Source organism: Aeromonas sp. 6P (genome assembly GCF_051919525.1).
In the GTDB taxonomy this organism is placed as follows: domain Bacteria; phylum Pseudomonadota; class Gammaproteobacteria; order Enterobacterales; family Aeromonadaceae; genus Aeromonas; species Aeromonas veronii.
In genome coordinates this window covers 2543767-2601051 of record NZ_JBQBEO010000002.1, presented here as the reverse complement: position 1 = coordinate 2601051, position 57285 = coordinate 2543767, and the positions used below count along the sequence as shown (strand labels likewise).

The 57285-nt window shown below is 59.0% G+C and carries 49 protein-coding genes, 1 other RNA gene and 3 pseudogenes (2 of these 53 cut by a window edge); 27 read left to right on the top strand and 26 right to left on the bottom strand.

Going from position 1 to position 57285, the window contains the following annotated elements:
* Positions 1–227: the end of a lipoprotein-releasing ABC transporter permease subunit LolE gene (gene lolE / locus ACTG2J_RS12140; RefSeq protein WP_439988569.1), read on the top strand. It extends 1015 nt beyond the left edge of the window; only the last 227 of its 1242 coding nucleotides appear in the window; its start codon lies beyond the left edge, outside the window; its stop codon occupies positions 225–227.
* Between the two features lie 87 nt (positions 228–314).
* Here lolE and yfbR read toward each other — a convergent pair whose 3' ends face one another.
* Together yfbR and ACTG2J_RS12130 are read right to left on the bottom strand one after the other, a co-directional pair.
* On the bottom strand, positions 315–905 hold the full coding sequence (gene yfbR, locus ACTG2J_RS12135; protein ID WP_047436789.1) for a 5'-deoxynucleotidase: 591 nt from the start codon (positions 903–905) through the stop codon (positions 315–317).
* Between the two features lie 92 nt (positions 906–997).
* Positions 998–1432, bottom strand: coding sequence for a YccF domain-containing protein (locus tag ACTG2J_RS12130; protein WP_076495751.1), 435 nt, complete (start codon positions 1430–1432; stop codon positions 998–1000).
* A gap of 442 nt (positions 1433–1874) precedes the next feature.
* On the opposite strand from ACTG2J_RS12130, the gene tig reads away from it, so the two are divergent.
* The 6 genes and pseudogenes from tig (at position 1875) to ppiD (ending at position 10311) form a co-directional block, all read left to right on the top strand.
* A complete protein-coding gene (tig, locus tag ACTG2J_RS12125) occupies positions 1875–3185 on the top strand; it encodes a trigger factor (RefSeq protein ID WP_005336981.1) in 1311 nt (436 codons plus the stop codon).
* 86 nt (positions 3186–3271) lie between these two features.
* The gene (gene clpP / locus ACTG2J_RS12120) at positions 3272–3895 is read left to right on the top strand and encodes an ATP-dependent Clp endopeptidase proteolytic subunit ClpP (RefSeq protein WP_005336979.1); all 624 of its coding nucleotides are present in this window, start codon (positions 3272–3274) and stop codon (positions 3893–3895) included.
* A 70-nt stretch (positions 3896–3965) separates the two neighbouring features.
* Positions 3966–5240, top strand: coding sequence for an ATP-dependent protease ATP-binding subunit ClpX (gene clpX / locus ACTG2J_RS12115; protein WP_005336977.1), 1275 nt, complete (start codon positions 3966–3968; stop codon positions 5238–5240).
* 141 nt (positions 5241–5381) lie between these two features.
* The gene (gene lon, locus ACTG2J_RS12110; protein ID WP_005336976.1) at positions 5382–7736 is read left to right on the top strand and encodes an endopeptidase La; all 2355 of its coding nucleotides are present in this window, start codon (positions 5382–5384) and stop codon (positions 7734–7736) included.
* Positions 7737–7976: 240 nt separating this feature from the next.
* Entirely contained in the window at positions 7977–8249 is a 273-nt protein-coding gene (gene hupB / locus ACTG2J_RS12105) for a nucleoid-associated protein HU-beta (protein ID WP_005315375.1), read from the top strand.
* Positions 8250–8399: 150 nt separating this feature from the next.
* A pseudogene (gene ppiD, locus ACTG2J_RS12100) lies at positions 8400–10311 on the top strand (peptidylprolyl isomerase).
* Positions 10312–10521: 210 nt separating this feature from the next.
* Here the strand turns inward: ppiD and ACTG2J_RS12095 are convergent.
* The 5 genes from ACTG2J_RS12095 to ACTG2J_RS12075 all read right to left on the bottom strand — a co-directional run bounded on the left by ACTG2J_RS12095 (position 10522) and on the right by ACTG2J_RS12075 (position 16764).
* The gene (locus ACTG2J_RS12095; protein ID WP_439997527.1) at positions 10522–12114 is read right to left on the bottom strand and encodes an ABC-F family ATPase; all 1593 of its coding nucleotides are present in this window, start codon (positions 12112–12114) and stop codon (positions 10522–10524) included.
* A 167-nt stretch (positions 12115–12281) separates the two neighbouring features.
* A complete protein-coding gene (locus ACTG2J_RS12090; RefSeq protein WP_335848737.1) occupies positions 12282–13934 on the bottom strand; it encodes a cation acetate symporter in 1653 nt (550 codons plus the stop codon).
* Positions 13931–14242: a DUF485 domain-containing protein gene (locus ACTG2J_RS12085; RefSeq protein WP_040068110.1), complete on the bottom strand. Its 312-nt coding sequence runs from the start codon at positions 14240–14242 to the stop codon at positions 13931–13933. The genes ACTG2J_RS12090 and ACTG2J_RS12085 overlap by 4 nt, the downstream gene beginning before the upstream one ends.
* 105 nt (positions 14243–14347) lie before the next feature.
* The gene (locus tag ACTG2J_RS12080; protein ID WP_439997526.1) at positions 14348–14974 is read right to left on the bottom strand and encodes a 3'-5' exonuclease; all 627 of its coding nucleotides are present in this window, start codon (positions 14972–14974) and stop codon (positions 14348–14350) included.
* A gap of 2 nt (positions 14975–14976) precedes the next feature.
* Positions 14977–16764 carry a putative nucleotidyltransferase substrate binding domain-containing protein gene (locus ACTG2J_RS12075; protein WP_439997525.1) on the bottom strand — a complete coding sequence of 596 codons (1788 nt, stop codon included), beginning with the start codon at positions 16762–16764 and terminating at the stop codon, positions 14977–14979.
* A 168-nt stretch (positions 16765–16932) separates the two neighbouring features.
* Between ACTG2J_RS12075 and ACTG2J_RS12070 the strand changes: the two genes are divergently transcribed.
* The 3 genes and pseudogenes from ACTG2J_RS12070 to ACTG2J_RS12060 all read left to right on the top strand — a co-directional run bounded on the left by ACTG2J_RS12070 (position 16933) and on the right by ACTG2J_RS12060 (position 18594).
* Positions 16933–17739, top strand: a complete 807-nt coding sequence (locus tag ACTG2J_RS12070; RefSeq protein WP_107683096.1) for a crotonase/enoyl-CoA hydratase family protein — start codon at positions 16933–16935, stop codon at positions 17737–17739.
* Between the two features lie 18 nt (positions 17740–17757).
* Positions 17758–18284, top strand: a pseudogene (locus ACTG2J_RS12065) (phage portal protein); the annotation flags it as partial.
* A gap of 58 nt (positions 18285–18342) precedes the next feature.
* Complete coding sequence (locus tag ACTG2J_RS12060; RefSeq protein WP_042067783.1) at positions 18343–18594, top strand: ogr/Delta-like zinc finger family protein; 252 nt, start codon at positions 18343–18345, stop codon at positions 18592–18594.
* A 132-nt stretch (positions 18595–18726) separates the two neighbouring features.
* Here ACTG2J_RS12060 and ACTG2J_RS12055 read toward each other — a convergent pair whose 3' ends face one another.
* From ACTG2J_RS12055 to ACTG2J_RS12035, 5 genes and pseudogenes are all read right to left on the bottom strand, one after another.
* Positions 18727–19119 (bottom strand): hypothetical protein, encoded by a 393-nt coding sequence (locus ACTG2J_RS12055; protein ID WP_439997524.1) that lies wholly within the window; start codon positions 19117–19119, stop codon positions 18727–18729.
* Positions 19120–19426: 307 nt separating this feature from the next.
* Positions 19427–19750, bottom strand: coding sequence for a type II toxin-antitoxin system RelE/ParE family toxin (locus ACTG2J_RS12050; RefSeq protein ID WP_113739399.1), 324 nt, complete (start codon positions 19748–19750; stop codon positions 19427–19429).
* Entirely contained in the window at positions 19725–19955 is a 231-nt protein-coding gene (locus ACTG2J_RS12045) for a TA system antitoxin ParD family protein (protein WP_005308760.1), read from the bottom strand. Before ACTG2J_RS12045 ends, ACTG2J_RS12050 begins: the two co-directional genes overlap by 26 nt.
* A 236-nt stretch (positions 19956–20191) precedes the next feature.
* A pseudogene (locus ACTG2J_RS12040) lies at positions 20192–20908 on the bottom strand (replication endonuclease); the annotation flags it as partial.
* A gap of 358 nt (positions 20909–21266) precedes the next feature.
* Positions 21267–22766 (bottom strand): alanine/glycine:cation symporter family protein, encoded by a 1500-nt coding sequence (locus ACTG2J_RS12035; RefSeq protein ID WP_005336959.1) that lies wholly within the window; start codon positions 22764–22766, stop codon positions 21267–21269.
* Between the two features lie 348 nt (positions 22767–23114).
* On the opposite strand from ACTG2J_RS12035, the gene ACTG2J_RS12030 reads away from it, so the two are divergent.
* Both ACTG2J_RS12030 and ACTG2J_RS12025 read left to right on the top strand, forming a co-directional pair.
* Positions 23115–23552: a GNAT family N-acetyltransferase gene (locus ACTG2J_RS12030; RefSeq protein WP_113739400.1), complete on the top strand. Its 438-nt coding sequence runs from the start codon at positions 23115–23117 to the stop codon at positions 23550–23552.
* Positions 23553–23628: 76 nt separating this feature from the next.
* A complete protein-coding gene (locus ACTG2J_RS12025) occupies positions 23629–24393 on the top strand; it encodes a zinc-dependent peptidase (RefSeq protein WP_234923091.1) in 765 nt (254 codons plus the stop codon).
* 81 nt (positions 24394–24474) lie between these two features.
* Here ACTG2J_RS12025 and ACTG2J_RS12020 read toward each other — a convergent pair whose 3' ends face one another.
* The 9 genes from ACTG2J_RS12020 to ACTG2J_RS11980 form a co-directional block, all read right to left on the bottom strand.
* Positions 24475–25071: an acetate uptake transporter gene (locus ACTG2J_RS12020; RefSeq protein ID WP_005336948.1), complete on the bottom strand. Its 597-nt coding sequence runs from the start codon at positions 25069–25071 to the stop codon at positions 24475–24477.
* Positions 25072–25295: 224 nt separating this feature from the next.
* Entirely contained in the window at positions 25296–28292 is a 2997-nt protein-coding gene (locus ACTG2J_RS12015) for a DUF748 domain-containing protein (protein ID WP_113739402.1), read from the bottom strand.
* Positions 28293–28344: 52 nt separating this feature from the next.
* Positions 28345–29106, bottom strand: a complete 762-nt coding sequence (locus ACTG2J_RS12010) for a substrate-binding periplasmic protein (RefSeq protein WP_113739403.1) — start codon at positions 29104–29106, stop codon at positions 28345–28347.
* 36 nt (positions 29107–29142) lie between these two features.
* Positions 29143–29553, bottom strand: coding sequence for a MerR family transcriptional regulator (locus ACTG2J_RS12005; RefSeq protein WP_439988572.1), 411 nt, complete (start codon positions 29551–29553; stop codon positions 29143–29145).
* 2 nt (positions 29554–29555) lie between these two features.
* On the bottom strand, positions 29556–30524 hold the full coding sequence (locus ACTG2J_RS12000) for a hydroxymethylglutaryl-CoA lyase (protein WP_439988573.1): 969 nt from the start codon (positions 30522–30524) through the stop codon (positions 29556–29558).
* Positions 30521–32491, bottom strand: coding sequence for an acetyl/propionyl/methylcrotonyl-CoA carboxylase subunit alpha (locus ACTG2J_RS11995; RefSeq protein ID WP_439997523.1), 1971 nt, complete (start codon positions 32489–32491; stop codon positions 30521–30523). Before ACTG2J_RS11995 ends, ACTG2J_RS12000 begins: the two co-directional genes overlap by 4 nt.
* On the bottom strand, positions 32488–33342 hold the full coding sequence (locus ACTG2J_RS11990) for an enoyl-CoA hydratase-related protein (RefSeq protein ID WP_265783846.1): 855 nt from the start codon (positions 33340–33342) through the stop codon (positions 32488–32490). The genes ACTG2J_RS11995 and ACTG2J_RS11990 overlap by 4 nt, the downstream gene beginning before the upstream one ends.
* An 11-nt stretch (positions 33343–33353) precedes the next feature.
* Positions 33354–34955: a carboxyl transferase domain-containing protein gene (locus tag ACTG2J_RS11985; RefSeq protein WP_265783845.1), complete on the bottom strand. Its 1602-nt coding sequence runs from the start codon at positions 34953–34955 to the stop codon at positions 33354–33356.
* Positions 34952–36094, bottom strand: a complete 1143-nt coding sequence (locus ACTG2J_RS11980; RefSeq protein ID WP_201953300.1) for an isovaleryl-CoA dehydrogenase — start codon at positions 36092–36094, stop codon at positions 34952–34954. Before ACTG2J_RS11980 ends, ACTG2J_RS11985 begins: the two co-directional genes overlap by 4 nt.
* Before the next feature lie 317 nt (positions 36095–36411).
* Here ACTG2J_RS11980 and ACTG2J_RS11975 point away from each other — a divergent pair, with 317 nt between their 5' ends.
* From ACTG2J_RS11975 to ffs, 8 genes are all read left to right on the top strand, one after another.
* Positions 36412–37569, top strand: a complete 1158-nt coding sequence (locus ACTG2J_RS11975; protein WP_201953303.1) for an acyl-CoA dehydrogenase family protein — start codon at positions 36412–36414, stop codon at positions 37567–37569.
* A gap of 140 nt (positions 37570–37709) precedes the next feature.
* Positions 37710–38492: an enoyl-CoA hydratase gene (locus tag ACTG2J_RS11970; RefSeq protein WP_439997522.1), complete on the top strand. Its 783-nt coding sequence runs from the start codon at positions 37710–37712 to the stop codon at positions 38490–38492.
* Between the two features lie 18 nt (positions 38493–38510).
* Complete coding sequence (locus ACTG2J_RS11965; RefSeq protein ID WP_201953306.1) at positions 38511–39623, top strand: enoyl-CoA hydratase/isomerase family protein; 1113 nt, start codon at positions 38511–38513, stop codon at positions 39621–39623.
* Positions 39624–39674: 51 nt separating this feature from the next.
* Positions 39675–40595 carry a 3-hydroxyisobutyrate dehydrogenase gene (mmsB, locus tag ACTG2J_RS11960; RefSeq protein ID WP_439997521.1) on the top strand — a complete coding sequence of 307 codons (921 nt, stop codon included), beginning with the start codon at positions 39675–39677 and terminating at the stop codon, positions 40593–40595.
* Between the two features lie 51 nt (positions 40596–40646).
* A complete protein-coding gene (locus ACTG2J_RS11955) occupies positions 40647–41426 on the top strand; it encodes an SDR family oxidoreductase (RefSeq protein WP_005345138.1) in 780 nt (259 codons plus the stop codon).
* A gap of 358 nt (positions 41427–41784) precedes the next feature.
* Entirely contained in the window at positions 41785–43221 is a 1437-nt protein-coding gene (gene arcD / locus ACTG2J_RS11950; RefSeq protein WP_005336921.1) for an arginine-ornithine antiporter, read from the top strand.
* 104 nt (positions 43222–43325) lie between these two features.
* Positions 43326–44114, top strand: a complete 789-nt coding sequence (locus ACTG2J_RS11945) for a sulfite exporter TauE/SafE family protein (protein ID WP_113739414.1) — start codon at positions 43326–43328, stop codon at positions 44112–44114.
* Positions 44115–44216: 102 nt separating this feature from the next.
* An RNA gene (gene ffs / locus ACTG2J_RS11940) (signal recognition particle sRNA small type) lies at positions 44217–44313 on the top strand.
* Positions 44314–44648: 335 nt separating this feature from the next.
* Here ffs and ACTG2J_RS11935 read toward each other — a convergent pair.
* Positions 44649–46475 (bottom strand): ATP-binding protein, encoded by a 1827-nt coding sequence (locus ACTG2J_RS11935; protein WP_368174108.1) that lies wholly within the window; start codon positions 46473–46475, stop codon positions 44649–44651.
* Positions 46476–46483: 8 nt separating this feature from the next.
* A complete protein-coding gene (locus tag ACTG2J_RS11930) occupies positions 46484–46975 on the bottom strand; it encodes a molybdopterin-dependent oxidoreductase (RefSeq protein WP_219264008.1) in 492 nt (163 codons plus the stop codon).
* 339 nt (positions 46976–47314) lie between these two features.
* Between ACTG2J_RS11930 and ACTG2J_RS11925 the strand changes: the two genes are divergently transcribed.
* From ACTG2J_RS11925 to ACTG2J_RS11900, 6 genes are all read left to right on the top strand, one after another.
* Complete coding sequence (locus ACTG2J_RS11925; protein ID WP_005333409.1) at positions 47315–47665, top strand: STAS domain-containing protein; 351 nt, start codon at positions 47315–47317, stop codon at positions 47663–47665.
* The gene (locus ACTG2J_RS11920) at positions 47662–48078 is read left to right on the top strand and encodes a hypothetical protein (protein ID WP_139429626.1); all 417 of its coding nucleotides are present in this window, start codon (positions 47662–47664) and stop codon (positions 48076–48078) included. The genes ACTG2J_RS11925 and ACTG2J_RS11920 overlap by 4 nt, the downstream gene beginning before the upstream one ends.
* A gap of 18 nt (positions 48079–48096) precedes the next feature.
* On the top strand, positions 48097–50202 hold the full coding sequence (locus ACTG2J_RS11915; RefSeq protein ID WP_005360128.1) for an SLBB domain-containing protein: 2106 nt from the start codon (positions 48097–48099) through the stop codon (positions 50200–50202).
* Position 50203: 1 nt separating this feature from the next.
* Positions 50204–50872: a tyrosine-protein kinase family protein gene (locus ACTG2J_RS11910; protein ID WP_005360129.1), complete on the top strand. Its 669-nt coding sequence runs from the start codon at positions 50204–50206 to the stop codon at positions 50870–50872.
* 23 nt (positions 50873–50895) lie between these two features.
* Positions 50896–52386 carry a SpoIIE family protein phosphatase gene (locus ACTG2J_RS11905; protein WP_439997520.1) on the top strand — a complete coding sequence of 497 codons (1491 nt, stop codon included), beginning with the start codon at positions 50896–50898 and terminating at the stop codon, positions 52384–52386.
* A gap of 80 nt (positions 52387–52466) precedes the next feature.
* Positions 52467–53468, top strand: coding sequence for a glycosyltransferase family 4 protein (locus tag ACTG2J_RS11900; RefSeq protein ID WP_113739418.1), 1002 nt, complete (start codon positions 52467–52469; stop codon positions 53466–53468).
* A gap of 193 nt (positions 53469–53661) precedes the next feature.
* Here ACTG2J_RS11900 and ACTG2J_RS11895 read toward each other — a convergent pair whose 3' ends face one another.
* Genes ACTG2J_RS11895 through ACTG2J_RS11885 form a run of 3 tightly spaced genes read right to left on the bottom strand, consistent with a single transcriptional unit; the run spans position 53662 to position 56634 of the window.
* A complete protein-coding gene (locus ACTG2J_RS11895) occupies positions 53662–54297 on the bottom strand; it encodes a sugar transferase (RefSeq protein WP_113739419.1) in 636 nt (211 codons plus the stop codon).
* A complete protein-coding gene (locus ACTG2J_RS11890) occupies positions 54294–55487 on the bottom strand; it encodes a glycosyltransferase family 2 protein (protein ID WP_113739420.1) in 1194 nt (397 codons plus the stop codon). The genes ACTG2J_RS11895 and ACTG2J_RS11890 overlap by 4 nt, the downstream gene beginning before the upstream one ends.
* Positions 55488–55518: 31 nt before the next feature.
* On the bottom strand, positions 55519–56634 hold the full coding sequence (locus ACTG2J_RS11885; RefSeq protein ID WP_439988583.1) for a glycosyltransferase: 1116 nt from the start codon (positions 56632–56634) through the stop codon (positions 55519–55521).
* A gap of 157 nt (positions 56635–56791) precedes the next feature.
* On the opposite strand from ACTG2J_RS11885, the gene ACTG2J_RS11880 reads away from it, so the two are divergent.
* A protein-coding gene (locus ACTG2J_RS11880; protein WP_021230256.1) for a GumC family protein crosses the window boundary here: on the top strand, positions 56792–57285 show its 5' end (the start). The gene runs 922 nt beyond the window's last position; the window shows 494 of its 1416 coding nt (coding positions 1–494); its start codon is at positions 56792–56794; the stop codon falls past the right edge of the window.

The window sequence follows — 57285 nt, the reverse complement described above, 5'->3', positions numbered from 1 at the left end:
GGCTGCTTTCGAGCAAGCTGACCCAGATCCTGGGTGTCATCGAGAAGCTTATTGGCCACCGCTTCCTCAATCCGGATATCTACTTCATCGACTTCTTGCCGACCGAGTTGCATATGCAGGATCTGCTTATCGTGACGGGCGCTGCCATCCTGATGAGCCTGGTGGCGACCCTCTATCCCGCCTGGCGGGCGAGCGGTCTGGTGCCATCTCGCGAGCTGGGTCACTGATGCGTTGCATCTAATGCGCAATAAAGAACGAAGGGCCCGCTGGTGCAAACCGGCGGGCCCTTCTGTTTTCAGGTCATGTAGACTGGCTTAGTGAGCGTTAAGCTCATCGAGTGGCAGGGAGAAGCTGGCTACGAAGGTGTCGATAAAGTAGCGCATCTCATCGCTCATCCGGGCTGCCAGCATGGCTTCAAGGCGCTTGCGAGCCGGTTCGAACTCCCGGTTGCCCGCGTTGATCTCCTCCAGACACTTGGTATAGGCGCAGAGGGTGTCGGCATCCTTGACCAGCCTGGCCAGCTCGTCATCCTGGGCTGCCGAATCGAGCAGGGGGCGAAAATCCTCCACCAGCTCCGGCGGCAGCATGCCAAGCAGACGCTGCTCGGCGGCCAGCTCTATCTTTTTGTACTCGCGGGCGATCTCGGGATTGAAGTATTTGACCGGGGTGGGCAGATCGCCGGTCAGAACCTCGCTGCTGTCGTGATAGAGGGCCATCACGGCGGCACGGTCGGCATTCACGCTGCCGCCAAAAAGCCGGTTTTTGATGATGCCGAGGGCATGGGCCACCATGGCCACCTGCAGGCTGTGCTCGGCGATGTTTTCCGGCTGGATGTTGCGCATCAGGGGCCAGCGGTAGATGAGTTTCATGCGGGCGAGATTGGCGAAAAAGTGGCTGGGTAACATGATGGCCTCAACAAAAGAGAATAGAAAAGGGCAGACCCTAGTCTGCCCTTTTTTTCGTTGCAGGGCAGCGTCTGCCCGCGCATTTCCCGTGTTTAGCGGATATAGCGGCCCGATTCCGCCTCCTGGTTGGTCACAATCATCTGGCCGATAGGAGCCAGGCTGATCAGCGCCAGCTTGAGGTGCTGGATACCGAACGGGATACCGATAATGGTCACGAAGCAGGCCAGCGCGGAAGCGATGTGGCCGATGGCCAGCCAGACGCCGATCAGCACGAACCAGAGGATGTTGCCAATCAGCCCCAGAGTGCCGGTGCCGATATCGCTCTGGCCGGTCATGGTCTTGCGATTAACGGCCTGCTTGCCAAACGGGAAGAAGGTAAAGGTGCCGATGACGAAGCAGGCACGTCCCCAGGGGATGCCGACCAGCGAGATAAAGCAGATAAGACCGGCCAGCCACCAGGCCAGGCCCATAAAGACACCTCCCAGTACAAACCAGAGCAGATTGAACAAGAAGCGGAAAAAGGCCATGTGAGTGACTCCAGATCATCAATTTGGTTGCCACCATAACGAGGGAGGGATAGGGACGCAATGGTTGATTGGTCCAATCGCCATTTGGCTGGTCAAATTGAGTCGCCGCCCGCAACGGTGGGCTGTTTTTCGGCGAAAGATGGGTAATAAAGCGGCGTTCGGATGAAATAAAGGTGAGCAAACGCAAAATTATTGCCATCGGATAGTTGAAGTCGGGCACCTCTCTCCCCATATAAAGGGCAGTTTTGCACGAATTGTGCTTGCACGCCGCTCAATGTGGGGGATGTGTAGCTCGACTCGACCAAAGTGCGCCGCTATAATGCCGCGTCATATTTTCTCATCACAAAGACATATCGTTGTCTTTATAAACAGGAAGACTCCGGGCTTTGCCCAGGGGCAATAAAGGGTCAGCACACAGTGCTGAGTTGAACGAGGTAGAAGAATGCAAGTTTCTGTAGAGACAACCCAGGGTCTGGAACGCCGTCTTACCATCACTGTACCGGCCGCTACCGTAGACGCCGCTGTGCGTAAAGAATTGAATGGCCTGGCCAAAACTCGTCGCATCGACGGTTTCCGTCCTGGCAAGGCTCCGGTTGCCATCATCAAGAAGATGTTCGGCGCCATGGCTCACGCCCGCGTTGCTGATGAAATGATGCAGAGCAACTTCATCAAAGCCATCATCGAAAACAAACTGAGCCCGGCCGGTGCCCCGACCATGGATCCGAAAGAGATCAAAGAAGGTCAGGATTTCGAATTCACCGCCACTTTCGAAGTGTATCCGGAGTTCGAAGTTGCAGGTCTCGAGACCATCAAGGTCGAGAAGCCGGTTGCGACCGTGAAGGATGAAGATCTGGCCAACATGATCGACACCCTGCGCAAGCAGCACGCTACTTGGGCTGATGCCGATGTTGCCGCTGCCAATGGCATGCGTGTGACCATGGACTTCGTCGGTTCCATTGACGGTGAAGAGTTCGACGGCGGCAAAGCTGAAGGCTTCAACCTGGTGCTGGGCGCTGGCCGTATGATCCCGGGCTTCGAAGACGCCATCATGGGCAAGAAAGCAGGCGACGAGTTCACCATCGAAGTGACCTTCCCGGCTGACTACCACGCTGAAAACCTGAAAGGCAAAGAAGCCAAGTTCGCTTCCAAGCTGATCAAGGTTGAAGAGCAGATCCTGCCTGAGCTGACCGAAGAGTTCGTGAAGCGTTTCGGTATCGAAAGCGGTTCTGTTGAAGAGCTGAAAGCCGAAGTGCGCAAGAACATGGAGCGCGAACTGGCTCAAGCCCTGAAAAACAGCGTGAAAGAGCAGGTTCTGAACGGTCTGGTTGAAGCCAACCAAATCGACCTGCCGAAAGCTGCCGTTGCTCAAGAGATCGACGCACTGCGTCAGCAGGCTCTGCAGCGCTTCGGTGGCTTCCAGGGCGGCAACGCTCCCGAGCTGCCGGCTGAACTGTTCCAGGCTCAAGCCGAGCGTCGTGTACGCGTAGGTCTGCTGCTGGGCGACGTGATCCGTACCAACGAGATCAAGGCTGACGATGCCCGTGTAAACAGCATCATCGAGTCCATGGCCACTGCCTACGAAGATCCGAAGGAAGTGATCGAGTACTACCAGAAGAACGAACAGATGCTGAACGGCGTTCGTAACCTGGCAGTAGAAGATCAAGCTATCGACCTGATCCTGTCCAAAGCGCAAGTGACCGAAAAAGAAGTTGCCTTTGACGAAGTGATCAACAAGTCTGGCGCCGCTGCCTAAGAACATTTGACTTAAGGTCAAGACTGTTAAGTATAATGGCTCGTGTGATCTCCACTCGGGCCATTTTATTTTAGGGACAATGCCTTATGTACAAGAACTATAACGATATGACCGATTCTCCCAGCAATGCGCTGGTCCCCATCGTGGTCGAACAGACTGCCAAGGGTGAACGTTCCTACGATATTTACTCCCGTCTGCTGAAAGAGCGGGTGATCTTCCTGACTGGTCAGGTTGAAGATCACATGGCCAATCTGGTGGTTGCCCAGCTGCTGTTCCTCGAGTCCGAGAATCCGGACAAGGACATCTATATCTACATCAACTCGCCGGGTGGTTCGGTGACTGCGGGCATGTCCATCTATGACACCATGCAGTTCATCAAGCCGGATGTCAGCACCGTCTGCATGGGGCAGGCCTGCTCCATGGGTGCCTTCCTGCTGGCCGGTGGCGCCAAGGGCAAGCGTTTCTGCCTGCCTAACGCCCGTGTGATGATCCACCAGCCGCTGGGTGGCTTCCAGGGTCAGGCATCTGATATCCAGATCCACGCCCAGGAGATCCTGAAGATCAAAAATACCCTGAACGAGCGCCTGGCCTTCCACACCGGTCAGGACATGGCTACCATCGAGCGTGATACTGATCGTGACAACTTCATGTCCGCCGAGCAGGCCGTGGCCTATGGCCTGGTAGACGGTGTCCTGAGCCAGCGTAGCTGAGCAGGGTGTCCCGGTCTGTTGTAAACTCAACAGGCCGATCCATCCTCTATTGATAAAACGAGGTTGCTGAATGACAGAGAAACGCAAGGGTGAGGGTGATAAGCTGCTCTACTGCTCTTTTTGCGGCAAAAGCCAGCATGAAGTGCGCAAGCTGATCGCTGGCCCTTCCGTCTACATATGTGATGAGTGCGTCGAGCTGTGCAACGACATCATCCGCGAAGAGATCCGCGAGATCTCGCCCAAGCGCGATGGTAACGAGCTGCCGACCCCTCATCAGATCCGCGCTCATCTCGATGACTATGTGATCGGGCAGGAGTACGCCAAGAAGGTGTTGGCCGTTGCCGTCTACAACCACTACAAGCGTCTGCGCAACAGCGGCGAAAACAGTGGTGTGGAGCTCGGCAAATCCAACATCCTGCTGATTGGCCCGACCGGTAGCGGCAAGACCCTGCTGGCCGAGACTCTGGCTCGTCTGCTGGATGTGCCGTTCACCATGGCCGATGCGACCACCCTGACCGAAGCCGGTTATGTGGGCGAGGACGTGGAGAACATCATCCAGAAGCTGCTGCAAAAGTGCGACTACGACGTAGAGAAGGCCCAGCGTGGCATCGTCTACATCGACGAGATCGACAAGATCTCCCGCAAGTCAGACAACCCTTCCATTACCCGTGATGTCTCCGGGGAAGGGGTGCAGCAGGCACTGCTCAAGCTAATCGAAGGGACCATCGCTTCCGTGCCGCCGCAAGGTGGTCGCAAGCATCCGCAGCAGGAGTTCTTGCAGGTTGATACCTCCAAGATCCTCTTCATCTGTGGCGGTGCCTTTGCCGGTCTGGACAAGGTGATCGAGCAGCGTTCCGTGAAGGGAACCGGTATCGGTTTTGGCGCCGAGGTGAAATCCAAGGATGCCAAGGCCACCCTGAGCGAGACCTTCGCCAAGGTAGAGCCGGAAGATCTGATCAAGTATGGTCTGATCCCCGAGTTCATCGGCCGCCTGCCGGTGGTCGCGACCCTGACCGAGCTGGACGAGTCTGCCCTTATCCAGATCCTGAAAGAGCCGAAAAACGCGCTGACCAAACAGTACGCTGCGTTGTTCGACCTAGAAGGGGTTGAGCTGGAGTTCCGTGACGATGCGCTCAACGCCATTGCCCGCAAGGCGATGGAGCGTAAAACCGGTGCCCGTGGTCTGCGTTCCATCGTGGAAGCCGTGCTGCTGGATACCATGTATGACCTGCCTTCTCTGGAAGGGGTCAGCAAGGTGGTGATCGACGAGACAGTGATCAAAGGGGACTCTGCGCCCTTGATGATCTACGAAAATCCCGAAACCCAGGCTGCTGCATCAGAGTAAATGTCTGATTTTTAATCAAATGGAAGGGGCTTTTTGCCCCTTTCATGCTTTTTACGGTTTCGGCGATTGAATCTCATCTCAGCGCCCCCATATACTCAGCCAAGCGCTTTGCCAACGGTATAACAAGCCGAGAGGACATATATGAACCTAGAGCGTTCAGAACGCATCGAGATTCCCGTCCTGCCTCTTCGTGACGTGGTGGTTTATCCCCACATGGTCATTCCACTCTTTGTGGGGCGGGAAAAATCTATTCGCTGTCTGGAAGCGGCCATGGAGCAGGACAAGAAAGTTCTGCTGGTGGCCCAGAAGGATGCGTCAACCGATGAGCCAACGGTGGAGGAGATCTTCACCGTCGGGACAGTGGCCAATATTCTGCAGATGCTCAAGCTGCCGGACGGCACCGTCAAGGTGCTGGTAGAGGGTGGGCAGCGTGCCCGCCTGGAGCGGATGATCGACGACAAGGATTTCTTTGTCTGCGAGGCCCAGTACATCCCCTCCCAAGCCATTGAGGAGAAGGATCAGGAAGTGCTGGTTCGCTCCGCCATCGGTCAGTTTGAAGGCTATATCAAGCTCAACAAGAAGATCCCGCCCGAGGTACTGACCTCGATCTCGGCGATCGACGATGCAGCGCGTCTGGCTGACACCATGGCGGCCCACATGCCGCTCAAGCTGGAAGACAAGCAGAAGGTGCTGGAGATCGTCTCGGTTTCCGAGCGCATCGAATTCCTGATGGCGATGATGGAGTCGGAAATTGACCTGCTGCAGGTCGAGAAGCGCATCCGTACTCGCGTCAAGAAGCAGATGGAAAAGAGTCAGCGCGAGTATTACCTCAACGAGCAGATGAAGGCCATCCAGAAAGAGCTGGGTGAGCTGGAAGATAGCCCGGATGAGTTTGAAGCCCTCAATCGCAAGATTGAAGAGGCTGGCATGCCGGAAGATGCCCGTGAAAAGGCCCAGGCCGAGCTTGCCAAGCTGAAGATGATGTCTCCCATGTCCGCCGAGGCTACCGTGGTTCGCAGCTATGTGGACTGGATGGTACAGGTGCCGTGGAAGGCGCGCTCCAAGGTCAAGAAAGACCTTGGCAAGGCGCAAGAGGTGCTGGATGCCGATCACTATGGCCTCGAGAAGGTCAAGGATCGCATCCTCGAATATCTGGCGGTACAGGCACGGGTGAACAAGCTCAAGGGCCCTATCCTCTGTCTGGTTGGGCCTCCCGGTGTAGGCAAGACCTCGCTGGGCCAATCCATCGCCAAGGCGACAGGCCGCAAATATGTGCGGATGGCCCTCGGTGGGGTGCGTGACGAAGCGGAGATCCGCGGTCACCGCCGTACCTATATCGGTTCCATGCCCGGCAAGCTCATCCAGAAGATGGCGAAAGTCGGTGTGAAGAACCCGCTGTTCCTGCTCGACGAGATCGACAAGATGAGCTCGGATATGCGCGGCGATCCCGCATCCGCCTTGCTGGAAGTGCTTGATCCGGAACAGAACAACAGCTTCAACGATCACTACCTGGAAGTGGATTATGACCTGTCGGACGTGATGTTCGTGGCCACCTCCAACTCCATGAATATCCCGGGCCCCTTGCTGGACCGGATGGAAGTTATCCGTCTCTCCGGTTACACCGAAGATGAGAAGCTCAACATTGCCAAGCAGCATCTGGTTGCCAAGCAGATCCAGCGCAACGGCCTGAAAGAGTCCGAGATCACCATCGAAGATTCTGCCCTGGTCGGAGTGATCCGTTACTACACCCGCGAGGCGGGGGTGCGGAGTCTGGAGCGCGAGATCTCCAAGATTTGTCGCAAGGCGGTTAAGCGTATCCTGCTGGACAAGAGTATCAAGCATGTTCAGGTCAATCAGGAGAACCTCAAGGAGTTCCTCGGGGTGCAGCGTTTCGATTACGGCAAGGCCACCGACCAGAACCAGGTGGGTCAGGTGTGTGGTCTGGCGTGGACCGAAGTGGGGGGCGATCTGCTCACCATCGAGACCACCAACATGCCGGGCAAGGGCAAGCTCACTTATACCGGTTCTCTCGGTGACGTGATGCAGGAGTCCATCCAGGCGGCCATGACGGTCGTACGGGCTCGTGCCGAGAAGCTGCGCATCAATGCCGACTTCTACGAGAAGCGCGATATCCACGTGCACGTACCGGAAGGGGCTACCCCGAAAGATGGTCCGAGCGCCGGTATCGCCATGTGTACCGCCTTGGTCTCCAGCTTGACCGGTAATCCGGTTCGTGCTGATGTGGCGATGACAGGGGAGATCACCTTGCGCGGCGAAGTGCTGCCCATCGGTGGTCTCAAGGAGAAGTTGCTGGCAGCCCACCGTGGCGGCATCAAGCGAGTGCTTATTCCGAAAGAGAACGAGCGTGACCTTGAGGAGATCCCGGCAAACGTCAAACAAGACCTTGAAATTTACCCGGTTCGCTGGATTGACGAGGTGCTGGAACTGGCGTTGCAGGACAATCCACAGGGGTTTGAGCGCGTTTCTGTCGTGTAAATGTTGATGCGCCGCAAATTTGGCGCATTCGGCGGGTGGTTAAGGCTTGCATGCGCCCGATAACGGAAGTAGCCTTGACCACCGTTCGGGTACTCGTGATGAGTCGCAATGCGTTGTGTGGCGCGGGTTTGCGCCAGATTGTCACTTGCAACTGATCAGGAGGCTTGCTATAAAACCTCCACTTGTTGTGGCCAGGGAAATCAGCGCCGCAGCGGTGTTTGATAAAAGGGGAATATAAGAGTGAATAAATCTCAACTGATTGACAAGATTGCAGACGGTGCCGATATCTCCAAAGCTGCCGCTGGCCGTGCGTTGGATGCCTTCATTGATGCTGTTGGTGAAGCGCTGAAAGAGGGTGACCAGGTTGCTCTGGTTGGTTTCGGTACTTTCGCTGTACGCGAGCGTGCTGCCCGTTCAGGCCGTAACCCGCAGACTGGCGCGACCATCGAAATCGCTGCTGGTAAAGTTCCTGCCTTCAAAGCCGGTAAGGCCCTGAAAGACGCTGTTAACTAAGTCGGTCGCTGATATCCGTCGGCTACCGTCCTTGGTCGCAGACCAGACAAGTTAGAGAGTCTTCTCTCATACTGATTGACCAAGGCGCATCGCAATCGGTGCGCCTTTTTATTGTTTACGCCCATCGAGTTCGGGAGCATAAGTACAAACATGATGTTGGATAAACTACGCGAAGGGGCGCAGGGCAAGGTAGCCAAGGTTATCTTGGGCCTGATCATCCTCTCCTTTGCCTTGGCTGGTGTAGGTAGTTACCTGAACGGCCCCGCCCGTACCGCCCCCGCCACCGTCAATGGCACCGAGATCAGTGCTGCGGCACTGGAAAATGCCTACCGTAACGAGCGCGCCCGCATGGAATCCCAGATGGGAGAGGCATTCAGCCAGCTGGCCGCGAACCCCGATTACATGAAACAGTTCCGTCGCGGTGTGCTGGATCGGCTGATCGATCAGGCTCTGCTGGACAGCAAGGCCCGTGAACTGGGTCTGCGCATCAGCGATGAACAGATCAAGCAAGCCATCGTGGTCATGCCGGAGTTTGCCGAGAACGGCAAGTTCAACAATGATCGCTATCTGCAGCTGATCCGCCGTGCCGGCATGACTCCCGAAATGTTCCGTGACTCCCTGCGTCAGGACATGGTGCGTCAACAGTTGATGAGCGCTCTGCTGGGCACCGAATTCTCCCTCAAGGGCGAAGCGGAGCAGCTCGACAAGCTCTACAACCAGACTCGCGATCTGCGTCTGGTGCGTCTGGCTGCCGCCAACTACATGGCTGATGTTCAGGTCTCCGACAACGAGCTCGAGCAGTACTACAAGACCAATGGCGCCCGTTTCATGAACGATGAGCAGGTCAAGGTCGACTATCTGCTGCTGGACGCTGCCAACCTCGCCAAGGATATCAAGGTCACCGAGCAGGATGCCCAGGATTACTACGACCAGCATCAGGACTTGTTCCAGCGTGCCGAGCGTCGCCACGTGGCTCACATCCTTATCCCGTTTGGCAAGGATGAGAAAGCGGCCGAGCAGAAAGCAGAAGCCGTGCTGGCCAAAGCCAAGGCGGGCGATGATTTCGCTGCGCTGGCCAAGGCTGACTCTTCCGATACCTTCTCTGCCAAAAAAGGCGGCGAGCTGGACTGGTTTGAGAAAGGGGTGATGGATCCGGCCTTCGAGAAAGCCGCGTTCGCCTTGGACAAGGCTGGCGATCTCCGGCGTGGTGAAGAGCCCGTTCGGTTTCCACATCATCAAGCTGCTGGGGGTTGAAGCAGCCCAGACCAAGCCGTTTGCCGATGTGAAAGAAGAGACCATCACTCGTCTGCAAGCTGACAAGGCCAAGGAGAAGTTCTTCGCCGAGCAGCAGAAGATGGCTGACAACAGCTTCGAAAACCCGGACTCGCTGGATCTGACCGCTGATGCCATGGGGATGAAGGTTCAATCTTCCGATTTCTTCACCCAGGCGACTGCTCCGGCTCCGCTGAACGATCCCAAGGTGCTCTCAGTTGCGTTCTCCGAACAGCTGCGCGATGACAACACCAACTCCGACGTGATCGAGCTGGCTGACGGCAAGGCGCTGGTGCTGCACATCACGGGTCACAAGCCCAAAGCGGTCAAGCCGCTGGCCGAGGTGAAAGAGCAGGTGATTGCCGCCATCAAGCATGACAAGGCTAGCGAAGTGGCCCGTGGCAAGGCCCAGGGCCTGCTGGACAAGCTGAAAGTCGGTGAGAGCATCACCGCCGATCTGACTGCACTCGGTCTGAAAGTGGAGACCCACAAAGGGGTTGCCCGCTTCGATCGCGAGCTGGATCAGAACCTGATTGCTCAGGCGTTCACGCTGCCCCATCCGATCGACGGCAAGCCGAGTGTGGCTCTGGTTGCCGAGACCAATGGTGACCGCGTTGTGGTTGCGCTGGACAAGGTCAACGTCCCTGCCGCCGCATCCGGTATGGCTGCCATGCTGCAAGCTCAGCTGGGTCAGGGCAAAGCCCAGGTGGATTACAAGTCTCTGATCGACGAGCTGCGTAAAGCGGCCAAGATCGAGTACTTCACCAGTGTGGAAGCGACCGTCGAGTAATAGGCACTGCACAACCCATTGAAAACGGCTCCTTGATGGAGCCGTTTTTTTTTATCTGTGGGCAAGAGGAGGAGACTCAAGTTCTGTGCTCTGTTCTGTGGCGTGTAGTCACACCGCGGTTATACGCCATCTCAGTCGTCTAAAAACGGGATATAAAAAAACCGGCACGTGAGTGCCGGTTTTTCATTGCGAACTTACGCAGGAGCGGGGTTATACCACGCCCTGGGTGCGCAGGTAATCCTCGTACGTGCCGCCGAAGTCGCGGATGCCATCTTCGGTCAGTTCCAGGATACGGGTCGCCAGGGAGGAGACGAACTCGCGGTCGTGGGAGACGAAGATCAGGGTCCCCTGGTAGAGCTCCAGTGCCATGTTCAAGGATTCGATGGATTCCATGTCCAGGTGGTTGGTCGGCTTATCCATGATCAGGATATTGGGGCGCTGCATCATCAGCTTGCCGAACAGCATGCGACCCTGTTCACCACCGGAGAGCACCTTGACCGGCTTCTTGATGTCGTCCTGAGAGAAGAGCAGACGGCCCAGTATGGAGCGTACAGCCTGCTCGTCTTCGTTCTCCTGTTTCCACTGGGCCATCCAGTCGAACACGTTGAGATCAGTGTCGAAGTCTTCGGCGTGATCCTGAGCGTAGTAACCGATCTGGGCGTTCTCGGACCACTTGATGGTGCCGGTATCCGGAGCCAGTGCACCGACAAGGGTCTTGATCAGGGTAGACTTACCGATACCGTTGGTACCCAGAATGGCGACCTTTTCGCCCACTTCCATCATCATGTTGAGGCCCTTGAACAGGGGACCGTCGCCATACCCCTTGGATACACCTTCCACTTCCAGGATGTTGCGATAGAGCTTTTTGTCCTGCTCGAAGCGGATGAAGGGGTTCTGGCGGCTGGAGACCTTGACGTCCTCAATCTTGATCTTGTCGATCTGCTTGAGGCGGGAGGTCGCCTGGCTGGACTTGGATGCGTTGGCACTGAAACGGGAGACGAAGGATTGCAGATCGGCGATCTGGGCCTTCTTCTTGGCGTTGTCGGCCAGCAGACGCTCGCGCGCCTGAGTGGCGGCCAGCATGTAGTCATCGTAGTTGCCCGGGTAGACGCGCAGCTCGCCGTAGTCCAGATCCGCCATATGGGTACAGACGGAGTTCAGGAAGTGACGGTCGTGAGAGATGATGATCATGGTGCTTTCACGTTCGTTGAGCACCTGCTCCAGCCAGCGAATGGTGTTGATATCCAGGTTGTTGGTCGGTTCGTCCAGCAACAGGATGTCGGGGTTGGAGAACAGCGCCTGTGCCAGCAGCACCCGCAGTTTCCAGCCCGGGGCCACTTCGCTCATCGGGCCGTTGTGCTGCTCGATGGGAATACCGGCACCCAGCAGCAGTTCACCTGCGCGGGACTCGGCGGTATAGCCGTCATACTCGGCGACCAGACCTTCCAGCTCGGCGGCCTTCATGTAGTCGTCGTCGGTCGCTTCGAGGTTGGCGTAGATGGCATCGCGCTCGGCGATGGCCGCCCACAGCTCGGTGTGACCCATCATGACCACGTCCAGTACGCGCATATCTTCGTAGGCGAACTGATCCTGACGCAGCTTACCGATGCGCTCGTTGACGTCCAGGCTCACATTACCGCCAGTGGGCTCCAGATCACCGCCGAGGATCTTCATAAAGGTGGACTTGCCACAGCCGTTGGCGCCGATAAGGCCATAGCGGTTGCCGCCGCCAAACTTGACGTTGATGTTCTCAAACAGTGGCTTGGCGCCGAACTGCATGGTGATGTTGTTGCTACTTAACAAGGTATGTGTCCCGATTGGTCTGTCAAATGGCGCGCATTATGGCACAGATCCCCCGAAAGTTTTAGCTAGAAGTGTGATCTTGATCGGGGCAAGCGGGGCGTGCAGCCGATTGATGGGCAATAAAAAAAGCCGGCATGAAGCCGGCTTGGAAGTATGAACTTGATCTGTTAGTGGGAGGTGGCACCAGAGGCACCCAGCCCAGTCTGGGAGCGAACGAACTGCGGCAGGAACTTGGCGTGTTCGTCGGCGGCGTTCTGGGAGCTGTCAGTGATGGAGAAGAACCAGATCCCGACGAAGGCCAACCCCATGGAGAAGAGGGCAGGGTATTCGTAGGGGAAGATGGCCTGGGCATGGCCCAGCACTTTCACCCACACGGTCGGGCCCAGAATCATCAGGGTTACGGCGCTCACCAGTCCCAGCCAGCCGCCGTAGACGGCGCCACGGGTGGTCAGGCGTGACCAGAACATGGAGAGGAACAGCACCGGGAAGTTGCAGCTGGCGGCGATGGAGAAGGCCAGACCGACCATGAAGGCGATGTTCTGCTTCTCGAACAGGATCCCCAGACCAATGGCAACCACACCCAGCACCAGAGTCGTCATCTTGGAGACACGCAGTTCATCGGTCTCGTTGGCCTTGCCCTTCTTCAACACGCTGGCATAGAGGTCATGGGAGACCGCAGAGGCTCCCGCCAGGGTCAATCCGGCAACTACCGCCAGAATGGTGGCAAATGCCACGGCGGAGATGAAGCCGAGGAACAGGCTGCCACCGACCGCATTGGCCAGATGGACTGCCGCCATGTTGGTGCCGCCCAGCAGGGCGCCGGTGGCGTCCTTGAAGGCCGGGTTGGTGCTCACCAGCAGGATGGCGCCAAAGCCGATGATGAAGGTGAGAATGTAGAAGTAGCCGATAAAGCCGGTGGCGTAGAACACCGATTTACGCGCCTCTTTGGCATCGCTCACGGTGAAGAAACGCATCAGGATATGGGGCAGACCGGCGGTGCCGAACATCAATGCCAGACCGAGCGAGATGGCGGAGATGGGATCAGCAACCAGGCCACCCGGGCTCATGATGGCGATCCCTTTCTCGTGCACCTTGACCGCTTCGCTAAACAGGGCACCGATATCGAAGTTGACCGATTTCATGACCATGATGGCCATGAAGCTGGCACCGGAGAGCAGCATCACTGCCTTGATGATCTGCACCCAGGTGGTGGCCAGCATGCCGCCAAACAGCACGTAGAGCACCATCAGGATACCGACCAGCACTACTGCCACATGGTATTGCAGGCCAAACAGCAGCTCGATCAGCTTGCCGGCACCGACCATCTGGGCGATCAGGTAGAGGGCGACCACCACCAGCGAACCACAGGCTGAGAGGGTACGCACTTCAGTCTGCTTGAGACGATAGGAGGCGACATCGGCAAAGGTATATTTGCCGAGGTTGCGCAGTCGCTCGGCGATCAGGAACAGAATGATGGGCCAGCCCACCAGAAAACCGATGGAGTAAATCAGACCATCGTAGCCGGAGGTGTAGACCAGCGCGGAGATCCCGAGGAAGGAGGCGGCGGACATATAGTCACCGGCGATGGCCAGACCGTTCTGGAAGCCGGTGATACGGCCACCGGCCGCATAGTAGTCGGAAGCCGAGCGGTTGCGCTTGGAGGCCCAGTAGGTGATGAACAGGGTTGCGGCCACAAACACCAGAAACATCACGATGGCGGCGACATTAAGGGGCTGACGCTCCACGGCGCCAGAGATTGCATCGGCCGCCAGCAGGGGAGAGGAGGCCAGTGAGGTCAACAGCAGCAACTTGCCTTTCATGATTGCACCCCTTTGAGGATCTTCTGGTTCAGTTCATCAAACTCGCCGTTGGCGCGAAAGACATAGACGCCGGTCAACACGAAGGAGGAGAGGATCAAACCTACCCCGACAGGAATGCCGCGAGTAATGGTCGACCCTTCGCTCAAGGGGGTGCCGAGCCAACCGGGGGCAAAGGCGATGAGCAGAATAAACGCCAGGTAGAGTCCCAGCATCAGAGCCGAGAGGGCCCAGGCAAAACGCTGGCGCTTGGCGACCAGCTCCTGGAAGTTGGGATCTTGCTGGATCCTCAGATAGCTTTGCTGTTCCATTGCAGTTCTCCATGACATGAGTGTCAGCGGTGGATGGGGTAACCCCGACGAGCAGGCAACCTGCTCATGTAAGCAAAATGTGAATTAAATGTTATTTGTCGACAATTAGACTTTGGGATAAGTGAGCGGCGAGCCGCAGGTCAGGTGCAGATAGATGAGCGCGGCCGTGGTGGCATCGGCAAGGGCATCGTGGGCGGGCAGTGGGGGCAGCGCCAAGTGACGGCAGATGGCACTCAAGTGGAGGTCAATCGCAGCATCGGGGTAGCGGCGATAGAGGTGGTCGTGATAGAGCTGGCTCACCTCGATCCCTCGCTGGGGCAGGGTCAATCCCCACAATTTCTGGCAGGCGAGATTGAGAATGCGCAGATCGTAGGCGATGTGATAGCCCACCAGTTCACGGGGGCCGATAAAGTGAAGCAGCAGGCGCAGCGCGGCTTCCAGCTCCATTCCCTGTTGCAGATCCTGATGGCGCAGACCGTGGATCACCACAGATTGGCTGGTCAGGCTGGCCGGTGGCTGTACCTTGATGGCGAGGGCCTCGCCGGTCAGCAGCCGGTTACCCTGAATGCGCACCGCCCCGATGGAGACGATCTCGGCCTGCTCGGGATCGAGACTGGTGGTCTCGAAGTCGAGGGCGACCTGTTCATCTTTCGGTGGGATGGCAAAGAGCGGCGCGAACTCGCCCGTTCGGAACGCGCGGCCATACCAGTAGCGTCGAACACGGCTCAACATGGCTATTGTCTCAGACGAAAGTGCAAGGTGAGCCACTGCTGGAACTTCTTCACCTGATGCAGCGCCTGACGCAACAGATCCCGCTCGCTGTGGCTGAGCTCGCTTGTCTGCACCCGACTATTGCCCCCCTTGAGCTGGCTGCGCAGCCTCAGCCGGATAAAGAGCCGGAACGCCTCCGCCAGATTGCTGCCATAGTCGGCACTGAGCCGATCGGCGGCCACCAGCGCATCAATACGCCCCAGGGTTGAAGTCTCCAGAATGCCTGCTTCAAGGGCCAGCATGCGGATACCGTGAACCAGTGGGAACAGGCCGCCCCGCTTGAGATCCAGCCCTTCCGGTGGCTGCTCCAGCCGGCCAAACAGGGTGAGGGGGGCATGAAAGGCCACTGCCGGTCGCACCATCTCCGCCAGCAGGTCCCGTCTGTCGGCCAACTGCTCGCGCAGCGCTCTGGCAACCGGCAGATGGAGCTGTCGATCCCCCGCGATGGGGTGAGCATCGGCCAGGGTGGCGAGCCAGAGCAGCTCATCCTCTTTTGCCGTGGTGCAGGCGCTGGCAATGGCGCTTTGCCACTCGCAGCCTGTTTTTACCCAGGCCGGATTGTTCACCATCACCTGCCCGGGGCAGAGGGGGTAGCCGAGCCGCTCCAGCAGGGCGCTGAATTCGACCAGATCGGCTATCTGGGTGGGCCATGTCAGCCCCTCTGGCAGGATCAGGGCGTTGTCCTGATCGGTTTTGAGGATCTGCTCGCCGCGCCCCTCCGAGCCCAGCATCAGCAGGCAGACGTTATTCTGCACCTCGGGGGGGATCACCAGCGCAAAGGCTTTGGCGATCAGCTGTTCGTTGATGGTGGCGATGAGCTTCATCAAAAAGGCGGTGTGGATCCCCTGGGCAAACAGCGAGCGGGTCAATTGCTGCTGCTCGCGGGCGACCGCCTCCAGCGCCGGCAGGCTGTCGGCGCGGGCGATACGCAACGTCAGCACGTGGGAGTGGGTCGAGAAGAGCCCGAGCACCTGAGTCAGTTGCAAGATGCCCGCCACCTCGTTGCCGCGCCACACCACTAGTCGCTTGATGCGATGGCGGGTCATCAGCAGCAGGGCATCAAACAGATAGCTCTCCAGCGGCAGACCAATCAGCGGCGTGGGGGTCAGCACCGAGAGGGGGGCCGTCAGCGGCAATCCCTTGAGGGTCAGGGCGTGGAGCAAGGTCTTGCGGGTTGCCAGCGTGTGGGAGCCGTCGTGGGCGGGGTAGAGCAGGCAATCGGTCCCCTTGCTCACCATGGCTTCGGTGGCCGCCAGTAGTGACAGCTTGCTATCGACGATAAGCGGTGCCTGCAGGTGGCCCGGTTCGATGCGGGTCAGGATAAACTCCGCCAGATTCTTCTGCCCCAGTTGTTCGCGTTGCTCCTGCTGGCGCTGGCGCTCGGCCAGATTGGCGGTGAAGTAGCTGGCAAACTGCGAGTCCTGCTCACAGAGCGCCAGAAAGGTGTGGCGAGGAATGAGCTGGCAGAGGCTATCTTCCAGCGCGGTGAAGCGGTGGCGGCAGCGGCCGTCAAATTGGGCGCGCACGTCGAACAGATCATCGACCCCGTAATCACCAAACTGGTGGTGAGGAGCAGACTCTTCCACGGCTCCCTTGATGATGAGATAGAGGCCGGGAGGCTCGTCCCCCTCCTTGAGCAGCAGATCCCCGGCCCGAAAATAGCAGAGCGAGAGGTGACGGGAGAGCCGCTCGCGCGCCTCCTCGCCCAGTCGGTCGAACGGTGGTCTGGCAAAATTGAACAGGGTTGACATGACAGCGTCCTCTGCTGGCTTGCGGCACTCATGCAGCTCCCAGTGTGACAAAGGGAGGGGGAGGCGACCAGCCGACTTTAGTCTCAGCTGTACCGCCTGTTCACACTCTGATAACGTGGTGGTATGACCAGTGAGTCAGTTTCAGGGATCAAGGAGAGGACAAGGGAGATGGAAAAACCAAGGATCAAGTGCGAGATCCACGACGGGATTGCCGAAGTGATGCTGACGCGGGGGGACAAACTCAATGCGCTGGACAGAGCCATGTTCAGCGCCATCGACGAGACGCTGACGCAGCTCGCCCGGCACAAGGGGCTGCGGGCGGTGATCCTGCACGGCGAGGGGCGGGCCTTCTGCGCCGGGCTGGATGTGAAATCCATGCTGAGACAGCCGGTGGCGGCGCTTGATATTCTCAAGCGTGAAGCAGACGAAGCGACCAATCTGGCCCAGCGGGTCGCCTATGGCTGGCATCAGCTGCCTGTGCCGGTGATTGCGGTGACCCAGGGAGTCTGTTTTGGCGGTGGCTTGCAGATTGCGCTCGGCGCCGATTTTCGCTTCAGCACCCCCGATTGCCGCTTCTCGGTGATGGAGATCAAGTGGGGCATCATCCCCGATATGAGTGGCAGCGTCACTATGCGCAATCTGATGGGGGTGGATACCGCCATGGAGCTGGCCATGAGCGGGCGTGAGCTGGATGCCGTCGAGGCCAAATCCCTCGGGCTGGTGAGCCGGGTCTGCGCGGATCCGCTGGTGGAGGCGCGGGAGTTTGCCCGCACCCTTATCACCAAATCGCCGGATGCACTGGCGGGGATCAAGCAGCTTTACAGCCAGGCCTGGGCCCGCAGTGACGAGGCGATGCTCAAAGAGGAGACTCGGCTGCAAAAGCAGATCCTGGGGCGACCCAATCAGTGGCGGGCCACCCTTAACAGCCTGTTTCGCTGGCGGCTGCCCTTCGGGCCGCGCCGCAATCCGCTCTGACTGCGAGCTGCACGAGCGATCTACGGTATGCCCGATTACCTGGGCGGCCTGCAGTCGGCTCTGCTTAACCAGGATGCCACCCTGTTTCGGCGCAAATACTTCCTCAACGGCGCCCACATGGGCTTCATCTTCTACGCCACCGACCCGAACATGGACGACGACACCGAAGAGGAGATGAAGGAGATGATTGCGAGCAGCAAGGGGGTGGGGAATTTCCGCTCCATGTTCGTCAACATCCCGGACGGCAAGCCCGATGGCATCAAGCTGATACCAGTGGGCGATATCGCCACCAAAGACGAGTTCGCAGCCATCAAGGGGATCACCGCCCAGGATGTGCTGACATCCCACCGCTTTCCAGCGGCGCTGGCCGGCATCATTCCGACCAATGGCGGGGGAGGGCTTGGGGATCCCGAGAAATACGATGCCACCTATGCCCGCAACGAGGTGCTACCGCTGTGTGAGCTTATCCAGGATGCCATCAACAGTGCGGGACTTCCGTCTCCCTGCGGGTCGATTTTCGGGAGAATATCGGTTCAACTGTATAAACAAACAGTGTTTGCTGTGGCAAGATAGGCTGTTGATTTGGATAGAAAAGGGGGCGTAATGCGGGTTTATTGCAAAGTGTGTGGCCAGCGGGGCCGTATTACCAAGACCAACCGACTGAGCGATGATGTCTCAGATCTCTATTGCCAGTGCACCGATGCTGAGTGTGGCCACAGCTGGGTGGCTACCCTGTCGTTCGCCCACACCCTAAGCCCGTCAGCAAAGACCACCAACCAGCTGGTGCTCAGCTTGATGGGCTCGCTGACGCCCGAGGGACGGCAGTTGGTGTTGAAAGGACTAGGGGCGCAATAGCCCCCCCATTACCTGTCCACTTTGTGAGTCGATTTGTAGTGGTCTAGTCATCCCATCCAGCAGCACAACACCGCAGACCGAGTACCGATTCTACACAGAGAAGTGAATGTTAGTTTTGGTAGGCTGCATAAGCTAGATCCTAAATGGAAGGTCCCCGTAAGCCCATATGAGAGTGCCGGCTACAACTAACAAGAGAGAGATGACATCCTTTTTGCTTTTTGCCGTAATCATATTGTGTATGCGTTTGATGAAATCTCGTGAATCCCAACCTTCTTGGGCCATGGCGCGCATGCTGATGCCTTGTCCAGACTCTGAGCTTGTTTTTGTTGGAATATTGTTGATTTCATTTTCAAACGCTTGTGCCCATGAGTTGGCAATTTTTTGATATTGAAACCAAACGCTTGCGATAGTTATCAAAGCACCTGAGCGCTGGAACCAATACTTGTCGTTAGGGAAGGCAAGGTCTGTATAGAGCGATACAGCAGTGATAGAAAAATCAAAGTTAACCCGCAGATTGAGCGCCACTCATCACGAATACAATTCAGAAGCATAGTAATTACCTGAATAAAGTTTTTCTTACAAATAGATACGGCGTCAGCAGGTGTTCTGTAAGCAGAATCAATAGGGGGCCTCTTCCTGTGACATCTCAGACTTTCTGGGCGTTGTCAGTTCTGGCTGCGACCTCACGCAGTTTGTCGTATGTATTAAGGTTCACCTTTCGTTTTTACCAGCATATGTTATTGATTAATTTGAAAAATAAATCATGGCATATCAATAGTGGGGGCGTGTGGGTTCGCTGTAAAAAAATGGGCCCATGAGGACCCACTTTTAGTCAGCCTATCAGTTTCAGATCGGCCTTGCGACGTTCTTTCAGCGAGTCGTAGAAGTTTTCATGAGGGCCAATGCTCAGCAGATAGAGCTGCAGCTCTGCTTCTTTCCAAGAGTAGCCTAGTAGTACCAACTGCCCATTGAGCTTAAATTTGTGCACTCGGAGGTATGACAAGTCCCCTTTCTTCTGCTCCCCTATCTCGGGGTCGTCAATGACCCGTTCGATCTCGTCTTCCACTGCTTTTAACTCATCATCAGAAAGTTTTTTGAGTTGTTTGGTAAACTTGCTTGACTCAAAAACCTCAATCTCGTTTTGTTCTTCTGACATAGCGGGTTACTTGCCCTTCTTTGACTTGCTCCGCAGCAAGCATTACGTCTTTGATGAAGCTGAAAGGAAGGTCCGGGTTGTCTTCAACCATGCGGCCGATCTTGGACCAATACTCAATCTGCTTTGGCAAAGAACGATGTGCTGCAGACGCGTGAATCTTCACGTCGGCGATGAAATCATCGTCTAAGCGTACTGTTTGAGCCATTTTTATGTCCTAGATTTAAGTATTTAAGTATTTGAGTATTTGAGTATTTAAGTATTTAAGTATTTAAGTATTTAAGTATTTAAGTATTTAAGTATTTAAGTATTTAAGTATTTCGATTGACTCGCAGTTAGTATACCTCAAGGTTTTCTCTTTGCAACAAATTGTCGCGTTTTGATGTGCTTTCCTAGGGGGATAAGTAGCTATGCTTGGTTACAACCTGACGGCATTACCTTTGACTATACTGCTTGGCAGCTCTTCAGGTGCAGCATGTCCAACCCTTCCAGTACTCTCCACATCTCGGACTGATAGGGCTCGGGCAGCATCTCGATCCAGCGGTGCGCCCCAGCGTGACCTTGTGCCTGGTAGACCTTGCCGCACAGCTCAACCAGCATCGGCCAGTCCGGATCGTCTTCCGGTACCGCGAACTCATCCGGCTGGTCCAGTTCGGTTGGTGGTTGGCCATATGCTATCCAATCTGGTTCGTTTGGTAACGATCGGCACGACTGTACCTGTCCATTCTCCAGCCACAGTGTGAAACCATCCTCCCTTACGCTGGCACCTGACCGTAATCGGTCGATGGAGAAGGGCGATAACCCCCATTGTTCCCTCATGATCTGGTCTGCGAAGGTATCAGGAGCCGGTAGCGTACAGTTATTGTCAGAGCTCCAAGGTGCCGGGCTGTCGCCCGTCTTAACCCCAACCCCTCTCGCTGCAGCCTCGGCGGCTTTCCTGGCTTCATGGGTACCGGCAGGCACAATTTCCCATCCTTGCAGGCGGGTCTTGATGCCCAGGCGGGCAGAGGTCAGGCCCATCAGGCGCTTGATGTCTTCGCCATAGCTGTTGGCTTGCTCCTCAATGAGGTGGGCCAGCTTGATGGGGTGTTCGGCACGGGTGGCCAGTGCGCCGCCCATGGCATGCAGGTAGCAGCGAAAGATGCCGTTATCTGCGGCAAAGGGTGAGCCTCGCACACGCGAAATCCATAAACGGGGGCGTTCCACCGCTTGAGAGCGGCCCTGGCGCGGCTCCTTGATATTTCATCAGATGATAACTTATGCCCACTTTGCACCGGATTATCTTAATGATGCGGTCCGCTTTAACCCGCTGGAAAATCATCTTAAACCAGCTTGATCTGCCTCGAGAATGGGCCGAAAAAAGTGTCCACATTTTGCCAATTTTGGTGTCTTTTCACGTCCCAAAGTGTCCCCTTGCGCGGCGCTTAACTCCTTGGTTTTAATGTAAGTTTTTGAAATTAAATAAATAAAAATGGCAGCCGAGGCTGCCATTTTTATTGATGTCTTATGTCGTTCTGGTTCAGGAGGTCTTGCGATCCTGATCCGGCTCGAACTGATGGCCTGATTTCTCCAGTTCCAGGTTCTCTTCGGAGCGCTTGCCCACCCAGTAATCGGCGTTCTTGATGCCGAGCTTCTCCGGGTGGAATACGGGGTCAATCCCTTGTGCCTGCTGCGCTTCATAATCCTTCAGACAGGTGAAGGCGGTTTTTTGCAGCAGCAGAATGGCGATGATGTTGAGCCATGCCATCAGGCCAACCCCGATATCACCCATGCCCCACGCCAGATCTGCAGTCTTGACGGTGCCGTAGACGGTGGCAGCCATCAGCGCAATCTTCAGCAAGAAGGTGAGCCAGGGGCGATTTATCTTGCGGTTGATGTAGGCGATGTTGGTTTCGGCGATGTAGTAGTAGGCAACGATGGTGGTGAACGCGAAGAAGAACAGCGCGATGGCCACGAAAATGCTGCCAAAGCCCGGCATCATGCTCTCCATGGCGGTCTGCACATAGCCCGGGCCTGCTGCGATACCGGCAATACCCGTGTAGATGGCGGCGCCGTCCGGCCCTTGTACGTTATAGAGGCCGGTGATCAGCAACATAAAGCCGGTGGCGGAGCAGACGAACAGGGTGTCGATATAGACGGAGAACGCCTGCACCAGACCCTGCTTGGCCGGGTGGCTCACTGCCGCAGCAGAGGAGGCGTGCGGTCCGGTACCCTGACCCGCTTCGTTGGAGTAGACCCCGCGTTTTACCCCCCACATGATGGCCAGACCCAGAATGGCACCGAAACCGGCATCCAGACCGAAGGCACTCTTCCAGATCAGCAGGATCACGCCCGGCAGTTGACCGATATTGAGGGCGATGATGACGCAAGCCACGATGATGTAGCCCAGCGCCATAAAGGGCACCACGGTACTGGCGAAGCTGGCGATACGCTTGACGCCGCCGAAGATAATAAAGCCGAGCAGCAGCGCCAAACCGGCGGCGGTGACGTTCGGATCGATATTAAAGGCGGTCTGCAGGCTGGAGCCGATGGAGTTGGCCTGCACGCCCGGCAGCAGTACGCCGCAGGCGAAGACGGTCGCGATGGCGAAGGTCCAGGCGTACCACTTCATGCCAAGCCCTTTCTCGATGTAGAAGGCCGGGCCGCCGCGGTATTCACCGTTGATCTTCTCTTTGTAAACCTGACCCAGAGTGGACTCCACGAAGGCTGAGCTGGCGCCGAGGAAGGCGACCATCCACATCCAGAACAGGGCGCCCGGGCCACCGAAGGTGATGGCGGTGGCCACACCGGCGATGTTACCGGTACCCACACGACCGGCCAGGGTCATGGCCAGCGCCTGGAAGGAGGAGACACCGGCATCGGTGCTCTTGCCATCAAACATCAGGCGCACCATCTCTTTGATATGACGCAGTTGCAAAAAACGGGTGCGCAGGGAGAAGTAAAGACCGACCCCCAGACACAGGTAGATGAGCGCAGGGCTCCAGATTACACCATTGATGGCATTGACGATTTCATTCATGTACAACAACTCCTTTGTTGTGTTTGTGGCGCTGTCTTGGCGAGATCTTGGCCTCGCTCTCTGTCACTGTTTTCGGCCCTGTTTGTTAACAATCCAGTTAACAAATGAGCGCGAGGTTGAGGGGTTAAGCAGAGCGCAAACACGCGCCATGCATGGCTTGTAACATATCGAGTTGTATCGGTGCTTCCCAGCGAAAAATGTTGCCTTGTTGCAAATTTGTGAATTGACAAGGGTGGGGGGATAATGGCAGGCAGCGTTTTCTATGAGTAAAGATGAGATCCTCCTTGTTGATCTGCGCCGGACAATGTGACGGGCGTAACACTATGGAAAGCAAACATAAGGCCAACAATGAAAAATGACCCTGAGACGTTGACGATCCGTCCCCCTGAGGCCGACGACGGGAGCGCAATCGCCCACCTGTTCACCCAATTGGGGTATCCTGCCGAAGGCGCTGACGTGACGGAGCGCCTGTTGGCGCCGGATCCCGCGAGCGTTGTGCTGCTCGCATCCCTGGCCGACAAGGTGGTCGGCGTGCTGGTGTGGCACAAGCTGGCACCCCTGCATGTTGCACCAGCTTGGGGCCTGATCTCGGCGCTGGTTGTCGATGAAGGGGCAAGAGGGGCGGGAGTGGGCGCAGCCTTGCTCAAAGGAGCAGAAGCGATGGCGCGGGCCGCAGGTTGCGCCCAGCTGGAGCTTTCCAGCAGTCTCAAGCGCGAGGCGGCCCACCGTTTCTATCTGGCGCAGGATTATCAGGAGCGGCCGAAACGGTTCGTTAAACTGTTGTGACCTGTTGTTTGCATCAAAAGAAGGAGTAGGCGTGCTGGGATGGTTCAAATGGCTGGGTGGTCGCCCGCAAACGTCCATGAGTGAGGATGAGTTGGCACTGTGGCGTCAGGCGCTGGCGGCTGTGCCCATCTTGCAAGGGCTCAGCGACACCGAGCAGACGACGCTTATCGGCTTGGGGCAACAGCTGCTCAAGCGCAAGACCCTGACCCTGATCGGGGTCGAGCTCAGCCCCCGCCAACAGGCGGTGCTGGCGCTGCAGGCTGCGTTGCCCATCTTGCACCTCGGCCTTGACTGGTATCGCGGCTTTCACGAAATCATCATTATTCCCGAGCCCGTGACCCGGCGCCAGGAGGTACAGGATGAGTTCGGGCTGGTGAGCGAGTTTGAAGAGGAGAACGCCGGCGAATCCTGGCCGCAAGGGCCGCTGGTGCTGGCCTGGAGCGAACTGCAGCAAGATGGCGACTGGGACGGCTTTAATCTGGTGATCCACGAGCTGGCTCACAAGCTCGATATGCTGGGCGGTGAGGCGGACGGTACGCCCCCGTTGTCGGGGCTGATGAGCAGCCAGCTCTGGCAACAGGCCTTTCAGAGCGCCTTCGATGCGCTCTGCCAGCAGCTCGACCGGGACGAAGTGACCGATATCGATCCCTATGCTGCTGAACATCCCGCCGAATTTTTTGCTGTCAGCTGTGAGTGCTTCTTTACCGATCCGCTGCGGCTGCAGCAGGTCTATCCCGCGGTATACCGGCAACTGAGTCAGTTCTTTAGTCAGGATCCCGCGCAGCGTTTTCCCGCGACCCGCTTGCTGGCGGGGGAGGTGGACGTCAAGTCACTGAGCTGATAACCGATCTGTTGAACGGTTATTCGAGATAGCAAAAAGGCACCCGAGGGTGCCTTTTTTACAATCTGAATGGGTTGCCTATCAGGCTGCGGCTTTCAGCTGTACGGCGGCGGCTTTCTTGTGATCGCCGATCGGCATCACGGTGCGGCCGAACTGCTCGTTGATCACGGTGGCCATCGCCAGGTAGATGGCGCTGGCGCCACAGATGATGCCTTCGAAACCGGCGATGGTGCCGATCAGGGTGCTGCCGGTGAAGTCACGGGCGGCCAGCAGGAAGAACAGCACTGTCAGGGAGGCGAACACGAACTGCTTGGCGCGCGGGTAGTTGATGGTGCCAACCAGCATGAACAGGGTGAACATGCCCCACATCAGCAGATACCAACCCATGTAGGCGTGCGGAGTCGCTTCGGCCAGACCCATGGTCGGCATGATCAGCAGGAACACCAGGCTCAGCCAGAACAGGCCGTAGGAGGTGAATGCGGTCACACCGAAGGTGTTGCCACGTTTGTACTCCATGATGCCAGCGATGATCTGGGCGATGCCGCCGTAGCACAGGCCCATGGCCAGGATCATGGCGCTGATGGGGAAGAAACCTGCGTTATGGATGTTCAGCAGGATGGTGGTCATACCGAAACCCATCAGACCCAGAGGGGCAGGGTTGGCCAATTTTTCGCTCACGTGGCGTTCTCCAAAAATAGAGGTGGGGGTTAACAAAAGACGCGCGATTTTAGGCAGGCTGTGGCGAGCCCGCAAGGGGGCAAGGGGGATAAATCGTAAAAAAACTACGTGATTATTTGCATCAGAGGCCAAATGCTCACCAGGACAGGCTATTTGGTGAGCAAAAGGTGTCAAAATAGTTGAGGGGTTGTATTTTTATTACGCATTTGCGCAGTGCGGCGGCGTCACTGATCCAGTGTCAGGATCACTTTGGCTTCCTTGTCTTCTTCTTTGACCTGGCTGTCGAGCACGAACAGCCGCTCCGGGGCGATCCCCTGGCTGTCGACCAGAAACTCCTTGGTATTTTGCGCCCGGCGCATGGCGAGATTGCGCAGGGATTTGGCGGTGATGAGCTGCTGATCCCGCAGCAGGATCACCGCCTGGGCCCGCAGTGCCGCGCTCTCTTCATCCAGATGGAGGCGATCGGCCAGATCTTCCAGATCTTCGCCAAAGCGCTCTTCATAGGCCTGGGCCAGCGCCTCTTGCAGGGCGGGGTCCTGTTCCAGCAGGTCGAGATCCGCTTGATTGCCGGTGAGCTTGGCCAGTACCCGTTCCAGCTTTTGCCGTTGCAGGATAGGGCGCTCCTCGTTGAAGTTGACCTTGCCGCGAATGTTCATGCTGAGCTTGGGTCTATCCTTGAGGGCCTGCGCCAGTTTGACCAGTTTCTCCTGCTGGGTGGGGGTGAGATCGGGATCCCCCGGCAGGAAGGGAAGTTCGTCGAGATCTTCGGTGCCATCGGCCAGCGAGGCGAGCAGCGAGAAGGGGGAGGTGATCGCCTTGCTCAGTGTGTTGCCCAGCACATCCCAGAAGATATTGCCGATGCTGAAGTCCGGTTGATCGAGATCCCCCTTCACCTTGAGGTTCATCTGTATCACCCCGTTGGCATCGCTTAGCAGGGCGATGGCCAGCCCCAGTGGCAGATCCTTGGCCTGATCGCTCTTGATCTTCTCGCCCAGTTGCAGCTTCTTGATGGTGATGTCGTTATCCCCCTCCAGCCGGTTGCCCTCCAGCTTGTAGTGCAGCTTCATGGAGAGCTGCCCCTTGTCGATGGCATAACCGGCATAGGTGCCCGAATAGGGGGTAAAGGTGGTGAGCTCCAGATTGTGGAAAGCGACCGCGATGTCGAGGATCGGGTTGGCGACCAGCAGGTTGGTACCGCCGCGAATGGTCACTGGCGCATAGCGATCCACCTTGCCATTGAAGGCGAGATCGGAGCGTTGCCCCGGAATATTGCTGATATGGCGGCTCTGGCCGCCCAGCGAGGCGATATCGGCCACAAAATCCTGACTCAGGCTGCGGTCGGCAAAGCGCAGGTTGCCCTGCTCGGTGCGCAGCTGATCGATGGTGAAACGAAAGTCAGGAGCCTTGCTGCCTGCCGTCGCGTGAGTACTTTTGGTTGCCGCCGGCTGCGGTAACAGCAGCTGTTGCAGGTTGGTGGTGCCATCTTCGTTGATCTCGATGCGAGCGAAGGGCTTGTTCAGAGCAATGTCCTTGATCCGCATCTGCTGGCTGATGCCGTCGTACGTCAGACCGGTGAGAGCCAGGGTGTTGAACTCCAGCAGCCGCTGATTGTCTGCCCGATCGACTACTTTGAGTCCGTTGATATCGAGCCCCCCTTGCAGGGTCAGCTTGCTGAGATCTCCCTGGGCGGTGGTGGCGAGATCAAGGCGGGTCTTGCTGCTCAGCAGCCCGTTTTGCACCTTGATGCGTACCAGATCGGCCAGATAGGGCTGTGCCAGCGTCAGGGGCAGCCCCTGCTGGTTGATGTCGCCGCTTAAGGTGAAAGGAGTCAGGGTCAGTTGGCCATCAAAGGCGAGGGGGCTGCTCTGGTTGAACTGGGTGGCCAGAGTCAGTTTGCTCGGTTGCTCCCCCTTGCTGCCCAGTGGCCCCAACGCCAGCTTGAGGCCGGAGAGCTGGCGTGCCTGCGGTTTGCCGCTGCTCGATTCGGTGAGAGTGAGATCGCCCTTGTCGATAAGGATCTGCTTGATCTGCCACTGCCAGGGTTTGTCTGCCCCGTGTTTCTTGCCGTTATCGGCTGTTTTTGCTTGTTGTGCCGACTTGGGCGCCGCATTGTTGGCCACCTCGTTTGCGGCGTGGGCCCCTTTGACGGGCTTGGCGGGGGCCTGTTCAATCAGCAATTCAGCCAGATCCAGCTCCTGCTGTGGGTTGAGGGTGGCCTTGAGCAGGGGCTGTTGCAGGGTCACCTTGCCGATCTGAAGCGAATGTTTCTGGCCATCGACAGCCAGATCGCTAAGGGCCAACTGGCCGAAGCGGGCAAATTCGTCGCCCTTGTGTTTTTTAAGCTGCCAGTTGTCCAGCGTCAGCTTGCCTTTGGACAATTGCCAAAGCACCCCTTGCTTGCCCTCTTTAAGCTGGTACTGCACCTCTGCATTGGCGTGGCCCTTGGCCAGATCCAGCTTGAGATAGGGTGCCCAGAGCGGGGCGAAGGGTTTCAGCTCGACCTGCTTGAGGCTCACCTTACCCTGACCCATGCCGCTCATCACATCGAGTTTGCCATGAGCGGCGAGGCTGCTTTTGCCGTTGATGGCGGCGCTCAGCTGATAGGCGGTCGGGTGATTTACTTCGGTGCGCAGGTTATCGAGCTTGAGGGTCACTTTTTCCAGATTGAGGGGCGGCAACCAGCCGGGTTCGCTCTCCTTGCGCTGATCCTGATAGCGCACATGGCCGTCAGTGACATTGACACTTGCAATATCGACCAGCAGCGGGGCGCTGGCTGTTTCGGGCTCGGGGGAGGGGGCGAGCAGGGTCGCCAGCGCATCGGTCAGATTGAGTCGAACCTCCCCTTTTTTGTCTGTCAGCCGTTGCAGCTGCACCACGGGGTTGGTCAGGGTGACTGCGGAAAGCACGACCCCTTTCTGCTGCCAGCTGGCTTGCAGGTTTGGGGTGATAAAGAGCTGCTCAAAACGGATGATAGGCTGCTGTTTGGCATCGAGCAGGGCAGTCGCGCCGAGGGTGAGAGAAGGGTTGCGCAGCCCTACGTCAATCTCCCCCAGCGTCAGTTGCAGGCCGTAGTGCTCGGCCAGCCAGCCGGGCAGATAGCGCTGGACCAGACGGGGGGTTTGCCACAGCAGCAGGGTGATCAGGATAAGAAGCAGCAGAAAAGCGTAGGCAAGGTAGCGCAGCAAGCGGAGCTTGGGGGACGCGGGCTCGGTGGTGTTCATTTGGTGCACTCCCATTTGGTTCCCGCCATGGTACAGAAAAGCTGGATAGTAATCATGGGGTTGCGTGCTGTTGTACGCCGTACTTTGTCCAAAGGCGATCCAGTTCACCCTTTTGTTGCAGAGTTGCCAGCCATTGTTCCAGCTGGGCAGGGGTAATGGGGGCCTCAGGGTGAAGGATGGCGCGGTGTTGATACTGTTGATCCCATTTTTGCGAGATCAGCAGCTGGTCGGCTGTGTCGGGATTGGCCAGCAGATACTGATTAAGGTACGAAACGTTGAGAATGGCTACCTCGCCGCGCCCTTTGAGTAGCGCTTGCAGGGCGCTGACGTTGTCTTTGACCAGGGTGATATTGAGCTTGCGCTGCAGGTAGAGAGGATCGGCATTGAACTGGCCGACGCCGTAGTGATAGCCGGTCACCCCGATGAGGTGATGGCTGGCAGGATCGTCAAAAAAGCGCTGATCCCGGCCCGCTTTGTTCAGGGCCACATAGACCTCGCCACCACCGAGGAAGGGGGTTGTCATCTTGAATTTATCGGTGTCCCAGCCCCACTTGGTGTCTTCAAACAGCATCAGCGAGAAACGGCCCAGATCGAGCGCCTTGTAACGGTTGGCGGCCGAGGTGGGGACAAAGACGAAGGTCACCTCTTTCTGTACGGCATTGAGCTGGTCGATAAGCTCCAGAGTCAGTCCTTCATAGCGGGAATCGGGGAGTTTGATCACAAAGGGGGCATAGGGGTATCCACCAACCTTGATGAGGGGATGGCTCCAGCCAGAGAGGCTGAACAAGAGCAAAAACCAGCACCAATATCTCATGGGATCCCCAAGGCAATAGCTTGCTCCCAGATTCGGTTAATCTGCGCCAGTTTTCAAGCTGTTAAGGGAATTAACACAGCGTTGTTCGGCGGCTTCCAGCTCGGCCATCACCATATGGATATCCTCCAGTTGCTGGCGCAGGGCGCCGCGTTTTGCCTCGATCAGCTGGATCATGGAGTGGAGCTGGGTTTTGCTCGATTTGTCGGTGTCGTACATATCGAACAGCTCGCGGATCTCGGCCAGGCTAAACCCCAGCCGTTTGCCGCGCAGGGTCAACTTGAGCCGGATCTTGTCCCGATGGCTGTAGATGCGGGTTTGCCCCTCCCGTAGCGGGGTGAGCAGCCCCTCATCCTCGTAGTAGCGGATGGTGCGCGGCGTGACATCGAACTCGTGGGCCAGCTCCGAAATGCTGTAGGTGATCTCCTTGCCGGGCAGGGAACGGGACATGATCATGACTCCTGTTGCTGGGCGTGTGGCTGGCAGAGGCGGGCACGCAGCCGTTCGGCATTGGCGTGCAAGGCCTGACCGACCCGCGAGCCGTTGGCGCGGCCGAGCTGCTCGCTGACCCACTGGCCGGTGGCCGCCAGTTTGTCGAGATCCACTCCCGTCGTCATGCCAAGGCCGTGCAGCAGGTAGACCACCTCTTCTGACGCCACATTGCCGGAGGCGCCCGGCGCATAGGGGCAGCCGCCAAGCCCCGCCACCGAGCAGTCGATGGTGCGAATACCACGCTCCAGCGCGGGTAGCAGGTTGGCCAAGCCCTGACCGTAGGTGTCGTGAAAATGGACCGCGAGCCGTCCCGCCGGGATCTCGTGCAGCACCGCATCCAGCATGGGGGCCACGGTGCCCGGAGTGCCGACGCCTATGGTGTCCCCCAGCGAAATTTCGTGGCAACCGAGATCCAGCAGTTGCTCGGCCATCGCAGCGACTCGTTTCGGGCGGGTCGGGCCATCGAACGGGCAGGCGATGACGGTGGAGAGGTAGCCACGCACCTTGATGCCGAGGCGGCGCGCCTCCTGAACCAGCGGGGCGAAGCGCACCAGCGATTCCTCCACGCTGATGCCGATATTGGCGCGGGTAAAACCGTCGGAGCAGGCGGTGAAGAGGCCAATCTCATCGGCGCGGGCGGCAATGGCTGCCTGCAAGCCTTGCAGATTGGGCACCAGAGCGCCGTAACGGGTTGAGCCCTTGCGCGGCAGTGCCTCGAACAGCGCTGCGGAGTCCGCCATCTGCGGCACTTTTTTGGCAGAGACAAAGGCACCCACTTCGATGCGTTGCAGGCCGCTGTCGGCCAGTCGCTGGATCAACTCCAGCCGTTGTACCAGGGAGAGGGGCGCAGCTTCATTTTGCAGGCCATCGCGCGGCCCCATCTCCACCAGACTGACTCTGTCGTCACGGACGTCCTGTGATCGGTTCATGGGTGATCCTCCTGTGAAGCTATCTCTTCGGCAAAGCGCACCAGCACGGCCCCCTGGCTTACCTGTTCGCCCTGTTTGCACTGCAGGGCTTCAATTACCCCGTCCTGCTCTGCACGCAGTTGGTGTTCCATCTTCATCGCCTCCAGCACCAGCAGGGGTTGCCCCTTGTTGACCGCTTGTCCCTGTTCGACCAGCACGGCTACCACTATGCCGTGCATGGGGGCGATGGCGCCCTGCGCCTTCTCGTTTGCCTGATCATGGTGGTGGCTGTGCTGCCGATTATCGGCCGCGAAGCGGATGCGCTGGCCCGCCAGGGTCATGATGAAGGTTGCCTCCGAGCCTGCGACCGTTTGAATGGGGATCTGCTGCCAGCAGCCACCATGCTGCAGCCGGATATGGTCGTCACCTCTCTTGTAGCAACGGGTCTCCCCTTGCCACTCAAACTGGCCGCCATGATCGTTAAGGGTCGATACCCGGTGCTCATCACCGATGCGCACCACCGCTGTCCAGCAGCGATCCGGCCCCAGCCGAAATCCGCAGGCTTGCTGCCAGGGGGAGGTGCCCGCAGGGCGGCTCGCCAGCCAGAAGGCGGCCAGCGGCCAGGCGAGCTCAGGAATGGGCCGTGCTGTGGTGGGTATGGGCCACTGGGTATGGTGGCCCATGGCCAGGACGTCAGGCTCTTCACAAAGGCGCAGCAACAGCGCGCCGTTGTGCACCAGCGGGCCGAGATCCAGTGCCGCCAGCGCATCGGCCAGTTGGGCGAACGCCTCGGTGCGGCTCTGGCCGTGGGCGATCAGCTTGGCGATCATGGGATCGTAATAGGGGCTCACCTCATCGCCAGCGGTAACGCCGGTGTCGATGCGCACGCCAACGGGCCAGTAGAGCCAGTGGATAGGCCCGCTGGCGGGCAGAAAACCGGCCGCCACATCCTCGGCGTAGAGGCGCGCCTCCACTGCATGGCCGCGCAGCACCACTTCCTCCTGGGTGAGTGGTAGCGGCTTGCCTTCTGCCACGGCCAGTTGCCAGGCCACCAGATCCTGCCCGGTCACCGCTTCGGTGACCGGATGCTCCACCTGCAGCCGGGTGTTCATCTCCATAAAGAAGAACTCATCCTTGCAGAGCAGGAACTCGATGGTGCCAGCCCCCTGATAGTGGATGGCTTTGGCTGCGGCCACGGCTGCCTCCCCCATGGCGCGGCGCAGAGCCGGAGGGATGTCGGGGGCGGGCGCCTCTTCGATAACTTTCTGATGGCGTCGCTGCAAGGAGCAGTCCCTATCCCCCAGATAGATGGCGTTGCCGAGGCTATCGGCAAAGACCTGTACTTCCACATGGCGAGCCTGGGGCAGATAGCGCTCCAGCAGTACCAGATCGTCACCAAAGGCAGCCTTGGCTTCCCGTTTGACTGCCGCCAGCGACTCGTCAAAGTCGGCCAGCTGATCGACCCGGCGCATTCCCTTGCCACCGCCGCCACTGGAGGCCTTGATAAGCAGCGGGAAGCCAATCAGGCTCGCCTGATCGCGCAAGAAGTCCGGTCGTTGATCCGTGCCGTGATAGCCGGGCAGCACAGGTACGCCGGCAGCCTGCATCAGCGCCTTGGCCCCCGATTTGTCGCCCATGGCGAGAATGGCGTCGCCGCTTGGGCCGACAAAGCGCAGGCCGCGCTGTTCGCAGGCGGTGGCAAAATCGCTGTTTTCCGACAGAAAGCCGTAACCGGGATGGATGGCATCGGCGTGCGCCTCTTTGGCAATCTTCAGCACCTTGCCGGTGTCGAGATAGCTCTCTCTGGCAGGTGCGGGCCCCAGATGCCAGGCCTCATCGGCCAGACGGGTGTGCATGGCGTGGGCGTCGGCATCGGAGTAGAGGGCGATGGTGTGGATGCCGAGGCGTTTCGCCGTCTTGATGATACGCACGGCGATTTCGCCGCGATTGGCGATCAGCAGACGTTTAATCGGGGTGTGATAGTTCATGTCTCATCCTTGAAACGGGGACGCCAGGCGGGAGGACGTTTGTCGAAGAAGGCCTGCATCCCCTCCTGGGCTTCGAGTCCCACCCGAACCCGGGCAATGGTCTCGACAGTTTTCTCTTCGTGCAGACGGGAAGGATGGGCCTCTATCGCCGCCAGCAGCCGTTTGGTCTCTTTCATCGCTTCCGGCCCGTTGCGGCACAGACGAAGGGCTTGCGCCCGTCCCTCCGCCAGCAGTTGATCCGGCTTGCAGAGTTGGTGTGCCACATTGAGCCGACAGGCGGTAATGGCATCGAACGGCTCGGCACTGAGCATGTAGCGGCGCGCCTGACGCATTCCCATGGCGCGTACCACGTAGGGGCTGATCACAGCAGGCACTAGCCCGAGGCTCACCTCTGAGAGGCAGAAGCGGGCATCGTCGCTGGCCAGCACCAGATCGCAGGCGCATATGAGGCCCAGCGCCCCGCCATAGGCGGCCCCTTGCACCAGTGCCACCGTAGGGAAGGGGAGCTCGTCGAGGGTCTGCATCAGCCGCGCCAGTACCCGGGCGTCTTCGCGATTGTGCTCGAAATCGGCGTGGGCCAGATTGCGCATCCAGTTGAGATCGGCGCCCGCGCAAAAGTGTTTGCCCTCGGCCCGCAGCAGCAGGACATGAGGGCGTTCGGCGAGATCATGACCATGGAGATGGGCCAGATCATCGAGGCAGTCGAGCAGCCCCAGCATCAGGTCGGCATCAAAGGCGTTGTGGTGGGCCGGGCGCGACAGCACCAGTTCGGCCAGCGGGCCATGCCGCTCCAGCCGAAACGGGCCCTGTGTTGAAGAGCCAAGTGCTGAGGAAGTAAGTGGATCTGACATGGGTTTGCTCCTTACATCCGGAAGATGCCGTACTGCTCGGGTTCAATGCGGTCACCCTGACAGGCGGCGAGCGCCAGCGCCAGCACGGTGCGGCTCTGGGCCGGGTCAATGACGCCATCATCCCAGAGGCGGGCGCTGGCGTAGTAGGGGTGACCCTGCCGCTCATACTGCTCGATCACCGGGGCACGGATGGCGGCCGCCTCCTGCTCGCTCAAATCTTTGCCCTCGGCAGCCAGCTTGTCCCGACGCACCTGCACCAGCACCCCGGCAGCTTGCTCGCCCCCCATGACAGAGATGCGGCTGTTGGGCCAGCTAAAGAGAAAATCGGGCTCATAAGCGCGGCCGCACATGCCGTAGTTGCCGGCACCAAAGCTGCCGCCGACGATCAGGGTGATCTTGGGCACCCGGCTGCAGGCCACTGCGGTGACCAGCTTGGCGCCGTGCTTGGCGATCCCCTCTTTTTCTGCGCTACTCCCCACCATAAAGCCGGTGATGTTCTGCAAAAAGAGCAGCGGGATGGCACGCCGGTTACAGAGTTGGATAAAGTGGGCCCCCTTCTGGGCACTGTCGCTGTGCAGCACGCCGTTGTTGGCGAGGATGCCCACTTCCATGCCGCAAATACGGGCAAAGCCGGTCACCAGTGTGGTGCCGAACAGCGCCTTGAATTCGTCAAAATCAGAGCCATCCACCAGTCGTGCAATCAGTTCGCGGGCGTCGTAAGGGCGTTTGAGACTGGTGCCCACCAGACCGTAGAGTTCCTCGATCGGGTAGCAGGGGGGCTCGTAGCCGGGGCTGCTCTCTACCGGATTGCCGCCCAAATGAGTCACCAGCGTACGGGCGATGGCCAGCGCGTGGGCATCGTCACGGGCCATATGATCAGCAACGCCGGAGTGGGCACAGTGCACTTCGGCGCCGCCCAGGGCCTCGGCGCTGATCTCCTCGCCGGTGGCGGCCTTGACCAGCGGCGGACCCGCCAGAAAGATGGTGGCCTGCTCCCTGACCATGATCGACTCGTCCGCCATGGCGGGCACGTAGGCGCCGCCAGCGGTGCAGAGCCCCATCACCACTGCCAGTTGAGGGATGTTTTGGGCCGACATGCGGGCCTGGTTGTAGAAGATGCGGCCAAAGTGATCCCGGTCGGGGAACACCTCATCCTGCATCGGCAAGAAGGCGCCACCGGAATCCACCAGATAGAGGCAGGGGAGGCGCAGCCGCTCGGCGATGGCCTGGGCGCGCAGGTGTTTTTTCACCGTGAGCGGGTAGTAGGTGCCGCCCTTCACGGTGGCGTCGTTCACCACCAGCATGCAGAGCCTGCCCGAGACCCGGCCGATGCCGGTGATGATACCGGCGGCGGGCACCGGCTCGTCATAGACCTGCCAGCCAGCCAGCGCCGACAGTTCGAGAAACGGGGAGCCCGGGTCCAGCAACTGATTGATGCGCTCGCGGGGCAGCAGCTTGCCGCGGGCCTGATGGCGGGCGTTGTTGGCCGCGCCGCCCCCTTGCGCAATCTCGGCAATGCGGGCATTAAGAGCGTCGACCAGCCCCTGCATGGCGGCCCGATTGGCCGCATATTCCGGGCTCGCCGTGTCGAGGCGGGAGTGGATACGACTCATGCATTTTCTCCCATCAGCTCGCGGCCGATGAGCCAGCGGCGGATCTCCGAGGTGCCGGCGCCGATCTCGTAGAGTTTGGCGTCCCGCAGCAGGCGACCGGTGGGGTATTCGTTGATGTAGCCGTTGCCGCCGAGCAACTGGATGGCATCGAGCGCCATCTGGGTGGCGTTTTCGGCGGCAAACAGGATGGCTGCGGCGCAATCTTTACGGCTGGTGCGACCCTGATCGCAGGCGCTCGCCACCGAGTAGACCAGCGCCCGGCTGCTGGCGAGGCGGGTATACATGTCGGCGAGCTTGCCCTGCACCAGCTGGAACTCGCCGATGGCTTGACCAAACTGCTTGCGCTCACGCACATAGGGCAGCACTACATCCATGCAGGCCTGCATGATGCCAAGGGGGCCCGCCGCCAGCACCACCCGCTCGTAATCGAGCCCGCTCATCAGCACCTTGACCCCGCCGTGCAGGGTGCCCAGCAGGTTTTCCTGCGGCACTCGGCAGTTGTCGAACACCAGTTCGCAGGTGCTGGAGCCGCGCATCCCCAGCTTGTCGAGCTTCTGGGCGGTAGAAAAACCGGGAGTGCCGGCTTCAACGATAAAGGCAGAAATCCCTTTGGGGCCTGCACTGGCATCTGTCTTGGCATAGATGACAAAAGTGTCGGCATCCGGGCCGTTGGTGATCCACATTTTGTTGCCGTTCAGCACGAAGTGATCGCCCTCGCGCTCCGCGGTGAGGCGCATGCTAACTACATCTGAACCGGCTCCCGGCTCGCTCATGGCCAGCGCCCCCACATGCTCGCCGCTTACCAGCGGGGGCAGGTAGCGCGCTTTCTGCTCCGCCGTGCCGTGGCGGTGGATCTGGTTGATGCAGAGGTTGGAGTGGGCGCCGTAGGAGAGGCCGACCGAGGCGCTGGCGCGGCTCACCTGCTCCATCACCAGCACGTGGGCCAGATAGCCGAGGTTTACCCCGTCATACTCCTCCGCCACCGTGATGCCGTGCAACCCCTGCTCACCCATCCGGGGCCAGAGATCACGGGGAAAGGCGTTGCTCTGATCGATCTCGCTGGCGCGTGGGGCGATCACTTTCTGGCAGAAGGCCGCAACCTGTTCGGTCAGGGCATTCAGGGTCTCATCCATCTGCATCCATGCTCTCCTTGCGGATATGACAGTCGGGTAGGAAGGTTGGCTCGACCGGCTGACTCGGCGTTACGGCTGGCAGTGGTCGGTCCATTTTGTACTTCACTTCTGCCACAAGTTTACGTTAGCGTAAACGTAAATCAATTGTTAATCTGTTGTGTGTCGATAAAGCGGTGGTAGTGAGAGCGTCATCAGCTACCACGACAACAGCGCCATAGTGGCAGATCCGAATGACCAGTGTGTGGCGCCGCGTCATAAAGCACTAACTCAGGAAAGTAAGCGCGGGAAAATAAGCGTGGGGCAACAAGGGAGTGAACGACGAGATGGATTTTACCCTGACCGATGATCAACAGGCGTATGTGGAGGCGGCCGCCGCCTTTGCCGATGAGGCGCTCAAACCCCATGCCGCTCGCTGGGACAAGGAGCATGAGTTTCCGATCCCGACCATCAAGCAGGCGGCCGGGCTAGGTTTTTGTGGCCTCTATACTCCGGAGCTGTTTGGCGGATTGGGGCTGCCTCGCCTCGATGCGAGCCTCATCTTCGAGCGCCTCGCCATGGGGTGTACCTCGACCACGGCGTATCTGACTATCCACAACATGGTGAGCTGGATGCTGGGCAGCTGGCTGCCCACCGAGGTTGCCAAAGAGTGGGTGCCCAAGCTGGTCAGTGGCGAGCTGCTGGGCTCCTATTGCCTCACCGAGCCGGGGGCAGGCTCAGATGCGGCGGCCCTCAAGACCCGGGCGGTGCGCGAGGGTGACAGCTACCTCATCGAGGGGACCAAGGTCTTTATCTCGGGGGCAGGCAGCAGCGATGTGCTGGTGGTGATGGCCCGTACCGGTGGTGAAGGTGCGAAGGGGATCTCTGCCTTTATGGTGCCGGCTAATGCCCCCGGCGTGAGCTATGGCAAGGCAGAAGAGAAGATGGGCTGGAACAGCCAGCCGACCCGGGAGGTTGTTTTCAACGGGGTTCGCATTCCTGCCTGTTATCGGTTGGGCGAAGAGGGGGAAGGATTCAAGTTCGCCATGCAGGCCCTCGATGGGGGGCGCATCAATATTGCCACCTGTTCGGTGGGCACCGCCCAGCAGGCGCTGGACGATGCGCTGGCTTATGTGCAGCAGCGCCAGCAATTTGGTCACCCGATCAGCGAATTCCAGAGCGTGCAGTTTCGCCTGGCCGATATGGCGACCGAGCTGGCTGCCGCCCGTTTGCTGGTGCGTCAGGCCGCCGACAAGCTGGATCGCGGGGCTCCCGACAAGAGTGCCTGGTGTGCCATGGCCAAACGGTTTGCCACCGATGTGGGTTATCGAATCTGTGATGAGGCTCTGCAACTCTTTGGCGGCTATGGTTATATCCGCGAGTATCCGCTCGAGCGCTATCTGCGCGATACACGGGTACACCGCATTCTGGAGGGCACCAACGAGGTGATGCGACTCATCATCGCGCGCCGCATGCTGGCCGATCCCGGTTTGTCGCTGGGCTAACCGGTGGTCGCATCAAGGGTGTGTTGCCTGCCACCCGATTTGCACCATGCCATGCCGGTTTCGGCTTTGTGAGCCAGCCACAGGTTGGTGTCATTCAAGCCTGTCATCATGGCGGCAGCTTCATCGACAAGGACAATGTTATGACAAGGATCAGACTCGAATATCATGGCCACGTGGCCTATATCACCCTCGACCATCCCCCTGCCAATACCTGGACCCTCGCCAGCCTGCAGGCCTTTTTGCAGATGATGGTGGAGCTCGACAGTCGTCCCGATGTGGTGGCACTGGTGATCCGTGGTGCGGGCGACAAATTTTTCTGCGCCGGTGCCGACCTCAATATGTTTGTCGAGGGGAATGTCGAGCTGGCCCGCGAAGTAGCCGAGGCCTTTGGCAAGGCCTTCGAGGCGCTGGCCCGTTTTCACGGCGTCAGTATCGCCGCCATCAATGGTTATGCCATGGGCGGTGGCCTGGAAGTGGCGCTGGCCTGTGATATCCGCATCGCCGAGCAGCAGGCGTTGCTGGGACTGCCGGAAGCCTCGGTGGGCTTGCTTCCCTGTGCCGGTGGCACCCAGCGCCTGACCGAGCTGGTGGGGCCGGGCTGGGCCAAGCGGATGATCCTCTGCGGTGAGAAGGTGAGTGCCTCGCTGGCCTACGAGATGGGGCTGGTGGAGGAGGTGGTGAAAACCGGTCAGGCGTGGGAGGCGGCGCACCAGATGGCCCATCTGGTGGAGCGCCAGAGCCCGAGCGCCCTGCGCGCCTGCAAAATCCTGATCAATCAGGGGCGCAGTGGCCCACGGGATGCAGCCTTGCCCCTTGAGCGAGCGCTGTTTCTCGATCTCTTTAGCGATGCCAACCAGCGTGAAGGGGTGGCCGCCTTCCTGGAGAAACGCTTACCGCGCTGGCAATATGGCCCAACAGAATAAATCCATACGGAGCCGTTTATGAGTGAGCCGGTCAAGGTTAGCTGTTATCCCACCGAAGATGGTCATCAGGTCGGGGTGTTGACTCTCGACAGCCCTGCGTCTCTCAACGCATTGAGCCTGCCGATGATCCAGATCCTGCAACAGACGCTGACCCGTTGGGAGCAGGATCCCGTCATCGTCTGTGTGCTGCTGCAGGGGGCGGGTGAGAAGGCATTTTGTGCCGGTGGCGATATCCGCTCCTTCTATTACCGCAAGCAGGAGGCGAGCGGATCGGAACTGTTCGAATATGCCCGCGACTTTTTCGAGCAGGAGTACCGGCTCGACCACCACATCCACTCTTACCGCAAGCCCCTGATCTGCGTGGCGGACGGTATCTGCATGGGGGGCGGTATTGGCCTGTTTGCCGGAGCCGATTTTCGGGTGGTGACCGAAAAGAGCCTGTTCGCCATGCCGGAGGTGACCATAGGCCTCTACCCCGACGTGGGAGCAAGCTGGTTTTTAAGCCGGATGCCGGGGCGGCTGGGGCTCTGGCTCGGTCTGACAGGTGCCCGCTTCAACGGGAGTGATGCCATCGGTCTTGGGCTGGCGGATCACGCTATCGACAGTGGCGAGTGCAGTGCGCTGTTGTCACGCCTCGCCGTACTCGACTGGGCTGGCAGTGGTGAGCCTCGTGAGCAGATCGATCTGCTGCTCAGGGGATTGCACCGTGAGGTAGCGGCCCGGTTGCCAGCGCCAGTATTGCTGCCCCATCAACAGAGGATCGATGCCTTGCTGGCGGGACGCACGCTGCAAAGGGTATTGGCGCGGTTGTTCGAGGCTCAGTTCGATGAACAGGAGGCGGTACTCCAGCAGGCGCAGCAGCTCTGCCGCACCGGCAGCCCCATCAGCCGTGCCATTTTGTGGCGCCAATATTGGCAGGCTCGCCGCTATTCCCTGGCCGAGGTATTTGCCGAGGAGCTGACCCTCTCGGTCAACTGCGTGCTGAAGGGGGATTTTGTGGAAGGGGTACGGGCACTGCTGATCGACAAGGATAAAGATCCCCGCTGGCAACAGTTGCCACCGGAGGGGGAGTGGCTGAATGATTTCTATCGCTGGCCGCAGGGGCGCAATCCGTTGGCCTGCAAGGAATAACATCTTGGCAACCGGCGCACGCCGCCATCAGCAACGCAAGGAGCAAGCGGGATGACAAGGATAGGGTTTATCGGGCTCGGCAACATGGGGGGGCCCATGGCGGCCAATCTGGCCAGGGCCGGGCACAGGGTGCAGGTGTTTGATCTGGTTGCCCAAAACATTGAGCGCGCTATCGCCGCTGGCTGCATCGCCGCGGGGGATGCCCGTGAGGCGGTGACCGGCTGCGAGGTGGTGATCAGCATGCTACCTGCGGGGGAGCATGTGCGCGATCTTTGGCTGGGCGAGAGCGCCGGTGAGCGAGGTGGGCAGGATCTGCTGGCCGCCCTGCCGGTTGGTGCACTGGTGATCGACTGCTCCACCATAGATGTCGACTCTGCCCGTCAGGTCGGGGAGGCGGCCCGCGCACGCGGTTTGCGCTTTATTGATGCCCCCGTATCGGGCGGTGTCGCCGGTGCGGCCGCCGGGACGCTCACCTTTATCGTTGGCGGCGATAGGGCGGATTTCGAGTCGGCGAAACCTCTGCTCGCCTGCATGGGGCAGAACCTGTTTCACGCCGGGGCGCTGGGTGCCGGGCAGATCGCCAAGATGTGCAACAACATGCTGCTTGCGATCCATATGGCGGGTACCGCCGAGGCGCTGGCCCTCGGGGTGAAGGAGGGACTGGATCCCGCCGTGCTCTCCACCATCATGGGCAAGAGCTCCGGCAACAACTGGAGTCTGGAGCGCTACAACCCCTGGCCCGGGGTGATGGAGAATGTCCCTGCCGCCCGCAACTATCAGGGGGGCTTTATGACCCGTCTGATGGTGAAAGATTTGGGGCTGGCCATGGCGCTGGCCGAGCATGGCCACAGCGCTGTGCCGATGGGGGCGCTCGCCCGTAACCTGTTCAACCTGCATGCCGCTCAGGGGCAGGGGAGCCGTGATTTCTCCAGCATCGTCGAACTCTATCTGGATAAACAGGATCCCGCCTGACGGGCCACCTCTCTTCAAGGCATCTCCCTTCGACCGCTACAAGGAGCATTGATGGATATCAAAGATAAGGTCATCGTTATTACCGGCGCTGGACGTGGCTTGGGACGGGCCATTGCGCTGGCCCTGGGCGCACAGGGGGCGACGCTGGCGCTGCTCGACATCAATCGCGCCGATCTGGAGGCGACCGCAGCCCTGGTGCGCAGTCAGAATGATCAGTGCGATCAAGATAGCCAGTGCGAGCTGTTTGTCTGCAATGTGGCGAGCGAAGCCGAGGTTGAGTCGGTTTTTGCTGCCATCAAGGAGCGTTTTGGCGTGCTGCACGGTCTTATCAACTGCGCCGGCATTTTGCGCGATGGCATGCTGATCAAGGTGAAAGAGGGTGAGCTGGTGGAGAAGATGACGCTGGCCCAGTGGCAGAGCGTGATTGACGTCAACCTCACAGGTACCTTCCTCTGCGGTCGCGAGGGAGCGGCGCTGATGGCGCAAGGGGGGCAGGGGGGCGTCATCATCAACATCTCCTCCATCGCCCGCGCTGGCAATATTGGCCAGAGCAACTATGCCGCCAGCAAGGCGGGGGTTGCCTCGCTGGTGGTGACCTGGGCGCGGGAGTTGGCGCGCCATGGCATTCGGGTGATGGGGATTGCCCCCGGGGTGTTTGCCACCGACATGACGGCGGCGATGAAGCCGGAGGCGATGGCGCGGATGCAGCAGGCCATTCCGGTCGGCACCCTTGGCGAGGCGCAGCAGCTTGCCGAGACGGTGAGCTTTATTTTTGCCAACGACTATCTGTCGGGAAGGATGATAGAACTGGATGGCGGTTTGCGTTTATAGGGATTTACATAATGGGCCCCGGTGTTTCCACCGGGGCTTTTTTATGCAGATTATTTATACAGAGAGTGCCTGAATGGCGATGCATAGGAACCATGCGAGTCAGGCTGTGTTGGCAGAAAAATGAGAAATATCAATGGGTCTTGGTTAATTTGAGCCAGCTCACAGGCCATATGGGTCAGTGCTGTAAAATTGCGCGCGGTCAAGGCGGTGCATGATTGACGGGACGAGGGATTGCGGTCGGAATAGTCATGCAATATAGTTGCCGCCTTTTTCACGGGGTCAGGATTCCCAGCCCCTCCCATATTGCGCGCAGTATGAATACGGACGCTCTGCCGCCGCCTAAATAAACAGGATTGAAATGGACAAGAAACTAGGGCTGGGCGCCCTCATTTCGCTGGTGATCGGCTCCATGGTCGGCGCCGGGGTCTTCAGTCTGCCACAAAACATTGCTGCGCATGCCAGTGCCGGGGCGGTCGCCCTGGGTTGGGCCATCACCGGTCTTGGCATGATCTGTCTCGCGCTAGTCTATCAGAACCTCTCCATGCGCCGCCCCGATCTCGATGGCGGTATCTTCAGCTATGCCAAGGCCGGTTTCGGCGATTTCATCGGTTTCAACGCCGCCTGGGGTTACTGGCTCTGCCAACTGCTGGCCAACGTCTCCTACGCCATCGTAGTGTTCAGCGCCCTGAGCTACTTCTTCGATACGCCTGACAACGTCATCTTCGGTGACGGCAATACGCCGGTGGCCATCACGCTGGCCTCCATCCTGATCTGGTCGGTGCATGCGCTGGTGCTGCGCGGGGTGCAGGTCGCTGCGCTGGTGAATATCGTCACCACCATCGCCAAGATGGTGCCGCTCATCGTCTTCTGTGTCGCGATCCTGCTGGCCTTCAACATGGATACCTTCACTCTGGATATCTGGGGCCAGAACAACATGGAGCTGGGCTCCGTGATGGATCAAGTCAAGTCCACCATGAAGGTGACCCTCTGGGTCTTTATCGGGATTGAAGGGGCCGTGGTGGTCTCTGCCCGTGCCCGTCATCGCAAGGATGTGGGCCGTGCCACCGTGCTGGCGCTGCTCGGCGCCTTGACACTCTATGTGATGGTGACCCTGTTCTCGCTGGGTGTCATGAGCCAGCCGCAACTGGCGGCGCTCAAGAACCCTTCGACCGCCATGATCCTCGAAGCCGTGGTCGGCCCCTGGGGCGCCTGGCTTATCAACATCGGTCTGGTGGTGTCGGTGATGGGTGCTCTGCTCAGCTGGACCGTGCTGGCCGCTGAAGTGCCCTACATCGCGGGCAAGACCGGTGTGTTCCCGGGCTGGTTTGCCAAGGAGAACAAGAACGGCTCGCCGCAGGTGTCCCTCTGGTGCTCTACCTGTCTGGTGCAGATCTTCCTGATCATCATCTACTTCCAGAGCAGCACCTATCTGGCGCTGGTCAACATCGCAACCTCGGCGGCGCTGGTGCCTTACGTCTTTTCGGGCGCTTATGGCCTGAAGCTGGCATTGAAAGGGGAGACCTATCAGGGTCAACCTCATCAGCGCAAGCGTGACCTGCTGCTGGCCTTGGTGGCGACGGTTTACGGCTGCTGGCTGGTATACGCTGCCGGTGTGGAGTACCTGTTGCTGGTGGCGCTGCTCTATAGTCCGGGCATCTTCATCTACTGGAAGGCGCGTCAGCATCACGGTCTGCGCGGCCTTAACCGGTTGGAGCAGGGGATGACGGCGGCCCTGCTTGGCTGTGCCGTGCTGGCCTTCTACAAGGTGATGGACGGTACCATTCCACTGCACTAACCGGCACAATGAAGAGATGGCCCTCGCGCCATCTCTTTTTTTCATGCAGATATCCACTGTTGCCCGGCCGTGTTGGCCAGTTTTTGTTTAACACAGGAATTTTTATGCTGTTTATGGGTTACCTCCTGCTGGGCGCCTTTGCCGGCATGCTGGCAGGGCTGTTCGGGATTGGCGGTGGATTGATCATTGTCCCCGTGCTGGTCATGACCTTTCGCGCCCAGGGCATCGACCCTGAAATAATTACCCATCTGGCCCTCGGCACCTCGTTGCCCACCATGATCTTTACCGGATTCAGCTCGCTTAGAGCACATCAGGAAGCGGGCGCCGTCGATTGGGTGATGATCCGCCGACTCGGCGCCGGCATGCTGATCGGGGGTTGGCTCGGCGGCATGACCGCCAATCTGCTCAGCACCAGCACCCTCAATATCATCATCGGCTGCTTCGCCTGGAGCATGGCGCTACAGATGGCGCTCAACCTTAAACCCAAAGCGGAGCGCCATATGCCGGGGCCGCTCGGCACAGGCATTGCCGGTACCATCATTGGCTGGATGTCAGCCCTGTTTGGTATTGGCGGTGGCTCGCTCACTGTCCCTTATCTGAGCTGGAACTCGGTGCCAATGCGCAATGCGGTAGCGGCCTCTGCAGCCTGCAGCATACCCATCGCGCTGGCGGGGAGCCTCAGCTACCTCTATGCGGGTTGGGATCATGCCGATCTGCCCGAGTGGAGTGTGGGCTACATCTATCTGCCCGCCCTGCTGGGCATTGTGCTGACCAGTACCCAGTTTGCCCGCCTTGGTGCCAAGCTGGCACACCGATTGTCACCAAGACGCCTCAAGCAGGCATTTGCTCTGCTGATGCTGCTGGTGGGGGCGAAATTTATGCTGTTTAGCTGATTCATTCGGCAGATTGTTGAAAAATAAGGCAAACGATCTGTTGGAGGGTAGAAAGCCGTTGCATTGAACGCCCAGTTTGCCTATTCTCTTCGCCGGTGGTCCTATTGGTCCTCTCGCATTGATAACCCGTCGACCTGGTCAGGACCGGAAGGTAGCAGCCAAGGCGGGGGACTCGAGTGCCGGGATGTGGCTGGTAGGGCCACCACTTGTTTCTGCAATTCAATAAGTTACAGCTAATAGCCCCCTTCAGACCTCTTGGTAATCCACTTTGTTTGGATGAATCAGGAGTCTTCTCTGTGAATCTCTGGCTCAGTCCCCACGGCATCTGGTATTACCGGAAAGTCACCACGCTCCCCTGGTCGCCGCAAATAGATCCAAAAATCCCTGCATACCCGAGACAAACTTTGTGCATGCAACAAGGTGACCAAGCTGTTTGCTTGCCTGTATGCGTTTCAGACCCAAGCCCATTCAGTTGCCTGCAGAGGTCAATGTTGCCCCACATGAGCAATCAGTAGCCCGGAATCAGGGGGGGGGTTATTGCTTGGTGACACGCATGGCTGCGTTGTATTTGAGCCGCCCATGGGAAATATGTCTGTTTATCTCGCTCAGTAGCGTCTCTTTATTGATGGGCTTGGTGATATACCCGTTCATGCCATGGGAAAGATAGTATTGCTTGGATTCCGGCATCGCATCCGCCGTCAGGGCGATGATGGGGATATCTGCCCAAGGCATCTGGGAGGTGCGGATCCGGGTGGTGGCCACCAGGCCATCCATCACTGGCATCTGGACATCCATCAACACCAGATCAAATTCGGTGTGACCCAGTTTCTCCAGCGCCTCTTCTCCCTGAACGGCCAGTGTGACCTGATGGCCCACGGAGTCGAGCATGGCGCCGATCACCTTGCGGTTGGTGGCATTGTCATCAACCAGCAAGATGCGATAGCTCTCCTGATCCAGCGGCTTGGACGGCAGGCAAACAATCGAGGGGGTCGTGGCTCTGGCGGGCCAGATGTAGGTAAAAGTACTGCCATGCCCCTCGCTGCTCTCTACCGAGATATCGCCGCCCATCAGGCGTGCGAGGTTACGGGATATTTCAAGTCCCAGGCCCGATCCGCCATATTGGCGGGTGATCGAGACATCCGCCTGGGCGAAACGTTGAAACAGGTTCTTTAGCTGACTTTTGCTCATGCCGATCCCGGTGTCCTGGATCGAGATGCGTATCGAGTGGCGATCCTGCTCCAACAGGGTGCTATCAACGCGAATATTGACCTCTCCCTGATGGGTGAATTTGATGGCATTGCTCACCAGATTGAAGAGGATCTGGCGCACTCTCAGCGGGTCGATCATCAACCACTCCGGCGTATCGGGGGCAACAGTCAGGGTCAGTTTGATCCCTTTCGCATCACAGTTGCTTTGCATCAGGGCCCGGATATCCTCCAGCAGCTGGGGCAAGTGATGGGGGGCCAGTTGCAGCTCGATCTTGCCCTCTTCCAGCTTGGATACATCCAGAATGTCGTTGAGCAGACCGAGCAGATGGTTTGCCGATTCCCGCGCCGTCTCCAGATAGTCTCGCTCCCTCGGATCCATATCCCGGTCGGCCAGCAGGGAAAGCATGCCGAGAATGCCATTCATGGGTGTGCGAATTTCATGGCTCATGTTGGCCAAAAAGCTGCTTTTGGCTCTTGTGCCTGCCTCTGCCGCCTGATTTGCCCGCAGCAGTTTGTCATTGAGCTGCTGCATCAGTTTGTGTTGCAGAAACGAGATATTCATTTGCCGCCAGATCAGCAGGGCGAGCACAAAGAGCAGCGCAAATTGCAGGGTCGCGATGAGTGTCGTCGTGATGATCTGCTCCCTCACGCTGTCGCGACGCGCCACATCAAACAGGGTCGCCTGCTGGTTCACCTCCAGAGTCAGCTGATGGAGCAGGGGGAGCAGGGAGGCAAGCTGTTGGCGCAGCTCCTGATGGGCAAGATTGTCGAGCGGCTTGGTGGCTTCCGGGCCGAGCCAGATATCCGCCAGAGAGATGTAGGATCGAATGGCTTTGCTTGCCTGCTGATATATTTCTGTTTGCTGAAGCAGGCTGCGATCCTTGCTCTCCAGCACCAGATCCATGCGGCTGACCAGAATATCGTATCTGAGCTGGAAGGTCGGTTGCGACTCATGGAGCAGTGAGCTTTGAAAACGCAGTGCTTCGTTATAGAGCTGGAAATAGTTCCACATCACGTTGTCTTCGCCTTGGCTGGTACTGCGCTGCAGATCCTGAAATTGCCGGTACTGAATGGTACCAATACCGGCAAAGGCAAGGAGCAGCACGCAGAGCACCACAAACAAGAAACGTTGACTGGCCGCCATGGAACGCATGATGGGATTTACTCCACTTTTATCGCGCTGATCTGCCAGATAGCCCGACCGTAATAGAGCTTGTTTTGCAGTTCGGGATATTGATCAAACGGATAGACAAGGAACAGCGGCCCTTTGTCACGCACCGACAGTGGCTTGCCATTGATCGTGCGGGCGAGGATGACCCGATACTGCTCGGCATCGCTTGTCGGCACCTGTACCGAGTAGTCATTGAGCGCGGTAATGGTGAGCTGTTTGCCGGTTGCCCCGACCTTGGCCAATACATCTTGCAGCAGCGGGCCGCGAAAAGTCTTGGCTTCGTCATACCAGGGGGTATGGGTTTTGATTTCGTGTACCGGCAGTTGATCCAGCATGGCGCTGTCCCACAGGGCCAGAGCCTGATGAGTGGGGCTGCTGATGGCGCCTTCAACCTTCAACACGGCGCTGTCAGGGGAGGGGGCTGCGTATGCGGTGCCGCAAAGGGCTGCCAACAGTGGTGCGATGTAAAGGCCTGTTTTCATGATCTCTCCTTCCTGGAAAATGGCGGCATGGGGGGCCGAGCCAACGGTGGCTTGTGAGGTGTGTCCAAAGGCAAGCAATAATCGGGCCCAGTCTAATGGGCTTGAATTATCAGCCATTTAGCCTGTTATCTGGCGATCTCGGCCAAGGTGAATTGCAGTTTGCAACGTGCGGGGGAGGTTAATTGCAATTTGGCAATCAAAACGAGGAGTGGGTGTCGGTGAATAAGGCACAAAGAGTATCATTTGGAGAACAAGTGCCGTGGCACTGCCCGGCATAACATTTGCAACGTGCTGAATGCCGTGACAGCAAATAGTCTGAGAATCGACAAGGAGCTAGCGATGGAAAGCATGACTTACACCCTTAATGATATCCAGGTAGTGGTACTGGAAAACGAGTTTGACGCGATGGCCGTCAGTGAGCTCCGCCCGTTGTTTGAAACCCTCTCGACCCACCCGGGAGATATCCTGGCCGATATCAGCGATGTTCATTTTATCGACTCGTCGGGGATCGGAGCCTTGGTATTTCTCTATAAAAGATTGATTATGAACGGGCATCAGATGGCCCTTGTCTGTGGACCCGGTCAACCTCATGACCTGCTGGAGATGCTGCATATCGACCGGGTGATCCCCTGCCATGAGAGCATCAAGGCCTATATGCGTTCCCGTGGCATGATGGCCGCGGCATCATGAAACGCTTTGGTATCCTGCTCTCGTCCATTCTGCTGTCGGGTTGTGCGCAGTGGCCGCCGGAGGGGTATGGCGGCATGGCAGAGGCAAGACCTACCCGTATTCCGGTCAATGAGGATGAACGGCGGGCCTGGTCTCGTTATGATGAGCGTCAGAAGGAACTCGACTTGCTGCTGACGGAATTAAAGCAAGCGAGTCTGCAGGGGTGTATGCCTGCCGAGTTGAAACGACTACAATCTCAACGTATTGATATCGAACGGGATATGCACGGACGGCTCTGGTCGGATGTAGCCTGGCGTCAGACCGTGCTGGCACAATCACTACAACAAGTACGTTTGCGGCTGCAACAGACAACAGCGGATGGCTGTCGTGCTGATTGGTCAGGGCTCCCCTTACGCCAATGGGGGCAGACGTAACAGACGAAAAGGATGTCTATGAAACGGGGCGCTCTCGAAGGATTGATCTGTGTTCTCTTGCTGTTGTTCACCTGCCCGTTACTGGCCTCCACCTTGTTGGCTCCCGGTGATCGGTTGGCCATAGTGCAACCCGGTGAGCCTGCTTTTGATCAGCCTTTCCAGATCAACAAGCAGGGGGAGATTGCACTGCCTGAAGTTGGCAACGTCGTGGTGGGGGGAAAGACCCTGCAACAGGCGGATGAACTGATCCGCACCGCCCTCAAACCTGTTTACAACAACCTCTCTCAATTGACCGTCACCTTGCTGGAGAAGCGGCTGCTGATCAGCGTGATGGGCTATGTCAAAAAACCCGGCAGTTATGATCTGGCGCCCGATGGCAACGTGCAGATGGCCCTCGATGCCGCTGGCGGTCTGGTGCCCGGTGCTCAGCTCAACAATATGCAGGTGCGGCGTGGCAGCACGGTCTCTAGCTTCGACTACAAGCGTTATCTCGATACCGGCGATGCCAGCGTGTTGCCGCCATTGCAATCCCTTGATGTGGTGTTCGTACCCGCCTCTCCGCTGATCGGCAACGTGCAAATAGATTTTGATGCGGCAACCCTGGCGGCAGGCGGGGATGGCGATACCGGTAAGGCGATCAAGGTATTTGGCGAGGTCAACAGCCCTGGCGCCTTCAGTTTCAAGAGCGGCAACTCCATCGTGGATCTGCTGATGCGAGCCGGTGGGGTGACCCGCTTTGCCGGGGTGGAGCGGATCCGGGTGATCAATGGTGATGCTCCCGAGCTGTTCGATCTCAAAGCCTATCTCGACTCCGGCAACAACAAGTTGCTGCCCAATCTGGCGCCGGGCGCCACCATCTTCGTGCCCAAGGATGAAGAGCAGATAAAACGGGGGGCACGCACCATCTACATCATGGGCGAGGTGTTCAAACCCGGCGCCTATGAGGGGCGGGAAGGGGACTCCTTCCTCGATATTCTGGCCAATGCCGGCGGCCCGACCCGCTATGCCGAGAGTCGCCAGATCCGTTTGCTGCGCACCGATGGCACGATCGAACCCATCGACTTGCAGGCCTATACCGAAGGGATGCAAAAGGCGCTGCCCCAAGTCAAACCCGGTGATGCCATCTTTGTGCCGGAAAAGACCGATATCAACGAGAAGTCCTGGTTGAAAGTGGCACCCGGGCGGGCGGTGATGGTGATGGGGGCGGTGCGGATCCCGGGGCGTTATGAATGGTCTGACGAAATGTCGTTGCTGGATCTGATCGCCCACGCCGGTGGCCCCAACGAGCGGGCCGATATCGCCAAGGTGCAGATCCTGACCGCCGAAGGGGGGCAGGCCACGCCAACCCTGTTTGATCTCGACAAGTTCCTTCATCAGGGGGGGGCGCTGGCCAGCCTGCCGAAGATCCGGGCCGGATTCACCATCATGATCCCCGAGCTGCCCACCGATCCCAGTGACAACAAATCCCAGTGGGTGCGCCAGTCACCGGACAGTTCCATCTATATCTTCGGTCAGGTCGGAGCCCCCGGTCGCTATGCCTTCAATGAGCAGATGGGCTTTATCGACATCCTGTCGGCCGCCGATGGTCCGACTGCGGCGGCGGATCTGCGCAATGTGCGCATCGCCCATCGCAGTGGCAGCACTGCGCGGGTCAGCAAGCTCGACCTTGCTCTCTACTTTGAAACCGGCGATGAAACCTTGCTGCCCAAGGTGCTGCCCGGCGACTCCATCTACCTGCCGGAGAAGAATCGCCCCTGGCTCGATGAGCCCAAGGAGAACACCATTCGGGTGTTGGGGGCGATTGCCCGTCCCGGTCGCTACCGTTTTGACTCCTCCATGACCCTGCTGGATCTGCTGGCCGAGGCAGGGGGCCCGACCAGCAGCGCCTATATCAAGAAGATTGTGGTGATCAACATGGCCACCAGTGGTCAGGGGGATCAGGCCCGCAGCTTCGATCTCGACGGCTTTGCCAAAGAGCCCGACTTTAGCCAGTTACCGGTGCTGCGCGCAGGGGACACCGTCTTTATCCCTGATAGCAAAAGCAGCAACTGGGCCATCTTCATGGATGGCATGCGCGACATCCTGACCACGATCTCGGTGGTGGCCCTGGTCGGGACGCTTTGATATGAGCATCCCCATTCAATATCTGGAGCTCGAATCCCTCTACGCGGCGACGGTCGCCCGGGGGATCCGCTCGCTGGCGGTCACCTCGTCGGAAGGGGGAGAGGGGGTGAGCTCCATCTGCGATGCGCTGGCGAGGCGCTCGGAGGCGGATGGGCTACGCACCCTGCTGGTGGATCTCAATCTCTATCACCCCGGCCGCGCCACGGCGGTTGCCTGGGGGCCCAATGATGTGCCCGAGCCGGTGGCCACTGGCCGCTCCTTGTCCTTGCTCCCGGCGCCGGGCAAGGATCTGATGGCTTTTCGCAACAAGGATACCTTGCGTCAGCTGCTGGTTCGCTGGCTGGAGCATTACGATGTGGTGATCTTCGATACCTCGCCGCTCACCGCTCTCAATCGGGGCAATATTCCGGCCGATCAGGTGTGTGGGGCCTGTGAAGGGGCGCTGCTGGTGGTACTGGCGGGGGTGACCCCGACGACCGTGGTACAAAGTGCGGTGGATAAACTGACCCGTGCCGAGGCCAATCTGATTGGCGCTGTCTATAACGACAAACTCAACCCGGGGCTGGCCAGCGAGATCCTGCGCGAGCTCAACCGGCTGCCCAGCAACCGGGTGACCGAATGGCTCAAGCGCTGGTGCCGGCGCAGTGCCTTGCTCAATTTCCGGATCTGATCGCCCGCTGATGGAGGCCCGATATGGATGACTGGTTGCGATCTGCTCCGGCAACCCTGCAGTCGGTGCGCGAACTGCGCAACCGGCTGGCGCAGGGACTCTCCCTGTTTCAGGTCTCCCCAAAGGATCAAGCCAACTGGCTGCTCTGTTTCAGTGAGCTGGCCACCAATAGCGTCAAACACACAGCTCCTCCCGCGACCCGGCTCTGGCTCACGCTGAAAGAGGATGAAACGGGCTTGAGTCTGATACTGGAGGATGATGGCGGCCCGCAACCCGGTCTTGCCAGTGCGCCGTTACCCGATGAGCTGCAGGAGGGGGGATACGGGCTGGCGCTGGTGCACCAACTGTTTGCCGAGGTGCACTTCTCTCGCGACGGTGATCGCAATCGCGTGACCCTTCGCCAGCAGGGCCCGGTCAACCAACTGCCGGTGATCGCGGTGATCGACGATGACAAGGTGATGCGTGCCTTGCTCACCGCCTACCTTCATGAGCACTACCGAGTTGAAAGTTATGCCGACTCCCATGCCGCCCTGCTGGCGCTCGGGAAGCAACCCCCCGCGCTGGTGCTCTCCGATATCGAGATGGAAGGGATCGATGGCTTTGGGCTGCGCCAGCAGTTGATGAAGGATCCCAAGATGAAGGGGGTGCCCTTTATCTTCCTGACCGGTCATCAGGATCAGTGGACCCAGAGTCGGGCGGGGGCGCTGGGGATCGATGACTTTCTGGTTAAACCCATCACCAAGAAGGACCTGTTGCTGGCGGTTTCGCGGGTGTTGCAACGCTCGCAGCAGCTCAAGTCGCAATGGGGCGAGCAGCTGGATCAGCGCATGACCTCGGCGCTGCGCCCGTTATTGCCCGCCACCTCCATAGGGGGATACCAGCTGGCGTTGCAAACACGCGCGGCCACAGTGGGGGGCGGTGACTTTCTGCTGGTCAAGGATCGGGTGCTGTGGCTCGGAGATGTGATGGGCCACGATGCGGAAGCCAAGTTCTTCGCCCATGCCTATGCCGGTTATCTGCGCGGCTTGCTGACGGCGCACGATCTGGAGCGCGCCCCCGCCCGCTTGCTGACCATCTTGTCCAATGCGGTTCACAGTGATCCGCTCCTCGGGGCTACCCTGCTCACCACCCTCTGCATTGAACTCGGCAACGAGGGGCGGGTACAGTGGGCCAGCGCGGGCCACCCGGCGCCCTGGCTGGTCGGGCCCGGTGCCATCCGTCAGGTCGGCGTGACCGGCCCCTTGCCCGGTTTGCGCCCGGATCCCCACTTCGTGACCAATGAGCGTCAGCTCAAGCCCGGCGAGATCCTGCTGTTCTGGACCGACGGTCTGCTCGATAGCCGTGATGCAGAAGAGCGCCAACGCTGGGAGTCGCAGCTCAAGGAGATCTGCCTGACTTCGGGGCCCGGTCTTGAGCAACTGGCTGATCGCATTGCCCGCTGGTTTGATGAGCGCATCAATGATGCCGCCCTCGATGACATGACCCTCTTGCTGGTCGCCTGTCCCGGCGCCTGATCCTGCCCCGCTTTGCCTGACTGGCCCGCTCTATGCAGCGCCTCATTTCAGGTGGCATGGAGCCACGGGAGGAGGGCCTTATGTTACCCATGCAGCAGATCTGGCTGGCTATCGATGCGCGTCAGGTCGGTGGAATTGAAGTTCACATTATCCATCTCGCCAACGATCTGCTGGCCAGGGGATTTCGCCCCACCATAGTGCTGGTGAGCAACCACGGCATGACCCCGTTTACGACCCTGCTCAAACAACAGGGCTTGCCCTACGAGGTGTGCCAAAACAGCCGCGATTTTATGCGCCGTCTGGCCCGCCAGCCTGCTTCTGTGCTGATCCATACCCACGGCTACAAGGCCGGGGTGCTGGGGCGGCTGACAGCCTGGTTCACCGGTAAATCGGTGGTCTCGACTTTTCACAGCGGGGATGACGGGGAGGGATTGCTGAAGTTTTACAGCTGGCTGGATCGCACTACAGCGCGTTTTGCGAAGTGTATTGCAGTAAGCGAGCCCATCGCTCGCAAATTGCCTGTGCCAAGCACGGTGATCAGCAACTTTGTCCCCATGCCTGCGACGCCGGCTACGGTAACTGGCAACCGGATTGCCTTTGTCGGCCGCCTCTCGCCGGAAAAGGGGCCGGAGGCGTTCTGCCAGCTCTCAGCCTTCTGCCCGGAGGGTGCGTTTCATCTCTACGGGGATGGCCCCATGAAAAGTGCCTTGTTGCAGCAGTATGGTGATCGCGTCCAGCTTCATGGTTTCCAGAACATGGCCAATGAGTGGCACAACATCGACCTGCTCTGCATCACTTCCCGCTTTGAAGGGTTGCCGCTGGTGGCCCTGGAGGCGATGGCCCACGGCATACCGGTTTGTACCTTTGCAGTGGGGGGCCTGGTCAATCTGATCGACCATAAATCCAATGGCTGGCTGGTGGAGCCCGGCCATGTGAGGGATATGGCGGAGCTGGTCAACTACTGGCTGCGCAGCGATGGGGTGGTGCGCAGCAAAATGAGTCAGGCGGCCCGCAACACCATAGCCCGCGGGTACAGCGTCAACAACAGAGTGACCGATATTCTGGCTGTCTACGGCGCCTGAATCACGGAGAAACCTGTCAAAACGAGTGGCCGCTGGCCACTCGTTTTTTTCTGTGCCGGTGTTAGGGGGAGCAGGGGGCGGATTGCTTCTGTGATCACCATTGATGTGCCACAAGGATGCGCCATAAAAAAGGCCATTGCAGTAGCAATGGCCTGATGGGCGTTGATATGTGGTTGAGGTTGATGCGGCGGGATTAGCGCCCCTTCTTGCCAACCATGATGGCAATCGTCTTGCCGATGATATGCACATCCTGCACCAGCCAACGCCAGGGGTGGAGCAGGGCGACCGAGTAGGCCAGATCGAACGCCAGCTTGCTGCGCACATCATCCAGCGACTCGTCGTAACCCTGATTGACCTGTGCCAGACCGGTAATACCGGGGGCCACTTCATAGGTGCGTTCGATAAAGTACGGCACCGCATCTTCCAGCCGGTTGGCGATCCCGGGTCGCTCCGGCCGGGGGCCGATCAGCGACATCTCCCCCTTGAGCACATTGATAAACTGCGGCAGCTCATCGAGCCGGGTTTTGCGCAGAAAGTCGCCGCTGCGGGTGATCCGGCAGTCCCCCTTGCCACACCAGATCGGCCCGGTGCCCGCCTCGGCGTCGGCGCGCATGGTGCGAAACTTGATCATGAAAAAGAGCTCGGTATGGGTAGCGTGGCTGCGCCCGATCCGCAGCTGACGAAAGAACACCGGACCCGGGCTATCGAGCCGGATGGCCAACATGATCAGCGGCCACAGTGGCAGCGTCAGCAGCAGGCCAAGAGTGGCACCGAGCAGATCCATGCTGCGTTTGACCACCAGGGTCAATCTTGGAATGGGGTGTGTCATACGGCTTTCTCCTGTGACATGAAACGTATGGGGGCGCGCAGGCAGTAGCGCAGGGTGCCCATGCCGTTGTACCAGTGTCCGAGTACCAGATAGTGGATCTTGCGAAACAGATTGGGCCAGGGGTGCACAGGGGTCAGCTGGATCAAGATGACCAGCAGATACCCCAGCAGTTGCAGCCCCAGCAGCAGCTGAAATAGCAGGGATTGGGTGGCCAGCGGGATGGCGCAGAGCCACAGCAGGGTCAGGCAGAGTGGCATCAGTACCCGCAGCCCCTTGCCACTGGCAAAGTTGAAGGCAACCCAGCCGAACTTGGGGTGCAGCAGGGGCAGCAACCGCAGCAGCTGCTGGGTGTTGCCAGCGCCGATCCGCTTGCGTCGTGTCGCCTCCAGCGCGGCATCCGAAATTTCCAGCTCCAGTGCGGCGCAGCGATTGTCATAGACCGCCCGATACCCCTTGGCGATGGCCTGCATCGGCAGGATGAAATCGTCGTTGATGGTATCGGCAGCCAGCGGGGTGAGGCACTCCCTGCGCATCATGTAAAAGGCCCCGTGGGCCCCCAGCATGCCGCCAAGAGCCGATTCGCAGAGCTTGATCTGGCTTTGATAGTGCCAGTAACTCTCCTCGCCCTGGGAGCCCGGTTGCCAGAAGCGGTATGCTTCCCCGACCACCCCTACCTTGGGATCGGCAAAATGGGCGACCGCCAGCAGCAGGCTGTCGATGGGCAGCAGGGCCGAGACATCGGTGAGGGCCACCAGATCGCTGTGTACCCGGGTCATGGCCTCATTGAGCACGGCGACCTTGCCGCGATTGCGGGGGTGATCAAATAGCCTGATCTGCAACTGCTGCAGGGCGGGATCACCGAGCTGGCTCAGCGCAATGGGGTAGCTGTTGTCGCTGCAGCCGTCGAAATGCACATGCACCCACAGCTTGTCGGCGGGGTAATCGAGGCTGGCGAGGTTTTGCAGCTTGGCCGCGATGGTCGCCGCCTCGTTGTAGACCGGCATCAGCAAAGTGATGGTCGGCAGCGCCTCATCGGCGGCGTCTGTTTTGAACCCTCGATCCAGAGGGCGGGGCGGATTGGCTACCTTGCGCGCCTGCCGACCACCGAATTTGAGCAGCAGGGGATAGCCGACATGGTGGTAGACCACCAGTACAGCGCACAGCCAGAACACGATCATGATCCATTCCATGGGATGCTCCTCTGGTCATCGGGTCGCTTGATCAGCGGCTGTAAAGCTGCTGATAGGCCTGAGCCATCCGGCTCAAGCTGCTTTGCTGGCACACAAACTCTCGGGTGACGGCACGCAGGCTATGGCAGTGCAGCAACCCTTGTGCCAGAAGCTGGGCAAGGCGGTCGGGATCCCGCTCCGACAGGATATGGCCGCTGGCCTGACAGACGATCTCTCTGGCCGCCCCCACATCGCTCATCACCACCGGCACCCCGCACGCCTGTGCTTCCAGCACACAAAGCGGCATCCCCTCCGCCAGTGAGGGGAGGCAGAAGAGATCCAGCCCCTGATAGAAGCGCGGCATGTTTTCGACCAGCCCCAGAAAATGGACGCGATGGGCGATCCCCAGCTGCTGACACTGTTGTTGCAACGCATTTTGCAAACTGCCGACCCCTGCCAACGCAAGATGCACCTCCTCCGGCAGGGTGCGGACCGCCTCCAGCAGCAAGGTATGCCCCTTGACCGACTCAAGGCGGGCGGCGCAGCCAATCAGTTTGACCCCTTGCGGCAATCCCATCTCCTGACGGGCGAGGGCGGCGGCGCCCGGGGCAAAGCGCTGCTCATCGATGCCGTTGGGGATCACGGTTGGCGACAACTGGCCCAGCTTGGCCAGCAGCTGGTTGGCCACCGGCTTGGCATCGGCCACCAGAATGGGTTTGAAGGCGCGCAGCCCCCACAGGGCCAGCGTGCGCTGATGGAGATCATCGAGATACCAGGCATCGTGCTCTGTGTGTACCAGGGTGGGCACCCGGGCCAGCCGGCTGGCCAGACCGCCATAGAGCATGGGCCCCAGATGGTGGGTATGTACCGCGACGGGCTTGAGTTGGCGCAGCAGTCGGGTGAGCCGCCAGAGGGTCGCCAGCGACCAGCCCGCGGGCTTTTCCAGACAGTGAATATTGCCTGCGAAGGGACGCAGGGCGGGCCACGCCCTTAGCACATCCCCTTTGCGCCCTTCGAGGGAGATGATATGCACCGGTTGCTCGGCGGGGCTCGCCTGCGTGAGGTTGAGCACCATGGTCTCCAGCCCGCCGGGCTGCAGGTGCTGCACTATTTGAACGATGGAGCTTCTGCGGGGATAGGGTCTGTGCGACGGGGTTGATGACAACATGGTTCGCGCTCCGGCAAGGGAAGGGGTGACACCCCGGATAGCGGGAGAATGCGAATCTTGTACCACTCTTGCGATCTGCTCACAGAGGCGATCAGCTCCTCTGGTGGCACTGCCTTTGCATCGTGCGGGGGGAGGGCCTTTCTCAGGGAGTGATGCCATGCCTGTCCAGTTCTATTACAACCTCTACATCATTCTCTTTGCCGCCTGGCGCCGTCGCTATCTGCTGGTGATCCCGGTACTGGTGATGCCGCTGGTGGGCGTCACGGTTGGCCTGCTCACCCCCAAGGAGTATGAGAGCCGCACCACCTTTATGGTGCCGCAAGATGCCAACCAGACCCCGACCCTCAAGGATCTGATCACTCAGGAGAGTCTCAAGGATCGCTTTGCGGTGCTCGAAGCCCTGCTGCGCAGCCGTTATGTACTGGACGGGGTGGCGCGGGATCGCGGTCTGGTCAATGACGAGACCCCGCCAGCTCAGCGCGATGCCATCATGGACTGGCTCTCGAGTGCCGTCTCGCTGCGGCTGATCGGTGATGAGGTGATCGAGATAAAGGTCAAAGCGGATTCGGCGGCCAACAGCGCCGGTTTGCTCGAAGCCATTTCGCGGCGCTTTTTCTTCAACCTGCTCAGCAAGGGGCGCCAGTCGGCGGA

Excerpts from the sequence above, each read along its gene's own strand:
- ACTG2J_RS12090 (WP_335848737.1), bottom strand. The coding sequence starts at position 13,934 with ATGAAAGGCAAGTTGCTGCTGTTGACCTCACTGGCCTCCTCTCCCCTG.
- ACTG2J_RS11915 (WP_005360128.1), top strand. The coding sequence starts at position 48,097 with ATGAAACGGGGCGCTCTCGAAGGATTGATCTGTGTTCTCTTGCTGTTG.
- ACTG2J_RS11990 (WP_265783846.1), bottom strand. The coding sequence starts at position 33,342 with ATGTCAGATCCACTTACTTCCTCAGCACTTGGCTCTTCAACACAGGGC.
- clpP (WP_005336979.1), top strand. The coding sequence starts at position 3,272 with ATGTACAAGAACTATAACGATATGACCGATTCTCCCAGCAATGCGCTG.
- ACTG2J_RS12035 (WP_005336959.1), bottom strand. The coding sequence starts at position 22,766 with ATGAATGAAATCGTCAATGCCATCAATGGTGTAATCTGGAGCCCTGCG.
- ACTG2J_RS11965 (WP_201953306.1), top strand. The coding sequence starts at position 38,511 with ATGAGTGAGCCGGTCAAGGTTAGCTGTTATCCCACCGAAGATGGTCAT.
- ACTG2J_RS12010 (WP_113739403.1), bottom strand. The coding sequence starts at position 29,106 with ATGAGATATTGGTGCTGGTTTTTGCTCTTGTTCAGCCTCTCTGGCTGG.
- ACTG2J_RS11900 (WP_113739418.1), top strand. The coding sequence starts at position 52,467 with ATGTTACCCATGCAGCAGATCTGGCTGGCTATCGATGCGCGTCAGGTC.
- yfbR (WP_047436789.1), bottom strand. The coding sequence starts at position 905 with ATGTTACCCAGCCACTTTTTCGCCAATCTCGCCCGCATGAAACTCATC.
- lon (WP_005336976.1), top strand. The coding sequence starts at position 5,382 with ATGAACCTAGAGCGTTCAGAACGCATCGAGATTCCCGTCCTGCCTCTT.
- tig (WP_005336981.1), top strand. The coding sequence starts at position 1,875 with ATGCAAGTTTCTGTAGAGACAACCCAGGGTCTGGAACGCCGTCTTACC.
- ACTG2J_RS11995 (WP_439997523.1), bottom strand. The coding sequence starts at position 32,491 with ATGAACTATCACACCCCGATTAAACGTCTGCTGATCGCCAATCGCGGC.
- ACTG2J_RS12050 (WP_113739399.1), bottom strand. The coding sequence starts at position 19,750 with ATGTCAGAAGAACAAAACGAGATTGAGGTTTTTGAGTCAAGCAAGTTT.
- ACTG2J_RS11895 (WP_113739419.1), bottom strand. The coding sequence starts at position 54,297 with ATGACACACCCCATTCCAAGATTGACCCTGGTGGTCAAACGCAGCATG.
- ACTG2J_RS12130 (WP_076495751.1), bottom strand. The coding sequence starts at position 1,432 with ATGGCCTTTTTCCGCTTCTTGTTCAATCTGCTCTGGTTTGTACTGGGA.
- ACTG2J_RS11955 (WP_005345138.1), top strand. The coding sequence starts at position 40,647 with ATGGATATCAAAGATAAGGTCATCGTTATTACCGGCGCTGGACGTGGC.
- ACTG2J_RS11970 (WP_439997522.1), top strand. The coding sequence starts at position 37,710 with ATGACAAGGATCAGACTCGAATATCATGGCCACGTGGCCTATATCACC.
- ACTG2J_RS12005 (WP_439988572.1), bottom strand. The coding sequence starts at position 29,553 with ATGTCCCGTTCCCTGCCCGGCAAGGAGATCACCTACAGCATTTCGGAG.
- ACTG2J_RS11885 (WP_439988583.1), bottom strand. The coding sequence starts at position 56,634 with ATGTTGTCATCAACCCCGTCGCACAGACCCTATCCCCGCAGAAGCTCC.
- ACTG2J_RS11945 (WP_113739414.1), top strand. The coding sequence starts at position 43,326 with ATGCTGTTTATGGGTTACCTCCTGCTGGGCGCCTTTGCCGGCATGCTG.
- ACTG2J_RS12030 (WP_113739400.1), top strand. The coding sequence starts at position 23,115 with ATGAAAAATGACCCTGAGACGTTGACGATCCGTCCCCCTGAGGCCGAC.
- ACTG2J_RS11985 (WP_265783845.1), bottom strand. The coding sequence starts at position 34,955 with ATGAGTCGTATCCACTCCCGCCTCGACACGGCGAGCCCGGAATATGCG.
- ACTG2J_RS11925 (WP_005333409.1), top strand. The coding sequence starts at position 47,315 with ATGGAAAGCATGACTTACACCCTTAATGATATCCAGGTAGTGGTACTG.
- ACTG2J_RS12045 (WP_005308760.1), bottom strand. The coding sequence starts at position 19,955 with ATGGCTCAAACAGTACGCTTAGACGATGATTTCATCGCCGACGTGAAG.
- ACTG2J_RS12025 (WP_234923091.1), top strand. The coding sequence starts at position 23,629 with ATGAGTGAGGATGAGTTGGCACTGTGGCGTCAGGCGCTGGCGGCTGTG.
- ACTG2J_RS12080 (WP_439997526.1), bottom strand. The coding sequence starts at position 14,974 with ATGTTGAGCCGTGTTCGACGCTACTGGTATGGCCGCGCGTTCCGAACG.
- ACTG2J_RS12015 (WP_113739402.1), bottom strand. The coding sequence starts at position 28,292 with ATGAACACCACCGAGCCCGCGTCCCCCAAGCTCCGCTTGCTGCGCTAC.
- arcD (WP_005336921.1), top strand. The coding sequence starts at position 41,785 with ATGGACAAGAAACTAGGGCTGGGCGCCCTCATTTCGCTGGTGATCGGC.
- ACTG2J_RS12085 (WP_040068110.1), bottom strand. The coding sequence starts at position 14,242 with ATGGAACAGCAAAGCTATCTGAGGATCCAGCAAGATCCCAACTTCCAG.
- ACTG2J_RS12060 (WP_042067783.1), top strand. The coding sequence starts at position 18,343 with ATGCGGGTTTATTGCAAAGTGTGTGGCCAGCGGGGCCGTATTACCAAG.
- ACTG2J_RS12000 (WP_439988573.1), bottom strand. The coding sequence starts at position 30,524 with ATGAACCGATCACAGGACGTCCGTGACGACAGAGTCAGTCTGGTGGAG.
- ACTG2J_RS12075 (WP_439997525.1), bottom strand. The coding sequence starts at position 16,764 with ATGTCAACCCTGTTCAATTTTGCCAGACCACCGTTCGACCGACTGGGC.
- ACTG2J_RS11910 (WP_005360129.1), top strand. The coding sequence starts at position 50,204 with ATGAGCATCCCCATTCAATATCTGGAGCTCGAATCCCTCTACGCGGCG.
- ACTG2J_RS11920 (WP_139429626.1), top strand. The coding sequence starts at position 47,662 with ATGAAACGCTTTGGTATCCTGCTCTCGTCCATTCTGCTGTCGGGTTGT.
- ACTG2J_RS12070 (WP_107683096.1), top strand. The coding sequence starts at position 16,933 with ATGGAAAAACCAAGGATCAAGTGCGAGATCCACGACGGGATTGCCGAA.
- clpX (WP_005336977.1), top strand. The coding sequence starts at position 3,966 with ATGACAGAGAAACGCAAGGGTGAGGGTGATAAGCTGCTCTACTGCTCT.
- ACTG2J_RS11905 (WP_439997520.1), top strand. The coding sequence starts at position 50,896 with ATGGATGACTGGTTGCGATCTGCTCCGGCAACCCTGCAGTCGGTGCGC.
- ACTG2J_RS11935 (WP_368174108.1), bottom strand. The coding sequence starts at position 46,475 with ATGCGTTCCATGGCGGCCAGTCAACGTTTCTTGTTTGTGGTGCTCTGC.
- ACTG2J_RS11975 (WP_201953303.1), top strand. The coding sequence starts at position 36,412 with ATGGATTTTACCCTGACCGATGATCAACAGGCGTATGTGGAGGCGGCC.
- ACTG2J_RS11980 (WP_201953300.1), bottom strand. The coding sequence starts at position 36,094 with ATGCAGATGGATGAGACCCTGAATGCCCTGACCGAACAGGTTGCGGCC.
- ACTG2J_RS11890 (WP_113739420.1), bottom strand. The coding sequence starts at position 55,487 with ATGGAATGGATCATGATCGTGTTCTGGCTGTGCGCTGTACTGGTGGTC.
- ACTG2J_RS11930 (WP_219264008.1), bottom strand. The coding sequence starts at position 46,975 with ATGAAAACAGGCCTTTACATCGCACCACTGTTGGCAGCCCTTTGCGGC.
- mmsB (WP_439997521.1), top strand. The coding sequence starts at position 39,675 with ATGACAAGGATAGGGTTTATCGGGCTCGGCAACATGGGGGGGCCCATG.